Raw genomic sequence first — 57671 nt, 5'->3', positions numbered from 1 at the left:
TTATGTAATGAGAAAAATTTTAAAAATATTCTACAGAAAGCTTTAAGGGAAATTAAAATATCAGATAAGTTAAATGTTGACAAATGGAATGAAAGTAGATATAAACCAACACCAACTATTATAGAAGCTGCCCAAGCTTTATATAAAGGGCATAATGTTAAAGATATTTCTCGAAGTGATGCAGGAGCAATTAATTTATATCAAACTAGCTTGGTTATAAATAAAATTATAGATGATGCCAAGATTAAAAAACAAAAGTCTATATGTTTTTTAACTGGTGTGCCTGGCGCAGGTAAAACATTGGCTGGATTAAATATAGCAAATGAGAGATTAAAATCTGATGAGTCAGAACATGCGGTGTTTTTATCAGGTAATGGTCCTTTGGTTGACGTATTAAGGGAAGCATTAATAAGAGATTCGATTAAAGTAGCAAAATTCAGTAGTAAAAAATTGACACGCACAGATGCTACTAGAGAAGCAAAAGCATTTATTCAAAATATACATCATTTTAGAGATGATAATTTAGAAACATATAAAGCACCTATTGAAAAAGTTGTCATTTTCGACGAAGCTCAAAGAGCTTGGAAGAAAGAACAAGTTTCAAAATTTATGAAAACAAAAAAAGGTATAGACAATTTTGAAATGTCAGAACCAGAGTATTTAATTAGTGTAATGAATAGACACGAGGATTGGTGTACAATAATCTGTTTAATAGGAGGAGGACAGGAGATTAATACTGGAGAAGCTGGAATATCAGAATGGTTATACTCTTTGAAAAATAACTTTAATGATTGGAATATCTATTATTCTAATAAGATTTTAAGTGACAGTAGTACTTATTTAGATAATATAGAATTAATAGATTGGTTAAAAGGAAAAGGAAAAATGGAAGTAGGTCTTCATTTAGAAGTATCACTCCGATCATTTAGAAGTGAACAGGTTTCTTTATTTGTACAATATGTTTTGGCTAATCAAAGTAAAAAAGCAATAGAGGTTTATACTCTATTAAAAGACAATTATCCTATTGTTCTTACTCGTAATTTGTCATTAGCAAAAGACTGGTTAAAAAAGAAGTCAAAGGGATCAGAGAGAATAGGTTTAATAGCTAGTTCAGGAGCAAGGAGATTAAAAAACGAAGGCATAAATGTCAAAAATGAGATAAAACCTGCAGATTGGTTTCTAAATGATATGAATGATGTACGTTCATCTTATTATTTAGAAGATATTGCGACAGAGTTTGATATTCAAGGTTTAGAAATAGATTATACTTGTGTGGCATGGGATATTAATCTGTATTATACTGGCAATAACTGGAATTATCAAAGTTTTAAGGGGGCGAAATGGCAGAAGATAATAAAGATTATTTATTAAATTCTTATCGAGTACTTTTAACCAGAGCAAGACAAGGAATGGTGATATTTGTCCCAAATGTTGATGATACTGACCATACACGACCTAAAGTGTATTATGATCAGACTTTTGAATATTTAAAGGAGTGTGGAATAAAAATTCTTTAAAAGTAAGTGAAGGAGTAAGTGTACTGGTTTAGCGTTAAGAATTTAAAGCTTATTTTTCTCAGAATATTATCTAAATAGTATACTACATGATTTTTTAGGATGAGGGATAATTCTTACCTTCGCCTGCCGAAAAGGAGCAGTTTATAAGAAGGTTGTTTTTGTAGTAAACAATAGGACTTAGAGGGCTGTTTAGCTATTTGTATTTTGTGCTAAATAACGAGTGTGAGATTAGAAATAGCGAGGTTATATACATTGTTTTTATAAGGATAATAGAATCAGGTATATAGATTTAAATTAATCAGTGAAGATGACTTATACAGAAGTAAAAATAAAGATAGATAACTTACAGCAGGAGGTAGAAGCTCAAGGTGGATTAAATAGTGAACAGTTCTCGGTATTGTCTAAAAAGTATCGTTTGGAGTGTAATTATTATTCTACAAGTGCTGAGGGAAATACATTGACAAAGGAAGAGATACGCAGCATGCTAGATGGGATAGTTAAGGTAGATAATAAACCTTTAAGTGATTTGATGGAAGTCAAGAAGCACGATGAGGTTTTAAAAGATATCTTAGGAGGTAGTGTAGTAGAGGTACATCTGTCAGAAAAGTATATTAAAGAGCTTCATTCAAAATTGATGTATGAAGAGAATAGTGAGAAGAGAGTAGCATTAGGGCAGTGGAAACAAGAGCCAAATGAAATGGTGACTTATAAGGGGGATAGGTATGCGTATGTAGGTGTAGCTGATGTTAAATCAGAAATGAAAGAACTAATCAATCGTACAAATGAAGCTATTGATTATATACTGAAAGGAAAGAAATATGCGCCTCACCCTATTGATGTAGCATTGAATTTTCACGTAGATTTCTTGAAGATTAGTCCTTTTGAGAAAGGAAATGGGCTTATTGCTCGTATGCTGAGTAATCAGATTTTGATTGCGTTTGTCTATATGCCATTTTGGATTACCGATAAAGAACTTGATGCTTATCATCAGTATATCGCTGATGTACTGCGTTATGAAGGAGCAAAAGACGATTTGTTTGGATTGATAGGTCAGCAAATTCTTCGATCACAACAGATGGTTGTAGATATACAAGAGGGTAAATCTATTGAAGAGTCTGAAAAGTTCTACAATCAAATAGAAATGCTTAAGCGCCAACTAAAAGCAAAAGAGGAGGAGCAGAGTAAAGTAAGATCAGTGGCATGGCTAGATTCTATATTTACTCATTCGATACGCCCTTTATTTACAGAAGTCGAGAATAAGGTAACAGAGAGTTTTGGAGACCTATTTGAAGAGATTATAGGACAGTATACTTTAGATGTTTCAGAACAGGAGATAGAAGAGTTAACTGAAGAAGAACTACTTTCTGAAACAATAGAGCACCAAGAAGAGGAGTCTATTGCTGGTGAAGAGGAAGTAGTAGTAGAAGAGCCTATGACTATTGAGGAGGAAGAGGCAGTAGAGGAAGAAAGTGTTGTAGCTGAAGATGAGAGTGGTGAGGACGAGATAGTTATAGAAGAGGATGTGGTATTAGAAGAGATTTCTAATGAAATAGATTTAAGTAATCCAATTATTGTATGGGATAGAGCAGAAGGTATACAATCTGTTATCCGTTTAGCTGGATTCAAACTAATAGAAGGAGCAGAAGCTATAGAAGTAGGTTTAACTTGTGTGTTTACTGAAGTGACTTATGTGATAGACTTAGGCAATGGTACTGTATTCGAGAAAGAATATGATCAGCAATTAGAAGCGCAGGATATAAAAGCTATTAGTGATTATACTTGCGAATTGATTGTCAAAAAGATTAATGAGATATAAGTATATTTAGAAGATATACCCATAAAAAAAGCACTGTCATAAACAGTGCTTTTTTTATGGGTATATGATGATAATTCTTCTATTACTCATTAATTTGGAATGTTATTTGATGTTGATTAAGTGTTTAATTATAAAATACTTAGTTATGGATATAGAAGCTTATTTACATCCTAATTATAGGATTTGTGGTATGTCTCCAGTAGAGATTAATGAGGAGTTATCTACTTGGACACGAGATGAAATGATAGCATGGCTGTGTTGGAGCAATCCTACAGGGATTTTTATAGATAGTGAGGCTATTGTAGAGTATGGGGATATTATTTGGAGAAATGAAGCAATAGATTTAATTATGTATAAGATAGAACTAATGCAGAAAAATGAATAAGTAGTTTAACGTAAAATACGTATTAGTCCAATGTTACAAAGCAACTTTATTTCATAGCTCTTTTATTAGTTGTACTACAATATGCTTTTGTTACTAATTCAGGCTTGTTTTGTATAGTTGCTTTTGATTATATGTTTATTATTTTAAAAATGAGTATTTTTAAATAACTAAATTAGATGTAGATAGTTATGAAATATCTTTTTATCGTCTTTGGATTATTTGTATTAGTAGGATGTCAACCATCTGTAGAGAAGCAGAAGTATATTGAAGAACGCCAACTTAGTGAGGCGCAAGCAGTGAAGCAAGATAGTATTATTGCTAAATATGCTACTAATGGTGCTCATCAGTATAACTACTATTTAGATATGAATAAGTGGCAAACCAATTTAGATGAGGGGCTTAAGAAGGATAGTACTATAGCTTATCTATGGCAACAAAAAGCAATGCCTTATTTTAAAAATAGGAAGTATGAGGTAGGTATGGAATATTTAGATAAAGCTGTACGCTATGATGTGAAGCGTTATTTGCCTTATCGAGCTTTTATTAAATGTGTGTTCCTTAAAACGTATAAAGATGCAATTGCAGATTTTGAGGAATGTTTATCCCGCTGGGGAGATAGGTATGAAATGGATCACACATATACTTTTTATATAGGGCTGTCTTATTTGCAATTGAATGAATTTGTTACAGCAGAACAATATTTTTTAAGAGCAGTAGAGAAGCAGAAAGAGGTATTTCAGGATATACACCATGTTGATCTGTTTTATCTAGGGATTGTCAAGTATGAACAGGAATTATATCAAGAAGCAATTGACTATTTTGATATGGCGATTAAGGAGTATAAAGAGTTTTCGGATGCCTATTATTATAAAGCTCTTTGTCAAGATAAGCAAAAAGATAATGTAGCAAATGATACATTTAAGTTATTCGTGGAATATAATAAGAAGGGATACTCTATCAATGAAGCGAATGCTATGTATGAATTATATCCTTATCAGATAAAGCCCAAGAGCCAACGTTAATTAAATACTACTTAATAGTTCTAGTATTACAATATATTTTTGTTACTAATTCAGGCTTGTTTTTGTATAGTTGCTGTCTAATGTTGATTTTGGATTAAGAAAAGTATTCAAATTAGTTGTTTTTAGGGGTACTGTTTAGTTGTAATAATATCTACATTTGCTGAAAATATAGAAGGTATGAAAAGAGCATTAATGCTGATATGTATAGTAGCTATAACGATGAGCTGCAAGGAGAATAATACAACTGAGAAGAAAGCTGTAGAACAGACTGGTATGGAGACGACAGTGTCTGCTACTGAAAGTGAGAAAATAAAGCAGTTACAAAGTGAGTTATTAGTTCCGATGGAGATTAGTGATAAGGAGGCTAAAGAAGTGACTAAGAAGTATGGATTAGAGTTTGGAGGAACTTGCTACGCCTGTGATGTTGCTAATATTATTATAGATGGAGAGATGATAAACTTAATGAATGCATGTGATATTCAAACGCAGATCTCTTATAAGATTACTAAAATAGAGGAGAAGGATAAAATGATAACCATACATACTCCATTAAATGAGTTCGTTTTTGAAAGAGTAGATGATTATCCTGTGTATCAATTAACTGTAAAAGGACAGGTAATTGATCAAGAGTTGTATAGACCTGCAGGCTTTTATACTTTAAAGAGTTTATTAGAGTCTTTTGATGTTCACGATTGTGGCGATTTTGAGGGATAGGAGTTGGTTTACAGTGCACTGTTAACAGTACACAGTAACTAATAAAAAGATATAAAAAAAGTCGAAGTTTGTGCTTCGACTTTTTTTGTTTTTGTATGTAACGAATAGAACGTTTATAATACTTATATTGTGGTATAAACTAAATAGAAGATATGCTAACTCTCTTGAAGTATTTACTAGAAATACGATTTAGAAAATATGTGTCTAAAGGAGACTATATAGCGATGATGTTGATCTGTGGGCTTTATATAGGTACTGCGGTATTAGCCTATTTTAATTACGCCATAGTAAAAGGTATATTTTATTTTGTATTTATAGATGCTATTCTATATCACTTGGGTAGATTAGATATAGAGTTATTAAAAGTATATAAACATTATCGTGTAGTGTTATGGCTAGAGTATTTGGTTTATAGTTTACCTTTTCTACTCGTGTTGGTAGTAAAACAAGAGTATGTAGGATTGGGGAGTGTAGTTGTGTTATACTACCTCTTGTCTTTTATCCCAAAGAAACAATCAGCAGTGGTTAAGTATCCTTTTTCTTTAGTAGATCCCTTTTGGAGGATTAGTTTTAGGAAGTTTAAATTGTTGTGGATATTGCCTATAGTGATTTTGTTTAGTGTAATGGGAGTGAAACACAGTAATGAAAACTTGGTTATAGGGAGTTTTATCTTAGCAGGAATCTTAACAATGGTGCCAACTTTTAAAAGAGAAAGGGAAATAGAGATTATGACAAGTGTACTAAGTGGGGGAGAGTATTTAGAGCAACAGGTAAAAGTTCAGATGTTTAATTCTTTACTAGTTATAATGCCCATTTTACTATTGGTTTTAGTATTGTCATTTGATTGGAATTATGTGTTTTGGGGAGTACTAGTTCTAGTTTTACCAATGTGTAACACGGTATTAAAGTATTATTTTTATACAAGTGAATTAAAACATCAATTGTTTATAGCAAGTTGCTTTATAGGAATAGGTTTACCGCTATTAGCAATGCCTTTTTTATATAAACGAGCAATTCGTCAATTAAATCAGATAAAGAATGTTGAAAGTAAATATTAAAGAAAAGAGCTATGGTAATCATCTTGTTCTAAAAGACATTCAATTTACTATAGATAAACCTGGCATTTATGGGGTAATGGGGAAAAATGGAGAGGGAAAGACTACGCTGTTTAAATGTATGCTTGGTTTAGAAAAATATAAAGGAACTGTTGAATTAAATGACAAGATTCTTTCTCTGCAAGAAGTAGGGTGGTGTGGTGCCGAACCTGCTGTATATGATGAGTTAACAGCAGAGGAGTTTTATACTTTTTACCAACATTTAATACAACAAAAAAGACAGGGTAATCAATTGTTATTTGAGTTGCCTACAGATAAGCTAATAAAGGAATTCTCTACAGGGATGAAGAAAAAGGTCTATCTCAATGCTGTACTTCAGAAAGAGTATAAGATGTATGTACTAGATGAACCTTTTAATGGGCTAGATATAGAGGCTAATTATTATTTGATGAAGTATCTAGATCATCTGTCTCAAGAGAGTATTGTATTTATTTCTTCTCATATAGCAGATGTGTTATATAAACATTGTCAAGCTATTTTTATGATAAAGAATAGAGGCGTCAAATGCTATGAGCAAGAGGGTTTTAAAGAAATAGAAGAAGAATTTTTTAAATAGAAAGAAATGATAAAATATAGTTATACCATCATGTATGTGGTAGATGTGGAGACTACTGTAAGGTTTTATGAAGAGGCATTTGGATTTGTACGTAAGTTCGTTACTCCGGAGGCTGATTATGGAGAGTTGGTATCAGGAGATACTACGATTGCTTTTGCACAAGTAGAGTTGGCAAGTAGTAATTTGAGTAAAGGATATCAACAGGTGAATAAAGAGAAACCTTTTGGGATCGAGTTAGGATTTGTAGTGGATGATGTAGCATTAGCAATACAGAAGGTAGAAAAGGCAGGAGGTACAGTATATGAGCCTATGACAATAAAACCTTGGGGACAAACGGTAGGGTATGTATTGGATAATAATGGCTTCTTAATAGAATTGTGTACTGCTATGTAAAGTATCCAAAAGAGATAAACCTAATTTAAGAAATTGATTTAATTTTGTTTTAATTAGTTGGTATTTTAAGTAATACGTATTATAGATGTTAGTATGGTCAGGTAGAGGGATAGTTGGAGTAGTTATTTTTGGTATTTCTATAGTGATAGGGGAAAGTGTTTTTCCTAGAGATATGGGGAATGAATATCGGTTTGTACTTGCTTTAAGTATTGCTGGTATAGTAAACTGGCTTCTTGGTTCTATCTGGAATAAAGAGAAGTTCATTTTTAATGAAGAGGAACAACAGTACTATATTCAAAAGAATAACCATACTCTTTTTTGGATACCTATGCAGTATATGGGAATGATTATGTTAGGTGGTTCCGTATATGTTATGGGAAAAAGCTCTATCCTGTGGGCTATAGTTCTAGCAATAGGTTTTTTACTGTTATTTTTTCTTAGATTTTGTTGGAATGAAGGTGTTTTTGTGAGAGAAAAACAATATGAGGAAGAACCGCAAAGAAAGCCTTTAGATCATATCAAGCCTAAAACTAAAAAATCTGGTGGTTGGGAAAGCCGTCATAGTAAATAGTAGGATTAGACTGTTACAAGTATTGGTTTGCCTTTTTAGTTTTTTTTTATTGTTCGAATTTTAAATTGCTATGATTTATAAGGGTATTTATACACATAAGAATAAGAGTATTCCTATAGAAATACATAATGATGGAGAATATCTCTCTGTAGAAATAGATGGATTACTTTTTAAAGGAAGAGAGTTTACTGATTTGGGTTATCAAGGGGATTTAGGAGAGGAAACTATTGATAGTACATGGATAACTATCGCCTCAGATTTAGATAATTGTTTGACAGATTGTCAATTTGAATTTACGGTATCTCAATACTTATTGTCAGCAAATGGGCTTACAGAACCTGTAGAGTTAATGATGTGCTTTAGTCATGGTAGCAATATAGAATCCAATACTACAAGTTTTCATGAAGAAGTTAGGATTGAATTGACGTGGAAGGAAAAGGTTTTGGTAGGGAAGAGCGGATTTGTTGAGATTGCGTTTGATCAATTGAAGGATCAATTGCCTCAGGGATATTCATTAATGAATTGTTATGGTTGCTTATATGGAGATTATAGTATTTATGGAAATAGTTCTTTTGGTACAATGATGTGTTTTAAGCATATGAAGCAAAAGTATATTGAAGTAGGTAATAAGGAAGATTATGGTGATTTATGTGTAGATGAAAGCGATCTTATTGAATGGGTACAAGAGATAAATTGTTGTGAAGAGTTTGAGGTAAGAGGAAATGGTGGAGCTTATAGATAGATGAGGTGATTTGAATAGAAATGATTATTACAATAGATACTACAGAATGAAAAAAAAGTAGGAGTAAATAGGTGATAGTTTTTTATTGTTATATGTTAAGTTAGAGGAACAAGTTTAAGTTTTGGGTAATGATGTATCTGTTGTTGATTATTTTAATTATAGGAGGTGTAGTTTTTTATAAGAAAAACGCAGATAAGAAGCGTAGACCTATCAATGAGTATACTTTAGTTGCGGAAGAATTAATTACTGCTTCTTTAAATGATGCAGAAGTAAGACAACATCGTTATCATTATGACTCTGCTAAAGATAAAATTGCTTTTTTAAATAAAGACTTTAGATATAGTCTTGATGAACAACGTGCTGGAATCGATAATTTTTGGTTTCAAAAGAAACATACTACGAAGTATGACTTGAGTCAAAATAGAATAAACTATATTGAAAGTTTAGAATTAAATGAAGTACGTATACCGCTGTTGTTTGATGGTAAAGAGATGCAAGCTGTTGCTGCAATGGATATAGATCGATCTACTCTAGAGATACATTTATTTAATGAGAAAGAGGTAACAGTTTTGGCTCAGAAATATGAAGCAAAATCAGGAGAAGTTAAGTATGATTGTATTTTTGGTTTTGATTTTTTGCTAAGTGATAGTAAGTACGGAGAGATGTACTATAATACATATATGCTTTATAGTAATATAAGGTAAGTAAGAGATTAATAATCTTTATCTATTTAGAAATAAATAAATGTTGAGGAATTAATATGTAAGTATGAGTCTATTTAAGGATATTTGTTTTATAAAAAAAGAATAGAAGATGTATATAGTAAATTTAGATATAGAAACAAATCAATTAAAAGAAACAAAAGCGTTTTATACAGAAGTATTAGGCTTTGATATTATTGAAGAGGTGAAAGGGAGCTTCGCTGTACAAGCAGGAGAAACTATTCTTACGTTTAAAGAGGTGGATACTCCTGTCAATGTATATCACTTTGCTTTTAATATTCCTTCTAATCAGATAGAAGAAGCATTGATCTGGTCAAGAGAGCATGTTGATTTAATAGAGAACATAGAAGGGAATTTGGTTACTAATTTTGAAACATGGAAGGCGAAGTCTATTTATTTTACTGATAATAACGGGAATATCTTAGAGTTTATAGCGAGAGAGGATATTTTGCTTTCATTGAATGGGCCTTTTGATCCTGTACAGATTACGTGTATTAGCGAGATAGGTGTAGTGGTAGAGAAGCCAATGGAGTCGGCAGAGAAGTTAATTCAAGAATACAATTTAAGTTATTTCAAAAAAGCAGAACCTACAGAACAGTTCTTGGCACTGGGAGATGATCAAGGTTTGATTATTATGGTGACACCTGATCGCAACTGGTATCCTACGAACATCCCTGCTAAGTTTACTAACACTGAGATGATCGTAGAGGATAATGAAATGATGATTGCTTTAAAGAGTAAAGAGCTATATTAATAAAAAATATAAAAGAGACTATTCAGTAGTCTCTTTTTCTTTTAATAAGGTCTCTCCCCAGGCATTTAATTTCCATAATACTTCTACTAATTGTTCTCCTAGTGGAGTAAGGAGGTACTCTACTCTTGGAGGAAGTTCATTATAGCTTATTTTATACAGAACTCCATCTTGTTCTAATTCTTTTAGTTGTTGATTAAGCACGCGGCGGTCTACTTTCATAATTCCTTTAAGCATTTCGCTTGGGCGTTTATGCCCTTGGTTAATCTGCCAAACGATGGGGATTTTCCACTTCCCACTGATGGCATTCACTGCAAATTCAAGTGGACAAATTTTTTCTTCTATTGTTCGTGCCTTTGTATTCATAAAAGTGACTTTTTTATCCCTATGGGGTGAATATATGCGGTATTGTATGATAATAAAGTGATTATCATCTTTGCAAAAATAAGACTTTAATATGAAAGAAATAAAACAAGCTTTAGATACAATAACTCAAGGTATGCAGTCTCAAGTGCCTGTAGAAACTATGAATGCTTTTGGTAATTCTATTATGGATTTACAAACAAAAAGTTTTGGAACAACATCAGAAGTAGGAATGATGTTTCCTTCAGTAGAGGTAGTGACAGAAAGTAATCAGCAGACTCCTATTGTTGATTTGTTTAAAGGTAAGAAGACCTTAGTTAGTTTTGTAAGAGGAAATTGGTGTCCTTTTTGTAATATAGAGATAGCTCATTTAATGAGTTATTATCCAACGTTACAAGATAAAGGCGTTGAGGTGATCGTAGTGTCTCCAATGAGTATAGAGCTACTTAAAGATTGGAAGAGCGAGGTTAAGATGTCTTTTCCAATTGTTCAAGATAAAAACTTAGTATTAGGTAATGCCTTAGATATCAAATTTGAACTACAAGATTTTGTACAGCCTCATTATGAGATGCTTGGAATAGATCTAAAACATTTGAATCAAACAGAAAAGACAGAATTAAATATACCAGCTGTTTATTTAATAGATGATGAAGGAAGAATTAGCTTTAGATATATGGATGTAAATTATGGTAATCGTTTAGATTTGAGTGAAATAGTGAATAGTTTATAATACTTAGTTAGTATATTTATCTTAGGATAGTTTATTAGTAAATTTAAAAAGTACATTATATAAAGAATAAAGCTCTTCTGAGCTTTATTTTGTTTTAAGAATCATTCATTATGGAAAATAGAAAAGGAGCAAGATCAATCAAAGACATTCCTGAAGATGTCTTAGTATTGTTAAATAAAGGAGAGTTATCAAGTGTGAATTTGACAGAGTGGTTAGCAATTGATCAAAGGCAACTCGTCCAATATGTATTGTTAGATTTAAAAAAAGATGTGTACATAAGCATCGTATTAGATGCAATAGAAAGCATAAAAAAGCCAACAGTAAATTCTATTAATCAGTGTATAGGTTACACTTTGTACTGTTTAGCAAAGGAAAATGATGATAGAGAATTGTTTGAATTATTAAAAAAGCATAAAAGTGATTTAGTACGATGTTGGGCGACTTATTTTATAGGTTATAATGATACATTAAATATAAATGAGAAACTAGAAGAAATTAAATACTTTGCTGCGGATGGACATTTTGGGGTTAGAGAGATCTGTTGGATGGCTGTGCGTGCTGATATTATAGATAAGTTAGAAGAGAGTATAACAATATTACTTACCTGGACTAAGGATGAGAATGAATATATAAGAAGATTTGTAACTGAGTCTACACGTCCTAGAGGAGTATGGTGTAAGCATATTGATAAATTAAAAGAAAATCCAGAAATAGGCCTTCCTTTATTAGAAGCCTTAAAAGAGGATTCGTCTAAGTATGTGATGGATAGTGTAGGTAATTGGCTAAATGATGCTGCTAAAACGCAACCTGTTTTTGTGTTAGAAGTCTGTGATAAATGGGAAACTCACTATAATTCTAAGAGTATTCAATACATAATAAAGAAGGCTAAGCGAAGTCTGTAGATTACAAATAAATATATTTTTTAAATAAAAATTCATGGTCTTGCTCTTTTATGAGATTTCTTTAATGTCAATAATTGACGTTATGTGAATTGTTAATGTTGTTTTTTACTTTTTTGTTATCGTATTTTAATACTTTTTATTCAGATATAAATTTAAAAATGAAATTATACTGACTTATTAATTTTGTTATTGTTTGAAAATAAATTATTGTTTACGATTTATGTTTAATTTTTGTGTTTTTGATAAAAATAAGGGTTTGACTTTTTTAAACGATGTTGTTGAGTATTAATAAAATGGATATAATTACGTGTATTTAAGATATAATTGATTTTAATGTTATTATTTATCTAAATAAATAACTTATAAAGTCTCAAACTTTCTTAAAAGTAAAAAGTAATTTAAAAATAATATATAATGTTGTGATAACTAATGTTTTACTATCTTTATCAGTGAAAAGAAAATTAAATTTTGTTGTTTTATGAAAGCAGAAGTACAATTCAATGACTTCACAGGAAGTATCGCGGCTGATATATCAGATATCATCGCAGCAAAAAAAGGGAATTACATCAGTAGTATTGGGGAGTACTTTGATGTAGATCAAGAGAGATTTAAAGTTGTAGGATTATCTTTAACAGGAATCAGTGACTTTAAAGTAACTCTAATCTGTGTAGATAAAGAAAAAAGCACAGAGAGTAAAGAGCATATTGTAAAATTGACCTTAGAGTTGGACGAAGAAGGACAAAAAGAAATGTTGCATTTATTGTTTAAACGTTTAAATCTAGTTTTGTTTGATGCTGGTGAAAAGCATTATTCAACTTTAGAATGTGATGAAGAAGTTGCATTCAATGAATATCATGTATATGACTATTATGATGTAAACTAACTCTTTTAGTCTATTAAAAACTTAATGAACCTCTAGTTTATACTAGAGGTTTTTTTATTAATATTGTTTCGTGGTAATTAATTGTTTAGCTATAGTGAGATATTTAAAAGCGCTAGTATTCTTTCTTTTTTCAATCTCTGTGTTTGCACAGGTTGATTCTACTTATGTGAAAGATCATATAAAGCCTTATGGTGTTAAGTTTGCAATTGGTAAAGATGTATTGGCACTAGATTATACTCTAGAAGATAAAAAGAGTACACAGACATTTGAGTCTAATAAACCGGTGAGCATAGGTGTAGGCTTTTTATGGGGAAGTTCTTCTTTTAGTTTTAGTCATGGTTTTTCTTTTATGAGAGAGAAGGAAAAGGGTAAGACAAAAGCAACAGATTTTCAATACCATCATTATGGAGATAAATTTCTGATAGACTTATATTATAAACGAAATAAGGGATTTTATAGATATAAAGAAAATAATAAGGATGATACTCCTACAGCAGAAGATATTTTTCCGGATTTTAAGATTCATATGTATGGGGCTTTATTTCAATATGTATGGAATAATGAGAAGTACTCATTAGGTGCAGCCTACGATTTAAGCAAAGTACAAATGAAGTCGGCTGGTTCTCTATTATTAGGGGGTGGAATGTTTTATTCATCGCTTCGAAATATTCCGGTTCTTTCAGAAAAGTTAAATGATTATGACAAGCGTACTTATCATTTTGGTCCTAATATAGGGTATGGGTATAACTGGGGGCCTTATAAAAAAGTATTGGTAGCAGGCGCATTTACATTTGGTGTGAATGGAGCCATAGAAGAGAATTTATTAACGAACGAGACTATTTTTACAGTTAACCCTTCTGTGGTAGGCCGATTCTCTCTTGGTTATATAGGGGAAGAGTGGATTGTTAGTGCATCTGCAGTAGCCAATGGATTGTTCTTAAACATGAAGAAGGATTATCAAACAGGGTTGTTAACAAGTACATTTAACTTTACTGTTATCAAGAGATTTAATTTAAAAAGAGAAATTAAATTTCTTCAGAAAGATTACAGTTGGAAAGAAGCAATATTTGGAAATAAAATAAAAGATGTGAACAATACTTTAAATGAAGAATAACATCAATACACTTCTGAAAAAAAACTTTCTGGGAGAAGTTTAGATATTCTGAAGAAAGTAGACTATGGTTTAAGATGTTTTTTATATCTTGAATATCTAACTTTAGATGAGTAAATATGGATTTTAATAGTAATGATTTTAGGTTTTTTCATCCTTTAGAGATTAGATGGAGTGATATGGATGCATTAGGACATGTTAATAATGTGATGTATATCGACTATTTTCAGATCGGTAGAGGGTATTATATGAATGCAGCCAGTAAGACATGGGATTGGTTTAAACATATGTTTGTGATAGCTAATATCTCTTGTAACTATATTAAGGAGATTAAGCTAAATGTAAAACATCCTAGAGTAGGCGTGAGAATATCAAAAATGGGAGGAAAGAGTTTTGAGATTGAGTATGCTATTGTGAGTGAAGGAGAGAATAGAAATTTAATCTTACATGCTATAGGTAGAAGCACGCAGGTGATGATAGATATCAAAGAGAAAAAAACAATAGAGATTCCGACTTGGTTAAGAGAAGAGATAGAAAATTATGAACCAGGACTATAAGAAAAAAGCAACTATATATGGAACTATAGTTGCTTTTTTATAAATGAATATCATTAGTATCTGTCATTTCTCCATAAAGCGATATCCGCTAGTATTCGTTGCGTATCAGCATTAACTTCTTTTAGATGCTCTGATGTATAGAGTGTGTATCTGGCTTTGTCTAGTTGTAGCCTCACTTCATAATCGCTAATTATTTTAACTGTGATTTGTTTAGTCTTATCTGTGAACTCTTGAAACCTCGTATTTTCTTTATTTTCTCTTAGGGTCAAGTATACAGGCTCTGTTTTTTCATTTAGTTTAGCATCTTGTTGATATACTAAAGTAGCTTCACCGTTCTCATAGGTGAAAAAGTAATTTTTAAACATAAAGGTTTTAGCGGAATAGACTACTGTTTTTTCATTTTTTAGTTTGTAAGGTGTAGATACTATTGTTTCTGTGGTGTGACAACTCGTGCAAATTATCGCTAAAGAGAAAGGGATAAGAAGAGAATAAATTGTTTTCATAGTATTTTATCGTTGTTGGTTATAGCCAAAATAAAGTAAATATTTAATAAAACAAAATGTTAATTGGCTAATATTTGTTTTTTGAAGCTGTTTTATAGGTTTATGATTGTTATTAAAGAGGAAAGTTGATAAAATGCTAAAACGGGAAGTGGTGATGTAAGGTGATATATGTCATTCTTCTTGCTCTTTATACTAAGTAACTTGATATCATAAATCAAAGAAGTGTAAAATATGAAAAAACATCTAGTTTTATTGACTGTTTTGTTGGCATTGGTAAGTTGTAAAAAAGACCAAACAAGTAGTTCTGAAGATAAAGGAGAAGTAAAATCAGAACTGTTGACAAAAGCCTCAGCTTACTTTCAACCAATCTCTTCTGTAGAGAATGCAAATTTGGATCCAGAGAAAGTAGAGTTAGGAAAATATTTATATTTTGATACGAATTTATCTAAAGATGGAAATATCAGTTGTAACTCATGTCATAATCTAAATACGTATGGGGTAGATAATTTAGCATTTTCACCAGGAGATGACGGATCTTTAGGAGGGCGTAATTCACCTACAGTATTTCACGCAGCTTTACACAGTATGCAATTTTGGGATGGTAGAGCAAAAGATGTAGAGGAACAAGCTGGCGGGCCAATTCTAAATCCTGTAGAACACAATATTAAAGATGAAAAGGAATTAGAAGACAGGTTACGCAAAATCGATATGTATAAGGAGAAATTTGCTATAGTATATAAATCGGATAAAGAACCTATTACATTTAAGAATATTACGAATGCGATTGGTGCATTTGAGCGTACATTAATGCCTGAAAGTAGGTTTGACAAATTCTTAGATGGGGATGTAACGGCTTTAACAGCACAAGAGCAAAAGGGATTAGAGACTTTTATTTCTGTAGGATGTATTACTTGTCATAATGGAGTAGCATTAGGAGGGCAAATGTTTCAGAAATTTGGAGTGTATGATGATTATTGGCAAGAAACTAAATCAGATAAGATAGATAATGGATTAGCTGATTTAAGTAAAAAAGATACAGAGAAGTATTTGTTTAAAGTACCTGGATTAAGAAATATAGAGCATACATGGCCATACTTTCACGATGGCTCTGTCAGAGATTTAAAAGAAGCTGTTCGCATTATGGCTAGTTTGCAGACTAATGTAAAGTTGAGTCAAGAACAAATAGATGATATTACAATTTTCTTAGGAAGCTTGTCTAGTGATATAAAAGATGAGGTAAAAAAATCACCTTTCGAATCATAGGTTTGGTTAGATAAGTTATTTTTAATGTTTGGATAAAGGCTATTCTATTTAGGAATAGCCTTTATTATTTGTGATAAGTATTGTAAAATTATAATTATACTAAAAAGTAAATATATCAATAGTAGTTATTAATGTTAAAAAAGTTAGCATTGGTTTTTAATTTGCTAAAGTTTACATTTATTATATTTGTAATTAAATAAAAATAGAATAATGGAGTTGAAATTACATAGACCAATTTGTTTCTTTGATTTAGAAACAACTGGTATAGACGTAGCGAGAGACAGAGTTGTAGAGATATCGATATTAAAAGTGTTTCCTAACGGAAATAAAGAGAGTAAAACATGGTTAGTTAATCCAGAGAGAGCTATACCTGCACAATCTACAGCTATACATGGTATTACAGATGAGAAGGTAGCAAACGAGCCAACGTTCAAAGAATTAGCTCCGCTAGTATATAATATGATTAAAGACTCTGATTTGGCTGGGTTTAATTCAGATCGTTTTGATATTCCGTTATTAGCAGAAGAATTGTTGAGAGCAGGAGTAGATTTTGAAATGGGAAATAGAGTATCTGTAGATATCCAAACAATTTTCCACAAAAAAGAAGAGCGTACTTTAAGTGCTGCTTATCGTTTCTATTGTAATAAGAGTTTAGATAACGCTCACTCTGCAGCTGCTGATACGAATGCTACTTATGAAATATTAAAAGCACAATTAGATAGATATGAAGATTTAGAGAACGATATGAAGTCATTATCTGAGTTTACTACTCGTAAGAAAAGTGTTGATTTCGCTGGATTCATAGCATTAAATGAAGAAGGTAAAGAAATTTTCACTTTTGGAAAGCACAAAGGGGCTTTAGTAGAGGATGTTTTAGAAAATGAACCAGGGTATTATGGTTGGATTCAGAATGCTGATTTTCCATTGTATACTAAGAAAGTATTGACTGGTCTAAAATTGCGAAAATTAAATAATAAGTTGTAATAACATCTTTATGAAGATAGTTTGTATAGGAAGAAATTATGTAGAGCATATTGAGGAGCTTAATAATGAAAGACCTTCAGAGCCTGTATTATTTATTAAACCTGATTCTGCATTGTTGGGTAGAGAGTGTCCATTTTCTATTCCTGAGTTTTCAGATGACATTCATTATGAAATAGAAGTAGTTGTTAAGATTACTAAAGTAGGTAAATATATAGAGCCCAAATTTGCTCATAAGTATTATGACGAGGTGACTGTAGGAATTGATTTTACCGCTAGAGATATGCAGAGTAAATTAAAAGAAAAAGGGTTGCCTTGGGAGAAGGCAAAAGCTTTTGATGGATCTGCAATGTTAGGCGAGTTTATTGACAAGCGAGAATTAGAAAATCTTTATGACACTACATTCTCATTAATACAAAACGGTAATACAGTTCAGGAAGCTAGTACTGCACAGATGATCTGGAATATAGATGAAACTATAGCAGAAGTATCTAAATATTTTACTTTGAAGAAAGGAGACTTAATCTTCACAGGTACTCCAAAAGGAGTGGGTAAAGTAAATGAGGGGGATGTGTTAGAAGGAACTCTAGCAGGTAAAAAGTTATTTCGTCTAAATGTAAAATAAGCGTATGGCACTTCATTATGATTTAGGACCTATATTACAGACTTATAATGATGATCAAGAGCTAGTGAAGGCTGGCTTAATCGTTTTTGTTGAAGAGTCTAAAGAATTGGTCAAAAAAATAAAGACAGGAATCAATGAAAAGAACTATGGTGATGTAGCAGAAAGTATGAATATACTAATGCCTTCATTAGAGTTTTTAGGAATGGAACAGGCTATTGAAGAAGCTTCTTTAATAGAAGAATGGACCCAGGAAAAAGGTAAGACTAAGGCTGTGAAGGAGACTTTTAAAATATTTAAAGAAAGAGTAAAGAAAGCTCGCAAAGAAATACAGAAAGACTTTAGTTTGTAAAAAAAGAGTATGAAAGCAAGTATAATCACTATAGGAGATGAGATTCTCATCGGCCAGATTGTAGATACTAATTCTACGTATTTAGCTAAAGAACTTGATTTATTAGGGTTTGAAGTGACAGAAATTATAACTATTTCTGATAAAAGAGAATCAATAGAGCAAGCTATGTCTTCTCAAATGGGACAGGTAGACTTAGTTTTAATGACAGGAGGATTAGGACCAACTAAGGACGATGTGACTAAAAAAGTGTTTTGTGACTTTTTTGAGGATCATTTAATTGTGGATGAGAAAGTTTTAGCTCATGTTACGATACTTATAGAAGATTATTATAAAAGGCCTATTTCAGAGGTTAATAAGCAACAAGCTTTAGTACCTTCTACTTCTACTGTTTTATTTAATGCAGTAGGTACGGCTCCAGGTATGTTAATGCAAAAAGATAATACGGCTTTTGTTTCTTTTCCAGGAGTTCCTTTTGAGATGAAAACAATATTTAGTGAGCAACTAGTTCCCTATATTAAGGATCACTTTAAAGAGATATTTAATATCCATAAAACGATAATTACATATGGTATTGGAGAAAGTTTGTTAGCAGAATATCTTGAAGATTGGGAGAATAACTTACCGTCAGATATAAAGTTAGCTTATTTGCCGAGCCCTGGAAAAGTTAGATTACGTCTGTCGAGTAGAGGTGCTAATCAAGATTTTTTGTTTCAAAGTATTGAAATGCAGATTGATAGGATGCCTGAGTCTGTGAAGGCGTATATTAGAGCTTATGAGGATATTGACTTTCCTGAAATTATCACAAAAGAGTTGCAAATTAGAAATAAAACTATTTCTTTTGCAGAAAGTTGTACAGGTGGGCAGTTAGCTGTTATGTTTAATGCTAAACCTGGCTCTTCTGCTTACTTTAAAGGAGGAATAGTATGTTATGCGACCGAGAGTAAAGTGAATATACTAGGAGTTAATCAAGATACAATAAATAAATATACGGTAGTAAGTGAAGAAGTGGCTATGGAAATGGCTGAGCAAGCACGATTAAAATTTAATAGTGACTATGCAATCGCTACTACTGGAAATGCTGGACCATCTAAGGGAGATTCTGATGTTGAGGTAGGAACTGTATGTGTGGGAATCGCGACGCCGACAAGAGTGTTTGCAAAAAAATACGAATTAGGCCAACCGAGAGAAAAGGTTATAAATAGCACTATAGCAAAGGGTTTAGAATTGATATATAATGAAATATTAAAAAAATAACCTAAAAGAATTTGTAAGATAATTTTCTTTTTCGTTACTTTGCACCCTGATTTTGAATATTGAAATAAAAGATAAGAAATAATGTCAAGAGTTTGTGAAATTACTGGTAAAAGAGCAATGGTTGGAAACAACGTTTCTCACGCGATGAATAAAACTAAGAGAAAGTTTTCTGTGAACTTAGTTAAAAAACGTTTCTACATTGCTGAAGAAGACAGATGGGTAACATTGAAATTATCAACGTCTGCATTAAAAACAATTAACAAAAAAGGTATTACTGCTGTATTGAAAGATGCAAAAGCAAAAGGATTAGTAAAATAATTCATACCATTAAAAAATAGAATACGATGGCAAAGAAAGGGAACAGAATTCAAGTAATCTTAGAATGTACTGAACACAAAGCATCTGGTTTACCAGGAACTTCAAGATACATCACGACTAAGAATAAGAAAAACACACCTGATAGATTAGAGATTAAAAAATTTAATCCTATCATGAAGAAAGTAACAGTTCACAAAGAAATTAAATAATTATTAGTCATGGCAAAGAAAACCGTAGCGACTTTAAGAACATCTTCTAAAAAGTTGACGAAAGCAATTAAAATGGTTAAATCTCCTAAAACTGGAGCTTACACATTCGTTGAAGCTGTTATGGCTCCTGACTTTGTGGATGATTTCTTAAACAAGAAGTAATTTTACCATTATAAAGATCTTGAAAAGCTGTCTATTATAGACAGCTTTTTTTGTATATATTTACAATACCGAAGTTTTATTAAAAGCACCTTTTATGGATGCTTTTTTTATTTATAATAAAAAGAGTAAAAGTTGTTTATTTATTTATCCTGTAATTTGGGTAAATTGATTCACTTTTTATTCTTTATATTTGCAGTAGTTAATAAAAGTAATATGAGTTTTTTTAAGAAGTTATTTTCTTCAGAAAAGAAGGAAACTTTAGATAAAGGTTTAGAAAAGTCTAAATCTTCTTTTTTCTCCAAACTGACTAAAGCAGTTGCTGGTAAGTCAAAAGTAGATGATGATGTACTTGATAATCTAGAAGAAATACTTGTGTCATCTGATGTAGGTGTTAATACTACATTGAAAATTATTGAGCGTATAGAGGAACGTGTTTCAAGAGATAAATATGTAGGAACAGATGAGTTAAATCAGATTCTAAGAGATGAGATAGCAGGGTTGTTATCAGAGACTCAATCTGGTGAAGCTACTGAGTTTGAAATTCCGAAAGATAAAAAACCTTATGTGTTGATGGTGGTAGGTGTAAATGGTGCTGGAAAAACAACAACGATAGGTAAATTAGCTTATCAATTTAAAAAAGCAGGATTAAATGTTGTGTTAGGAGCAGCTGATACATTTAGAGCAGCAGCTATTGACCAGTTACAAGTTTGGGCAGATAGAGTAGGAGTGCCTATTGTAAGACAACAAATGGGAAGTGATCCAGCTTCTGTTGCTTTTGATACTTTGCAATCAGCAGTAACTCAGAATGCAGATGTTGTGATTATTGATACAGCAGGTCGTTTGCATAATAAAGTGAATTTGATGAATGAGCTTACTAAAGTTAAACGTGTTATGCAGAAAGTTATCCCAGATGCTCCTCATGATGTAATGTTGGTGTTAGATGGTTCTACAGGACAAAATGCCTTTGAACAAGCTAAGCAATTCACAGCTGCAACAGAAGTAAACTGTTTGGCTGTAACTAAATTAGACGGAACTGCTAAAGGTGGGGTTATTATAGGTATATCTGATCAATTCCAAATACCAGTTAAATATATTGGTGTAGGAGAGGGTATAGAAGATCTACAGGTATTTAATAAATATGAGTTCGTTGATTCTTTTTTTAAATAGAAGTAATAGTTATGTATAGATTATATAAAGTGCTTTTCATTAGTGTACTCTTTTTAATGGCAAGTTGTGGAAAAGAATTTACATCTGAAGATTTAAAAGAAATTAATGGTTATTGGGAAATAGAGAAAGCAAAATTGCCAGATGGCGAAGAGAAAGATTACACCATTAACTCTTCTATTGATTTCTTCGAAATCAATGATAAAGGAGTAGGTTTTCGCCAGAAAGTAATGCCACAGGTAAATGGTGAATATTTAACTAATGAGGTGCAAGAAAATCTTACTATAGTTAAGGAGTCTGGAAAAACTTGGTTAATGTATAAGACTGAGTTCTCTGAGTGGAAGGAAGAATTGATAAAATTAGATGAAGATGAATTCGTTGTAAAAAATGAAAATGATATCATCTATTATTATAAAAAGGCAGTACCTTTTACCTTAAAATAGTATAAGCATTGAAAAAGTATGATGTAAATAAACGATTAAGAGAAGAGAGCAGTATTCAGGATCTTTTAAAGATTTTTATAAAGGAGAATAACTTAGATAAAGGAATTGATAATCTTGATGTTCGCGCCGCTTGGAAGAATCTGTTAGGACCAGGAATAGCTAATTATACATTAGATATACTCTTAAAACGTGATGTACTTTATGTAGCTTTGTCTTCTCCTATTGTACGCGAGGAATTAACTTATGGAAAGAGTAAGATAATTAGAATGATAAATGAAGAGTTAGGAAGAGAGGTAATAAAAGAAATAATTTTTAGATAAGTAATAACGTATAGTTATCTATATAAGAAGCAATATTAGTCTATTGGATTAATATTGCTTTTTTTATTTCATATATAAAGGACTTTATTGTCTTTTATATGTAGAATTGTTTTATATTTGTATTATTAAAATAAATGATATGTTTTCTAAAGCTTGTGAATACGCTATTCGTTCAGTTGTTTTTATCTCAGTATCTTCACTGAAAGGGGAGCGTGTAGGCTTTAAAGAAATAGCAAAAGAAATAGATGCTCCAGAAGCTTTTACAGCTAAGATACTTCAAAAGCTTTCTAAAAGCGGAGTGATTGAATCGGTTAAGGGAGTAGGAGGAGGATTTGAAATTCCGATAGCAAGCTTAGATAATATTAAGTTATGTGAGGTAGTGAATGTGATCGATGGTGATTCTATCTACAAGGGATGTGGATTAGGGTTGGCTCAGTGTTCTGAAACACACCCTTGTCCTGTTCACTTTAAATTTAAAGCAATCCGAGAAGGATTGAGAAATATGTTAGAAACTACTACTTTGCGAGAGTTAGCCAATGGTACCAAGTCTGGTGATACTTTTTTGAAGTTGTAATTATACGCGGGGAGTAACTTCCCTTTTTTTACAAAGCAATAAAGGATAAAAAAGTCTTCTATTTAAAAGGTATGAAAAATAAACAAAGAAAGTTATGGATAGCATTTGCGATAGTGATGTTATTCTCGTTTGGGGTACTGGGGTATTATGGTATAGAAATTTACCAAGAAGCTCCTCCTGTACCAACAGAAGTCAAGACGACTACTGGTGAAGTAATCTTATCTGATAAAGATATCAAAGACGGTCAAAATGTTTGGCAGAGTATCGGTGGTCAGGAAGTTGGATCTGTATGGGGACATGGTGCTTACGTAGCCCCTGATTGGACTGCAGACTATTTACATCGCGAAGCTTTGTATTTATTAGATTATTACGCAAAGGAAAAGTATGATAAAACTTATGCTGAAAGTTCTTTAGAAGAACAAGCTTATTTAAAAGCACACTTACAAGCTAATATCAGACCTAATACGTATGATAAAGCAACAGGGATATTAACGATAACACCTGAACGCAATATGGCAAGGCTGTATTTACAGGAGTATTATAGCAAGTTATTCACTGATGACCCTGAATTTGCACAATTGCGCAAAGACTATGCTATTCCCAATAATTCAATTACTGACCCAGTGAGATTACAGCAAATGAATGCTTTCTTCTTTTGGGCAACATGGGCTACGGTAACGAATAGACCTGATAGCGATATCAGTTACACGCACAACTGGCCTGCAGAGGACTTGGTTGGAAATGTTGCTACTACACCTCTGTTAGCCTGGTCAGGTGTGAGTATTATCTTATTGATTTTTGCTGTTGGGGTATTGGTGTATTATCACGTAGCCTCTAAACAGGAAGAAGAAGAAATGGTACCAGTCAAAGACCCAGTATCAAATGGAACAGTGACTAAAAGTATGACAATTCTGAAGAAGTATTTCTGGGTTGTTTGCTTATTGATGTTGTTACAGGTGGGATTAGGTATTATTACGGCTCACTATGGTGTAGAAGGGCAAGGGTTATACGGTATTCCATTAGATAAGATTTTACCTTATTCTGTTACTCGTACATGGCATACTCAATTAGCTATTTTTTGGATTGCAACTGCTTGGTTAGGAACAGGACTTTATATTTCTCCGGCTGTCGGTGGAAAAGATCCAAAGTTTCAGGTATTCGGAGTAAACTTCCTATTTGTTGCTTTGCTAATTATTGTATTGGGATCTATGATAGGACAGTGGTTTGGGATTATGCAAAAGCTCGACTTGGTACAAAACTTCTGGTTTGGACATCAAGGATATGAGTACGTAGACTTAGGTCGCTTTTGGCAAATATTCTTATTCGTGGGATTATTTGTTTGGTTAGCTTTAATGATAAGACCTCTTATCCCCGTATTGAAAGAAAAGGGCAGTCAACACCGCAATTTGATAATCTTATTCTTAATTTCTTGTGGAGCCATTGCCTTATTTTATGGTGCTGGATTAATGTGGGGAAGACAAACAAACTTAGCCATTGCAGAATATTGGAGATGGTGGGTAGTGCATTTATGGGTTGAAGGTTTCTTTGAAGTATTTGCAACTGTAGTATTGGCGTTTTTATTTGTTCGAATGGGATTGATTAAAACGAAAACAGCGACTAATGGAGCCTTATTCTCAACCATTGTATTTATGTCAGGTGGTATTATCGGTACTTTCCATCACTTGTATTTTTCTGGTACGCCTACGGCAGTAATGGCTTTAGGAGCAACATTTAGTGCATTAGAAGTTGTGCCATTAACTTTAATAGGGTACGAGGCTTATGAGAACTATAAAATATCTACACATAAAGGTTGGTTACAAGACTACAAATGGCCAATATACTTTATGGTTGCTGTCGCTTTTTGGAACTTCTTAGGAGCTGGTGTATTTGGTTTTATTATTAATCCACCCATAGCACTGTATTATGTACAAGGGTTAAATACAACCCCTCTTCACGGTCATACTGCTTTGTTTGGTGTGTACGGAATGTTGGGGATTGGACTAATGCTTTTCGTATTAAGAAGTATCTACAGGAATGTACAATGGAATGAGAAGTTATTAAAAATAGGCTTTTGGGGATTGAACTTAGGTTTGCTACTAATGGCACTATTAAGTTTGTTGCCAATCGGTATATGGCAAGCTATTGAAAGTATTCAACATGGTATGTGGTACGCTCGCTCAAGTGAGTTAATGCAATTACCGGCAATGAATACGCTGAAATGGCTACGTACAATAGGGGATGTAATCTTTACAGTCGGAATATTTGCAATCGTATTATTTGTATTCAAATTAACATTAAAAAAAGACAATCATGAAAAATAGAACAGTGGGCTCATTTGTAGCAGAAGATTTTAGAACAGCAGCAGTATTTAATAAATATGGAATTGATTTCTGCTGTAAAGGAGGACGTACTATTGATGAAGTATGTGAGAGAAAATCAGTAGATCAAGAGGAACTTATTAACGAGTTAGAAAAGTTGTTAACGCATCAAGCTGAAAACAATATTGACTTTAGACACTGGCCTTTGGATTTGTTAGCTGATTATATTGAGAAGACTCACCATCGCTATGTGGAGGAGAAGATACCAGTATTGTTACAGTTCTTGAATAAGCTTAGTCGCGTACATGGAGATAGACATCCTGAATTAATAGAAATTAATGAACTGTTTATCGGATGTGCTGGTGAATTAAGTCAACACTTGAAGAAAGAAGAATTAGTACTTTTCCCATTTATTCGCAAAATGGTATCTGCTACTATCTCTGGACAACCATTAGATACTCCTCACTTTGGGAGTGTTCAAAATCCAGTTGCCATGATGATGCATGAGCACGATGGTGAAGGAGATCGCTTCCGCAAAATAGCAGCACTGTCTAATAATTATACTCCTCCAGCTGATGGATGTAATACTTATAAGGTAACTTATGCTATGTTGAAGGAGTTTGAAGAGGATTTACACAAACACATTCACTTAGAAAACAACATATTATTTCCAAGTGCAGTTGCATTAGAACAAAAGTTTAGTTAAGATTTTCAATTTAGATAGAAGTGCCTTACCTTTAGTATAAGGCACTTCTTGTATTATAACATATGAAACCAATCTATTATATCATTCCTCTATTCAACTTTTTAATAGCTGCTTTGTTGGGGCTTTTGTTGAGAAGTATTTTCGTTTATCCGATAGAAGGAGTGACGTTTTTATATGTTTTACATACGCACTCTCATATTGCTTTATTAGGTTGGTTGTATTTACTGGTTTACGTATTGTTTGTGCAACAGTTTGGATTAAAAAACGATAAGGAAAATACATTTTACACGCGACTATTTTGGGTAACCCAATTGGCTGTGCTTGGAATGGGGGTGACTTTTCCCTTTATGGGATATGCCACTGCTTCTATTAGCTTTTCTACATTGCACATTATCTGTTCTTATGTATTTGTCGTGCATCTGTGGAAGAACAACACTGTCTCAAGAACGCAGCAAGGTGTTTTATTAAAAACGTCCTTGTTCTTTATGGCATTTTCTACTTTAGGTGTTTGGTGTTTGGGACCAGCAGTTGGCATGATGGGTAAAGCAAGTGCCTTTTATCAAATTTGCATACAGTTCTTTTTGCACTTCCAGTTTGACGGTTGGTTCTTAACTGCCTTTTTGACGTTGTTGTTTGCTATTGTATTTAAGGGATACTCTTTATCTAAGTTTAAACCTTTTTATTACACTTGGATAGTATCTGTAATACTCACTTATGCTCTACCCGTGAGTTGGTATGTAGAATTACCTATACTTCATTACTTAAATGCAGTAGGCGTTTTATTGCAATTTTATTCTGTGGGGTATTTATTAAATCCCGTTTATAAGATGTTTAAGCAACGAGATAATAACGAAGCTAACTTTGTGTGGCTTTTATTAATATTAGCAGGAATATGCTTTACAATGCGTATAGGAACACAGTTGTTAGTAATATCAGAATCTATAGCCAACGAATTGCAAGCATTGCGCAGTTGGATTGTGGGGTTTATCCATTTGAATATGTTAGGAGTCTTGAGTGGGTTTGGCTTATGGTTGATGATACAACAGAAAAAAATGTATGTTAATATTTTTACTAAAATAGGGATACTCAGCTTACTATTTGGGTTTGTCCTTACTGAATTTCTATTGTTTGTTCAGGGCTTACAAGGTTTTATGCATATTGTTTGGATAGAGAATACTCCTTTATCCTTGTTTTGGGCTTCAGTACTTTTGCCTATTAGTGTCTTGAGCTTTCTTATATCATATTTAAAAAAATAGCATGTTATGAATGAATTACACCTTTTATTAATACTTCACTTATTAGGCGCGACTATTTGGGTAGGAGGGCATATTTTATTAAGTGTTGTGATACTACCTCAAGTTTGGAAAGAGAAGTCAGTTGCGAAGTTGTTTAACTTTGAGAGTAGATATGAGTGGTTTGGTATGCCTGCGTTATTTGTAATGTTGTTGACAGGTGTACGCATGGCCTATATCTACAATGTAAAGTTGGCAAACTGGTTTACTTTTGAAACACCCATAGAACGTGTAGTATCACTAAAATTAGCTTGCCTGATCACGATTGCTTTATTTGCATTAAGTGCTCAGTTTTATGTATTACCACGCCTAAAGACTGATATTCAAAAGTTGCCTTTAATGACTTTTCACATCTTGTCTGTGACGATCATTAGCATTGTGATGTTGATACTTGGTAGTTTTGTCAGATATGGCGGTATATAACGTTATATTTCCCTCAAGGCTATTTTGAATCTTCTTGTTTTACAGCACTTAAAGCACGGTGTTTTGCTCCCCAATCTTCTAATGCTGGCCAAATAGGCAAAAGGTCTTTAGCTATATTCGTTAAGGAGTACTCTACTCGTGGAGGGACTTCCGCATATACTTGTCTTGTAACTAAGTTGTCAGCTTCTAACTCCTTTAATTGTAGAGAAAGCATGCGGTCAGTAATCCCAACAGTTTTCTCTTTTAGTTCGTTAAAGCGCAGTGTGCCATATTCCTCAAGGTAAAATAAGATCATCATCTTCCATCTTCCACCTATTTTGCAGATTGTATAGATTGCATCACAATTAGTTGTGATGTACTCCCTATTGATATTATTGGTTGAATTTTCTTTTCTTTTTGCCATTACTTACAAAATTGTTAGTTACTCACAAAAATCGCTTGTATAGTTTACTCTAAACTCGCTCTTTACTTTTGCCTTAGTATTTACAGAATACAATGAGATGTATAACTGCTTTTGATTAAGCAAAAGTATGGATTAAATTTTTATGAAGAAATATGCCTACGTAGGAGCCTTAGGACTGCTGAGTATTATTACAACAGAGTTTGGTGTTATTGGAGTACTGCCACAGATAGCTTCACATTATAGAATTTCAATAGATCAAGCAAGTTGGCTTTTAAGTGGATTTGCTTTAGTGATTGCCTTCTTAGGTCCTTTGATGACTGTTTTAACGGTTCGAATGGACAAAAAGAAAGTAATGCTATTAGCCTTAGCTTTATTTGTAATCTCAAGTTTTATCTCAGTGAGTTTACCTCCTTTTTGGTTGTTGTTTACTCTGAGGCTTATCTCTGCTTTACTACAGCCAGTCTATATTGCCAATGCGCTTTCTATAGCGGTTCGCTTTTCACCAAAAGATAAGCACAGTCAGATGATGAGTATTGTATTTAGCGGTATTACTATTGCGTCTTTTACTACTATTCCCTTGGCTACATACTTGACAAATGGCTATGGGTTAGAAGCCATTTTTTTAATTCAGGGAATTGTGAGTAGTATTGCCTTTATGGCTATTTATATCTTTTTACCTTGTGTTCCAGGTGACACAAAAGTGTTTAACACTAAAGAACTAGTAGTTTTTAGAGATCTCTCTTTTATAAGAAGTGCATTAGTTAATTTATTTATTTTAGCGATGTGGTTTAGCGTTTACAGCTATTTTGCAGACTATTTGAGTAAAGAGAAGAATATGTCTGGTCTGATGGTTGGGAATATGGTGCTTTTATTTGGATTGATAGGTGTTGTAGCCATGTACATAGGAGGGAAGGTATTGTCTAAAGGTGCGGTTTACAGCAATGTGTTTTACATTATGGGAGCAGCTCTAATAGCTTTACTTCTTTATATTTCGGGAAGTGAATCTATCTTGACGGTTTTAATTGTATCCATGTGGAGCCTATTTTATACACCTGTATACTTGAATGCAACTGCATTCTTACAGAAGACAACCAAGCTGCCTTTTGAATTAGGCAGTAGTCTTTCTACTTCTTTTGGCAACTTGGGAATTGCTGTTGGAACTTTTGTTGGAGGAAAGGTAATAGCTTATTATGGCTTACAATTTTTGCCCTTAGCGATGTTGATTTTTGCCTTGCTAAGCTTGGTGTTGATTTATTTTGTTGTCAAGTTTAACAAGGTGAATTAAAACAAAAATACTGCTCAACTTCAGTACAGAAGCAGAGCAGTATATTATCAAACTAATAACTAACTTTCTTATTTAATTAAAGCGAGTTGTCGCTCTATTTCTTTTACAGTAGGGGCGTAGTCTATACCAAGTCCCTCTTGTTGATAATCTAATTCTCCTTTGGTATTAAATACACTAATGATATTAGAGTGAGAGAAGTCTATTGGAGAGATCTTTTTATAATTCACAGCTAGAGTAGCAGCAAACTCTCTTGTGTCTTCTTCAGTAGAGTGCAAGAATACCCATTGAGGACCATCCATTTGATTCTCTTTAGCAAATGCTTTTAGACGTTCAGGGGTATCTACTTGTGGATCAATGCTGACTAACACATATTTTACCTTATCTGCGTTTTTACCTTTTACTCTTTCCTCGATATTACGCATATCAGCTACTAATCGAGGACATGCAGCTTTACAAGAGGTATAAATCATCACCATGACTAGTACATTACCCTGTAAGTCTTTTAGCTCAATGTCTTTGCCGTCTTGTGTAGTCCAGGTAGAAGGTAGATTGTAAATAGACAAATCAGAAATCTCTTGTGACTCTGTAGTTTGTTCTGTAGCTTGAGATTGCTCTTCTGTAGCTTTAGTCTCTTTACAACTAGTTAGTAGTAAAGTAGAGCAGCTTAGTAATGCTATCAATGTCTTTTTCATAATGATGTTCTTTTTTAAGGGTTTTGTGCACATCTAAAACCTAAGTTTTTTGTTGTAAAGTTAGCTCTAAGACTACCTTTAAAACCGTATCTCATAAAGGCAGCATAGTCCATCAGGTCAGAAGCATTAATAGAAGCACTTCCACAGAATAAGTTCTCATCGTTGCCCTTGTCTTTGCGACTTTCTCCAGACAAGAAGATTGAATTATAGTCTGCTACCCACTCCCATATTAAGCCATGCATATCGTAAACACCCCAGTAATTTTTAAAGGTGCTCCCTACAGGATTGACATAAGTCTTAGGAGTCTCGTACCAAGCGAGGATATACTTATTGTATTCTTCTTTTTGGCGAGCATCCATATTCTTTGCGTCTGCCATAGCTACATACTCCCATTCATCCATAGTAGGCAATCTTTTGCCTTGTAACTCACAGTATTTTTTAGCTGTAAACCAAGATACATTGGTCACAGGAGCATTAGGTTTTAAATCGCCATAGTCTAAATCGCTTTTCCAATGAGATAAGTAACTTTTATTAGCGAATAACGCTTTGATTTGTGAGCGTTGGTAATTTGGGTTTTTCTTTAAGAACTCTACATACTGTTCATTGGTCACAGCGTATTGATCCATTTTGAAAGAAGCTACTTTTACATAGCCTTCTTCTGTACTACCATAAAGTGGAACAAAAGTTCCACTTTTGATAGTGACCATCGGTGTCGCTTTCTGAGCATATATTCCTGTTAAGGATACTATGCTCAGAAGACACACAATGAAGTTTGATTTATCAAGAAAAAACATTTTATCTATTTTTTTGAACCATTTGAGGGCTCACTACAGTTTTATTATTTCCCCAACTATTGTACACATAAGTCAATACGTCGGCAATCTCTTGGTCACTTAAGTTCTGACTCGTCATGATAGAGTTATATTTTACTTTATTAACTGTAATCTCTCCTTGTAGTCCGTTTATAACTGTTTTTATCGCTCTATTCACATCTGCATTTAAGTAATCAGATTTTGCTAGAGGAGGGAATATCTTCTCTATACCTTGCCCTTCAGATTGGTGACAAGCAAAACATGTTCTAGTAAATACGCTCTTACCATCTGCTATTTGTTGCGCTAGAGTTTTGTTTTCTATTACTTCTTTTTTAGCAGGTTCTTTAGGCATATTTTGTATAGTACCTCCTTCAGGTAGGTATATTCCTTCTTTTATCTTACCTGCAAATACTTTCTGGTTTTCGTCTCCTTCTACTTTTAGCATTCCTAGTGCTCCTTTATTAAAGGCTCTGAAGATAGAGTGGTCTACTAATACAAATGTACCAGGTGTATTTACTTTAAATTCTACTATTGCAGCACCTCCTGCTGGTATAAGTGTAGTCTGTACGTTTTCGTTGATTAGATCAGCACCTTCTACATGTACTCTATCGAAAATCTCTCCGATTACGTGGAAAGAACTCACTAAGTTTGGTCCACCATTACCTACGTATAACCTTACTGTTTCTCCTACTTTAGCAGTGATTGCATTTTCATTGACTAATCCGTTTACATGCCCATTGAATACTACATAATCAGGTTGTTCTTTTAATGCTTTATTCATGTCGAATGGTTGTAATCCTTTCTCTCCATAGTTTCCTTTCGTATAGAAGTCCCCTTGCATCACATAGTATTCTTTGTCTACAGGAGGTAGTCCACCTTCAGGCTCTACTAAGATCAGACCATACATTCCATTAGCGATATGCATCCCTACAGGAGCAGTAGCACAGTGGTATACATATAGACCTGGGTGTAGTGTTTTAAAAGAGAACGTTACCTCATGTCCAGGCGCTACTAGTGATGATGCAGCTCCACCTCCAGGACCTGTCACAGCGTGAAGGTCAATATTGTGAGGAAGTTTATTGTCAGGGTGATTTTTAAGTGTGAACTCTACTTCATCACCTACACGGGTACGGATAAAGCTACCTGGTACAGTACCACCGAAGGTCCAATACATATATTTTACCCCATCTACCATTTCGCCTTCTTGTTCTAAGATCTCTAGATTCACAATTAGTTTCGTTGCATCCCTTTTGCCTACAGGTTTAGGTACTAGGGGAGGTGCAGTTAGTTCAGCTTCAGCTTCTCCTTTGACTACTATTTGTTCAGCCATCTCTGGAGTCATCTTTGTAGGAGTTTTGTCTTTCTGTTGACAGCCTCCGATTGTTAGTAAACCTAGAGATAATAGCAGTACTCCAAGTTTGCTTTTTAGTGTTTGTACCTTTGTATTCATAACTGTGTTCTTTTGTTCATTTTTGTATACCAAAGATAAAAGACCTTATTGTCTTTTATTGTGATAAATATCAGTTTTTAAAAATTGAATGAACTTTTTTTACTCGTTATGAAATAATTATAGGATTCTAATTATTTTAGCTAAATAACTGGTTGTTATATGGGTGTGTTGCTAATCTTGTGTGTAAAACAAAGGGAGATAAATAAAAATAATATGAATTCTTTTGAGGCGACATCACAATATGTGAATATAAGAAGTCATATTTAATACCAAATTATAGGGTTTTATAGTTTGTGAAGACTAGATAGAGAAGTTTTGATCTATTTGTTTCAGAATGATTTCTGCTAATAGTTTTTTAGCACGCATGATCTTGACCTTTACATTGTTTAAAGGCTCATTTAAGGCTTCGGCAATTTCGTTATAAGACATTTCTTGGAAGAAACGCATATCTATTACCTCTTGGTAGTGCGGTTTAAGTAAGTTGATATAACTTTTAAAGATCACTAGATTTTGTTCTTGTATCAGTTCATCCTCTTTGTTCATCGTATCATCTATGATATCGTGATACTGTTGATTCTCCTCGTCATTGATATCTAAGAAAGACATATTTTTGCGCTTTCTGATCATATCGATATGCACATTCTTAGCAATGCTAATCAGCCAAGTATTAAAGGCGTAAGTAGGGTCATACTTACTAATATTGGTAAACGCCTTCGAAAAAGTTTCAATAGTAATATCTTCAGCATCCACTTCATTAGCTGTTCTTTTTAGCATAAAGTTATATACTTCAGACCAATAATGGTTTAGCAAGAAGGTAAATGCTATCTGATCTCCCTTTTGAGCTGCTAGGATATTTTCTTGAACTAAGTTTTTCAAATTTTTTTACGTGTAATAAAATGTAGTATTGAGTAATACGTAGTGATAAAAATATGAATAATTTCTAAGAATGGCAGTGTCCACAACAAATCTTTATCATCAAATACTTTAAATAACTTGTAGTTATAAATGTATATAATCAAATAACGGAATACAAATAGACCTAGTACAATCTCCCAGTTAAATAGAAAGCTGATCAGTGTAGTAAATAATCCGAAGAACAGAAGGTGACATAGACTAAAGAATCTAAGCTTAAACTGATTGAAGATAGATGAAGTCCTAAGGAGTAAGTCATACTTCTTTATATTATCTGTCCATGTAGCTGTCTTGCTCTCCACTTGTAAGCATACGAAGCTGTCGCGGTCATGTGCAGTCGTTGTATTACTGCTTGTCCCTATTTGATTGATGAAGGCATATTCATCACCATAAGGAGTCTTCATATGATCGATAAAGCCGTTTACCTTAAAGAACAACTCTTTATTATATCCTTGGTTATAAGCATTTCCATGGATAGGTCTACCATAAGATACCCATGAGAATAGGTTTATCGTCTTATACGTATTTTGGAAACGGATCAATTGATTGATAAAAGACCTTTTCTTTTTTTCGATTTTAGTATGTCCCAGTATCACTTTCTTAGTAGAAGAGAATCCTTTGCTTATGGCTAGTAACCATTTATCAGATATAGGAGTAACTGCAGGTTCTGTAAAGATGAAGCGCTCATACTTAGCTACCTTCATACCTAGAGTCAAGGCATACTTCTTATTGCCCCAGAAAGCCTCTATATTTTCTACATTAACTAATCTAGTATTAGGATAAGTCAAACAGAATTTCTCTAATATTTCTAAGCTTTCGTCATCAGATGCACTATAGACTAGTATGACTTCATATTCGGGATAATCTTGTTGTATAAGAACAGAAAGGAAGTTCTCTAACTTCTCTTGTTGATCTTTTACATAAGCAATGACAGAAATAGGTTCTAGATCAGCGTATCGTTTAGTCGGTAGACTACTAGACATAGCTAGTGGTCCATAGATGATAATATACTGTAATATTTCTATAACTATAACAGCAATGAAAATGTAAAATAAAAGTGTTAGCATAGTGAATATCTATTCCCGTAAGGTCTGCAAATGTACGATTAATCTGTTAAAAGAATATAGATGCCTGTTTAAAAATAGTTTATATATTTTGAATATACTACTTTTTAGGTTATCATTATATTGTGTTTTTTTAGATAGATATATTTATCCAAAAGAAATTCTACATCAATTCACTTAAAAGTAGTATATATCTTTAAACATACAGGTATTTTAAACAAGCTAAATATATTTTTTAAAAGATATTGACTTCTGCATGAATAGAAATACCAAATAGATTAAAAACTTCTCGTTGAACAGTTTCTGCTAATTTCTTGATTTGCTCACCTTCTGCTTTTCCATAATTGACTAGCACTAGAGCTTGTTTCTCATGTACACCAGCATCACCTAGTCTGTATCCCTTAAAGCCACTAGTCTCTATCAGCCACCCTGCAGGTATTTTTACCTCTTGTTCATTGATGATATAGTGAGGCATGCTAGGATATACTCTATATAGTCTCTCAAAGGTGTCTCTGTCTACGATAGGATTTTTAAAGAAGCTACCACTATTACCGATTTCTTTAGGATCAGGCAACTTACTCTGTCTGATAGAGATCACAGCATTACTAATATTTCTGATAGTAGGAGAGGTAATATTATCAGCTTCTAATTGACTTTTTATAGCGCCGTATTCCACCTTTAGATTGTGATTTTGTTTAGTTAATTTATATGTTGCAGATAGAATGATGTATTGATTCTTTAGTGCATTTTTAAACACACTTTCTCTATAGTCAAACTCACATTCAGCATTCTTGAAATCTCTTATTTCTAATGTCTCCATGTTAAGAGCCTTGCAGCTGTATAGCACATCTTTAATCTCTACTCCATAAGCGCCAATGTTCTGGATAGGTGTAGTGCCTACATTACCTGGTATAAGAGATAAGTTCTCTATGCCTCCATAGTTGTGCTCGATACACCATAAGACGAACTCATGCCAATTCTCTCCAGCTTCAGCCTCTACATATACATGGTCGTCATCTTCATTGATGATATTGATTCCTTTTAGATCTAGCTTGATGACGATCTTATTGATGTCTTGTGTTAGTAGCATATTACTACCTCCTCCTAAGATGAACAGTTTGTCACTTTTATTAGCTTTGACTATTTCTTTTAGATCATTTATCTGTTTTATTTCAATAAAATATTTAGCCTTTACATCTAATCCAAACGTATTATATGGTTTTAGCGATACATTCTCGTGAATATTCATTGTCTTAGGGGTATTATTAGTTTATTCTTCGTTTTGTTGAATTTTAAAAATCTCGTAACCTTGGTTTACGCTATTTAGTAAGCTTTCTGTACGATCAGCGTGTGTGTCCGAAATAAAGAGCTGACCAAAGGTATCTAAATTAACTAACTCTAAAATCTTGCGGACTCTATTCTCGTCTAATTTGTCAAATATATCGTCAAATAAGAGGATAGGAGCCACGCCTCGTTGTGTTTTTAAAAACTCAAATTGAGCCAATTTTAGTGCGATTAAGAATGACTTTTGCTGTCCTTGTGAACCAAATTTTTTAATAGGGTGTCCTGTCAGTTCGAACGCCAAGTCATCTTTATGTATCCCGACAGAAGTGTACTGTAGCATACGATCTTTGGCTAGATTCTCTGCGAATAGATCTAACATAGATTTCTCATCTAGCTGCGTCTCATATTTTAGAGATACATCATCTTTATTCTCCGTGATCAAGCTGTGATAGTGAGAGAATATAGGAGTGAATTCTTTGATGAAATCTCTTCTTTTTTCGTGAATAGGGTGTGCCAATTCTGCGATCTGCTCGTTATAGACTGCCAACGTCTCTCCGTCGAAATAGTGATTTTGAGCGAAGCTCTTAAGAAGGGCATTACGCTGGCTGATTAGCTTCTGGTATTGTATAAGTAGCTGTAGATAGTTGCTGTCCATCTGAGAGATCACACTATCGATAAACTTACGTCTAGTCTCACTTCCTTCTGTAATTAAGTCGCTGTCAGAAGGGGAGATAATCACTAGGGGAATAAAACCAAAGTGATCAGAGAATCGTTCGTAATTTTTATTGTTTCTCTTCAGGATTTTTTTCTGTCCTTTTTTTAGGCTACATACGATGTGTTCTTCTTTTTCGTCTCTAATGAATGTACCATCGATTACAAAAAAATCTTCGTTGTGTTTGATATTTTGCACAGCTATAGGGTTGAAGTAACTCTTCCCATAAGCCATATAATATATAGCGTCTAAGATATTAGTTTTACCAACTCCATTTAACCCAATAAAACAGTTTATTTTCTGGTCAAAAGAGAAAGTATTATCGCTAATATTCTTGAAATTTAATATGTTTAATTTTTTTAAATACACGTGGTTACTAGTTATTTTAACGTTTTAGAGAGTGCTTTATCAAATTTTGGTGCAAATTATCAAAAATATAGATAGAAAGCACTTTTATATTACAATAAAAATCCTATTTTTGCGACTCATTAAACTTTGTATAAATGGCAACTTATAATAAAAGAGGTTATAAAGCCCCTAAACCTGAACAAGAAAAAGAAGATAATGAGTTTGAACAATATAACAATATTGATTCATCTAACAGTAAGACAGCTGAGGTATTTAACTCTTTAGATCAAGGAGCAAATAGAATGGAAAGCTGGGTAGTGCGCAACCAAAAAGTAATCTTTGGTATCGTAGGTGCTGTTGCTTTGGCTACTTTGGGGTATGTTGGTTATGACAAATTTGTTGTTGAGCCAAAAAATGATGACGCTGCGAACGAAATGTTTCAGGCACAGAGTTATTATAACGATGCTTTAATGAATGGTACTGCTAAAGACTCTTTATTTAACTTAGCACTTAATGGTGGAGAAGGTAAACTAGGATTCTTAGGAATTATAGAAAATTACGGTGGTACACAGTCTGCAGATTTAGCAAACTACTACGCAGGTACAGCATATTTACATAAAGGTGATTTCCCTAAAGCAATCGAGCATTTAGAGAAATTCAAAGGAAATGATGCAGTATTAGCACCATTAGCTTTAGGAGCTATTGGAGATGCTTTCTCTGAATTAGGGCAACCAGAACAAGCTTTAGAATATTATCAAAAAGCGGCTGCTAAACAGAAGAACGATTTTACTACACCGAGATATTTAAATAAAGCAGGTTTAGTTGCTTTAGAATTAGGTAAAAAAGATGAAGCGCTTAAGAACTTCAACGAGATTAAAAATAACTACCAAGGGTCTGTAGAATACAGAGGAGTAGATGCCTTGATAGGTTTAGCACAATAAGTATGGCAACAGCAAATAAAAACTTATCTGAGTACGATAAAACTACACTTCCTGACGGGAAGGATTTTAGAGTAGGTATCGTAGTATCAGAGTGGAATGACCAAATCACTAATGGACTGTATTCTGGTGCAGAAGCAGCCTTATTAGACTGTGGTCTATTAGCTGAAAACATAGTTCGCTGGAATGTACCAGGTAGCTTTGAATTAATTTTCGGAGCAAAAAAAATGATAGAAGTAGATGAGACCTTAGATGCAGTTATTGTAGTAGGGTGTGTGATTAAGGGAGAGACGATGCATTTTGACTTCGTATGCGAAGGAGTGACACATGGTATTAAAGACCTTAACTTAATCTCTGATATCCCTGTGATCTTCTGTCTACTGACAGATAACCATATCGAACAATCTATTGCTCGTAGTGGTGGAGAACACGGAAACAAAGGTACAGAAGCAGCTATTGCAGCTTTAAAAATGATAGATTTAAATAGAAAAGCGTAAGCACAATCTATTTATAGTATATAAGAAAGAGGATTTCTAAAAATAGAAATCCTCTTTTTTTGTTTTATGTTTTTCAAGAAGAGGGAATGTCATGTTTTCAATACTGTTTAGCGAGTACTGCTTTCCTCTATATTTTTTCTTTTCTAAAATAATCCTTCTTGTTTTTTTAATAAGTAGCTGTATTTTGATTCTATTTTTAGGGATTTAAGGAGAACTTCTTCCTCTTTTTTACTCAATATCCTCTGTTTTCCTTGTTTTTGGACTTTAAATTAAAGAAAGTATACACTTTTTTTTAGTCTTGATTTTTAATTAAATGACTGATTTTTAGTTGGTTATTTAGTTTTTGGTCAGAATTGTATTTTACTTATATGGGCTTTAAACCCTTGTAAATAGGGGATTCAATTAAAGCCCTTCGACAATAGATGGACAATACTCCGTATTTAGTCAAGCAGAGAGCGTGTTAGTCCAAGAATGCTCCTTTTATTCATACAGTATTCTCCTCTAAGGATAAGGTAGGAATGTTATAACTATGAATTTAAAATGAATAATAAAGAATGAGTACCTAAGGTATAGTAGAGTTGGGGTAATTACATCAGTTTAAGGTTAGATTCTTAGCATGTGTAGAATGATAAAGATAGTGAATGTGTTATCATTGTAATCGTTTTTAGAACTTATCTTCTGATGTTATTTATTAGGTGATTTTTTTTAAAAGGGTATTAGAGGGTGAGATGTGTAGTGTTTAATTCTATGATTCAGAAAGTGTCTTCTATATTTTAGAAATAAATTACAATACAGAAATAGTAAAGGAATTTTTAATTCTTTAAATTTGTCCTTTAAGTGGAATTTATCTAAACAATTAGATTAATAATAGAGGAGCAAATAGATGTCAGATATTATTCGTTTACTACCAGATCACGTAGCGAATCAGATAGCAGCAGGGGAAGTAGTACAACGCCCTTCGTCTGTGGTTAAGGAATTGATAGAGAACTCTGTCGATGCTGGAGCTACAGAGATTAAGTTGATTCTAAAAGAAGCTGGTAAAACTTTAATACAGGTTATTGATAATGGTAAGGGTATGACTGATGTCGATGCACGTATGTCATTCGAGCGTCATGCTACTTCTAAGATTTCCAAAGCAGAAGATTTATTTGCGCTAAGTACTAAAGGATTTAGAGGAGAGGCTTTGGCTTCTATCGCGGCTATTGCCCATGTGGAGTTAAAGACTCGTACACATGAGGCAGAGCTAGGTACCCATATCATCATAGAAGGGACTAAACTAGTGAGTCAGGAAGTAGCTGTTACTCCTGCGGGGACTTCATTTTCAGTGAAGAATTTGTTTTTTAATATACCTGCACGACGCAATTTTTTAAAGTCAGATAATGTAGAGTTTAGAAATATTATTGACGAATTTGAGAGAATCGTGTTAGTGCATCACAATATACACTTTTCTTTAATTCACAATGGGAGTGAAGTGTTTAACCTATTGCCTACTAATGCTCGTCAGCGTATAGTCAATGTATTCGGTACAAGAACAAACGAAAAGTTAGTACCTATTAAAGAGAATACAGAGATCGTAGAGGTGACAGGATTTGTAGGGAAACCTGAGTTTGCTAAAAAGAGTAGAGGAGAACAATTCTTCTTTGTGAATGATCGCTTTGTTAAAAGTGGTTATTTACACCATGCTATTATGGCGGCCTATGAAGGACTTTTAAAAGAGGGAACACATCCTAGTTATTTCATTTACTTTAATGTACCACCGGATAGTATAGATATAAATATACATCCGACAAAAACAGAGGTAAAGTTTGACGATGAACAAGCTTTATACAGTATTCTTCGTTCTATCATTAAGCATAGTCTTGGACAGTTTAATGTAGCGCCAGTATTAGATTTTCAGAGAGATGCTAGTCTAGATACTCCGTATGATTTTGAGGGAAAAGAAGCATCGACTCCTACTATAGAAGTGGATAGAAACTTTAATCCTTTTCACAGAGAGTTACTTACAGAGTCTGATAAGTTTGAATATAATCCATTTGATAATAATGCGGCTATGTTTATCGGAGCTACGGATAGTAGTATAGAGAATAACCGCTTTATAGATGATCTGGAGAATAACGAGACGTACGTATCCATGAATCCCTTTGGAGATAAGGTGACGAATAAGGGTAATGATATAGAGAATAACCGCTTTATAGATGTACTAGAAAGTAAAAGTAATACAGAAGAAAATATTTCTTTAGGTGAGACGTTAGAGAGTAAAAGTAATCATAGCTTTTTAGATGATAGTGATGCTCTAGGTGAAGTGCTAGAGAGCAAAGGCAATAGCTCAATAGAGAATGAATATAAAGAAGAAATCACATTAGGGTCTAAAGTAAATAGAGAGTCTGATGTTATAGAATCTAAGTTTAATAAGCCTTCTGTGAAGAAGAGTTCATCATCTTCATTTGCTAAAGGAGCGTTGTCTTCTAAGAGTAATATAGAAGGGTGGGAGAATCTCTATGAAGGACTTCGTTCGTCAGGAGAAGATTTAGATGTTTCTGGCATAAAATTAGAGAGTGATTTTGTGACAGGTAATCTGTTTGAAAATAAACAGGAGGAAATCACAGGAGTGAAACGCTTCCAGATTAATAGAAAGTACATTGTAAGCCCGATAAAATCAGGAATGGTAATCATCGATCAAGGAAGAGCACATCAGCGTATACTGTACGAGAAGTTTATGGAAAGTATACAGAACCATACCGCTTCTTCTCAGCAATTATTGTTTCCATTGACATTGTATTACTCTCCTTATGAGGTAGAAATATTGAGGGAGTTATATCCGATGTTACAACAGACTGGTTTTGGATTTGAACACATGACACAAGATTATGTGGTTATCTCCGGACTACCTGTAAATATATCAGAGAGTGAGGCTTCTATCGTATTAGAAGATTTGATTAGTGATTTCCAAGATGGAGTACCTAAGACGGCAATGGGACAAAGTGACCGCATTGCCAAATCATTAGCACATAGCTTATCTGTGAAGACAGGAACTGTGCTAAATGATGAAGAACAAGAGAATATTGTGAACTCATTATTCGCTTGTCAAGAACCAAGTGTATCACCTTTTATGAAACCTACTTTTGTGACTATGAAAGTAGAAGATATAGAAAAAAAATTCGCATTATAATGAGAATATCAGAGACCGTAAAGCATTTAATTATAGTGAATATAATCTTTTTTGGGGCTAGTATGTTTATACCAGCTATCAAAGAATTATTTGCTATGTATTATTTTGAAAGCCCATCATTCTATGTATGGCAACCTTTAACTCATATGTTTATGCATGGGAGTTTAATGCATATTCTGTTTAATATGTTTGCTCTGTTCTCTTTTGGTAGTACGTTAGAGATGATGTGGGGAGGTAAGAAGTTTCTTACTTTTTACTTGCTATGTGGATTTGGAGCAGCGCTATTACATACAGGAGTGAATTACTTTAGCGTTCACTCTGCTGTGTCTACACTTACAGATAATGGGTATAATGCTAGCGATGTAATGGCGTTATTAAAAGAAGGAAAATACGATCTAAGATGGGGAGGTATATTAGGTGATGGTCAGTTACATAATTTTCTCTCTGCATATAATACGCCTGTAGTAGGAGCTTCAGGAGCTGTGTATGGGTTGTTAGTAGCCTTTGCATTTATGTTCCCTAATGCAGAATTAATGATGATGTTTATTCCCGTGCCTATTAAAGCTAAATATTTTGTACCTGGTATTTTATTGATAGATTTATACGGAGGTGTAGCAGGTAGCTTCAGTCTATTCGGTGGCGGTGGCGGTATTGCTCACTTCGCTCATATAGGGGGAGCATTGATGGGGTATTTATTAATGATGTATTATAAGAAGACACAGTTTAACAATAACCGTTGGGATAGATAATGAGTAAGCTATTAGATGATTTGAAGTACCAGTATAGAGCTGGTGGTATTGTGCAAAAGTTGATTTACTGGAATGTAGGTATTTCAGTAATCATTATGTTGTTGCAAGTATTCTTTTCTTCCTTTAGCGCTAGTTTATTATCATGGTTAGCTCTTGGGAGCAATCCTATGTCACTATTGTATAAACCATGGACGTTGTTGACGTACTCATTCGTACATGCAGGGGTGATTCACCTTCTTTTTAATATGATTGTCTTGTTTTTTGTAGGAAAGTTATTTTCAACTTTTTTTACAGACAAGCAGTTCTTAACCTTATATCTATTAGGGGCTTTATTAGGAGGTGTGCTCTTCTTGCTAGGAGGGACGTTTATATCGACAGGATCTATACTAGTAGGCGCTTCGGCAGCTACTATAGCACCATTAGTAGGGGTGGCAGTACATGCCCCTATGATGCAGGTGCGATTAGCTTTAATCGGAAATGTGAAGATGTGGCATATTGCTACTTTTATTATCGTTTTAGATATTATCCAGTTGAACACAAGTAATGTAGGAGGGCATTTGGCTCATTTAGGAGGTGCTCTAATGGGATTGATCTATATTAAAATGTTAGAAGCAGGAACCGATTTAAGCATTATCTTTGATAAAATAAGTAATCTATTTAAACGAAATCAAGGAACTCGTTTTAAGAAGGTCTATGTAAACAATAAGAAGAATCGCCAAGAAAAAACAGTAAGTGATAATAAGGATGATAGACAACATAAAATAGATAGAATATTAGATAAAATCAGTAAATCTGGATATGAAAGCCTTACCAAAGAGGAGAAAGACTTTCTGTTTAGAGCTGGAAAAGAGTAAAATATGAAGAACCTATCTTGGTTTAACAAGTTTGTATTTGGTATCAATATACTAATGGCGATTATGTCATTAGTAGGGTATTTCTTGCCTTTTTTAGCACCTAAGTTATTTCCGTTATTATCTGTGTTTACGTTAGTATTACCTTTCTTTTTGATTATTAATCTAGCTTTCTTTATCTATTGGTTAATTCAATTAAAAAGGCAAATATGGCTGTCTTCTTTAATTCTAGTCCTTGGAATTACTTTTGCTAATAAGTTCTATAAGTTCTCAGGTAGAAATGAAGAGGTAGGAGGAAAAGAGTTCACTCTAATGAGCTATAATGTTCGTCTTTTTAACTTGTTTAATTGGATACCAGATGAGCATGTCCCTGATAAGATAAAAGAGTTCGTAGAACTACATGATCCTGATGTATTGTGCTTTCAAGAATACTCTAAGAATACAAATATAAAGTTCAGTCAATATCCTTATAAGTTCATTACTTCACATGGTAATAAGATAAAAACAGGACAGGCTATCTATTCTAAGTTTAGAATTATTGACAAAGGGGAGATTAACTTACCTAGCTCTAACAATAATGTGATTTTTGCGGATATTCTAAAAGATCAAGATACGATAAGAGTGTATAGTATTCACTTGCAGTCTATCAGTATTAGTCCTGATATCCATGAGAGTATAGATGAGGCTAAGTCTAAGCTAATCGTTAATCGTATAGCCAAGGCGTTTAAAGAACAACAAATGCAGTCTGAGCTAGTACAGTCTCATATGAATGACGTGTCTATTCCTAAGATTATCTGTGGAGATATGAATAATAGTGCGTTCTCATATGTGTATAGAAATATTAAAGGGAATCTAAATGATGCATTTGTAGAAGGAGGAACAGGATTTGGGAAGACGTATGACTTCGCTTATCCAATGCGTATCGACTATGTGTTCGTCGATCCTCGTATTCATGTAAAGTCATTTAAGACTTATCCAGAGTTTAAAAATTCGGATCACTTCCCGTTAATTACTAGGTTGGAAGTCGATAGCCAAGAAGATAAATAAAAAGAGCTTAAATCATGATTTAAGCTCTTTTTCGTTATATTAAGTCTAAGGTTCTCTCTAGCGCTATTCCTCTTGATCCTTTAATCAAGATTAGTTTATTCTTAAACACTTCGTTAGAATGGTCAAGAATATGTTGTTTAAACAAGTCAAACGTTTCGAAGAAGTGTATGTCTTCTTGTGTGACATTAATAGAGGCTTTAAAGAATTCTCTTCCTATAAAGTAGGCTGTTTTGTTTTTGACCTCACTTAATCTAGTCACGATATCTTTGTGCTCTTTATAGCCTTCTTTACCTAACTCTAACATATCTCCTAAGACGAACACTTTATCACGTTGATCATTTAGTTGATCAAAGTTAGTTAATACAGCGTCCATACTGCTAGGGTTAGCATTATAAGCATCTAATAGAATCATAGAATCTTCTTTAGTAATCCATTGCGATCTATTATTAGTAGGAACATAGTGTTCTATAGCTTCTTTAATCTCACTTAAATCTACATTGAAGAATTGACCTATAGTCAGTGCTGCAGCTATATTAGTCGCATTATAAATTCCTGTAAGGTTAGAGTTAATTACTTCTCCTTTATAATATACTGTAGCGTTAGGCTGAGCTTCTAATTGTTCAATAACAATATCAGCAGAAGAATCTGTACCAAAAGTATAACGGCTAAAGGTCATTGTTTTAGCATCTTGTCTAGGATCATCTAAATTGACAAAAGCTGTTTTATAGTTGTCTTCTAAATAGTCGTATAATTCGCTTTTAGCCTTAATAACTCCTTCAAAACCGCCAAAGCCATCTAAGTGTGCTTTTCCAAAGTTAGTAATATACCCAAAGTCAGGATCAGCTAATTCACATAAGAAAGCTATTTCTTGTTTGTGGTTAGCCCCCATTTCTATAATACCTAAGTCTGTCTCTTCTGTAAGTGAAAGTAATGTAAGCGGTACACCGATATGGTTATTTAGGTTTCCTTTAGTAGCCGTTACTTTATATTTTTTGCTTAGTACTGTAGCGATAAGTTCTTTAGAAGTAGTCTTTCCATTACTTCCTGTTAGCGCTATAATAGGCAAGCCTAGTTGTTGTCTATGGTGTTTAGCTAACTGTTGTAAAGCACCTAAGGCATCTGGTACATAAAGCATTTTAGCTGGATCAGTTATCAGCTTTTTATTGTCCATAATCACAAAGGCAGCACCTTTATTAAGTGCGTCTTGAGCAAACTCGTTAGCGTCAAAGTTATCTCCTTTTAATGCGAAAAAAAGGGAGTTAGGATGTATGTTTCTAGTATCAGTAGATACACCATCACACTGTAAAAAACATTGGTAAATTTCAGTAATATCCATGAATCAAAAGTATAAAAAAAAGCCCTAATACAATTAGGGCTTTTGAAAAAAGAATATTTTAAAATATGTTAATTCTTCGTTTTGCGTTTATCAGATTTAGGACCTACTTTAGTCATTACTAATCTAAATCCGATATAATCTGTAGCTTGATCTTCTGGGAAGAATCTTCTAGTAGCAGGGTCTAACCAATATGCTCTATCTTTCCATGAACCTCCTTTAATAACACGAGATTTCTCATCATAAAGAGTAACCTTTTTAAGTGGCTTAGGTCCTTCACCTTTTATTTTACCACCTAAACCTGTCTGGATATTGTCATCAAATATAGAAGGATCTAATTCTTCTTGAGCAATTTGTCCAGGTAGATTGCGAACTCTTAATTTACCAGTGCTTAATGTGTCGAACTTCACAGTTTCATTTGTTGTAATTTCAATCTTACCATCAGCACCTATTTTGTTTTTATAATATACATTTCCTTTATAGAAGTTGAAGTCGGTGTCATTCAGATCAATATTTGGATCATAAACATCAGCTACCCATTCAGCAACGTTACCAGACATATCATATAAACCGAAATCATTAGGAGGGTATGATTTAACTGCATTAGTGATATCACCATTGTCAGTAGCCCAACCTGCTATACCACCATAGTCACCACGACCTTGTTTATAGTTAGCATACTTAGTGTTCTGAACGATTGGTCTTCCTTTTTTGCGTTTGCTACTTTTATCCCAAGGGTATTTTTTACGTCCTTTATAGTTGTTGTACTCTCTGTTACCTACTAATCCTATAGCAGCATATTCCCATTCAGCTTCTGTAGGAAGTCTAAATTGCGAGGTAAATAAACCAGAGTTTTGTGTAGCATATAAGTTGCGATCACCTTCTTGTGCTTTGTTTCCTTTTCCTCTATAAGCGATATCGCTATTCCCTCCATAAACAGACTCTGGAGAGATAAGGTACGTATCTGTGCTAAAGTGAGCATCAGATCCTGCTTCAAGAATTTTAGCATCTTTCTTTAAATAACCTGCTTTTTCTAGAGCTAATTCGTTAACACGGTCAGTTCTCCATTTAGCATAGTCATTTGCTTGCACCCAAGTAACACCTACTACAGGATAGTTAGCATAAGCAGGGTGTCTTAAGTAGCTAGTGATAAGTGATTCGTTGAAACCAGAAGGTCCTCTCCATACTGTAGTATCAGGAATAGCACTTTTATAAATCTCTTGATATAATTCATTGTTTTGAGGATATACAGTACGCAACCAGTATAAGTATTCGTTATACATGATATTGGTAGTTTCTGTTTCATCCATATAAAACGATTGTACGTACATTTCTTTAGGATTGTTATTCCAATCAGCAAGGATATCCTCTTGTATACGTCCCATTGTAAATGTACCTCCTTCTACAGCAACCATTCCTTTAGGAGTGCGTTGTTCGTATTTGGTGTTGTATTGAAAACCACCTTTACTATCATTGATTTTCCAACCAGTAGCCGTTGATACGTTGCTGTTTGAATTTCCACAACTCGTAATACTAGCAGCAACTAATATACCTGCCAGTAATCGAAAGTTTAAAAGTTCTTTAATCTTCATCTCGTTATAAATGGATATAAAATTGTACGCAATTTAATAATTAACGTTTAATTAGCAATGTGAATACTTTCATTTAATCGAAAAAGTATCAATAATTTTTATTTTTTAATAAGCAATTACACTTATAACGTCTAAAAGTATTTTGTATTGCTTAATGAAAAAATAATTGTTTTGTATAATGTACGAATTTATGCGCTATGCAAATGTAGTTCGAATTACTTAAATGCCATACAAAATAATTGACAATATAGGGAGGAGGGAGGCTGTTTCTCTCTTAGTGAACTTGACTTTCTTTGCGTTTTATTAAATAAGTATAATATGAATAAGCTATGTTGTAGTAAGCTTATTAATTAGGAATTAGAGATAGAATCTTTTAATAGTATAAAAATGAGGTAAATATCTTTGAATTATAAAGTAAATAGACTCATGAATAATTTTAAATAGTATTAAGTTTACTCTATACAAGAGAATAAAAATAGGATTAAATGTACATAGTATAAGTTTCTTATCAAGTAAGATGTTATATTTCTTTTTATAAAGAAGCATAAAATAATAATTGTTGTTTTTGTAAGTTATAATAATAGTTGGAGTGAGATTTTAGTAATGTTAAAAAGATTATATTTGTGAATCTTAAAAAAATAAAGATGAAAAAAGTTACAGCCTTATTTCTTACTGTTTTAGCGGGGCAGTTTATATACGCTCAGAAAGTAGTAAGACCTATAACTACTGGAGTACCTTTCTTATTAATATCTGGCGATGCAAGATCATCAGGAATGGGAGACATTGGGGTTGCAACTTCTAGTGACGTGTTTTCTCAACAACATAATGCTGCGAAGTACGCATTTGCTACACAAGCTCAAGGTTTTTCTGTAAACTATAGCCCTTATATGTCTAAAGTGAGTAGCGATATGGCTTTAGGTCAATTAACCTATTTTAATAAGTTCAATGAGCGTAGTGCAATCGGTGCAAGTTTGCGTTATTTTGGAATGGGAGAAATGGAGTTTAGAGATAGTTATCAATCAAGTTCAATTATAAAAAAACCAAATGAATTTGCTGTTGATATCTCTTATTCGTTGAAATTAAGTGATCGTTTTGGTATGGCTGTTGTAGGGCGTTTTATCAATTCTAACCTTAGAATGCCAGAGCTAGATGGTTCTAACTCTATGGCTAGTCAAGTAGCTGTAGATATTGCAGGTTTCTATGAATCAGATATAGTTCGTTTTAGTACTTTCGATGGTAGATGGCGAGCAGGATTTAATATTCAAAACCTGGGGCCTAAGATAAAGTATGAAGATGAACAATTTGGTTCTTTTCTTCCTGCAAATTTAAAGTTGGGAGGTAGTTTTGATTTTATTATTGATCAGCAGAATACCTTGACTATTTCAGGAGAGCTTAATAAGCTATTAGTTCCAACACCACCAGAGCATAGAAATGATGCAGAAGCACTTATAGAATATAATGATACGGGATGGCTTAAAGGAGTGATAAAATCATTTGGGGATGCGCCTAATGGATTTAGCGAAGAGTTGAAAGAGGTAGCATGGTCTTTAGGAGCAGAATACTGGTATGATAATAAGTTTGCTTTTAGGACTGGGTACTTTCACGAGAGTCCAGAAAAAGGAGCGAGACAATATGCAACTTTAGGGGCAGGTTTTAAATATAATATGATGGCTATAGACCTATCGTATTTATTTTCAACATCAAAAATAAATAACCCAATGGAGAATACATTGAGATTCTCACTAACATTCGATTTAGGTAGAAAAACTTATCGAAGAGGTTAAAAAAAATAGTATATTTGTATTGAATCCAAACCATCCCCAACAAGATGAGTTTGGATTTTTTATCTCTAATAGTCAAGGATTATGAAAAAAATTGAAATCGTAACAACGTTCTTAGAATATGATTCAATAGCAGAATTAGAACAAAAAGATCAAGAGTTAATGAATAGGGCTGTAGAAGTGAGAAAGAAGGCTTATGCTCCTTATTCTAAGTTTAGAGTAGGTGCAGCTATCTTATTAGAAGACGGAACTATTGTAGTGGGGTCTAATCAAGAGAATGCCGCATTTCCATCAGGACTATGTGCAGAACGTACAGCTATATTCTATGTAGGGGCTAATTATCCTGATAAAAGAATTTTGAAGATAGCTATTTCAGCATCATCAGATTTAAAAGTTACGAATACTCCTATTCCTCCATGTGGAGCATGTAGACAGAGTATATTAGAATACGAAACAAAACAAGACTCTGCTATAGAGATGTTTTTTATGGGAGCAGAAGGTAAAGTATGTTATTCTCCTTCGTTAGTAAATATATTACCTTTTCATTTTGATAAAGACTCTATGTAAAGGATATAAAAAGAGCTAATCGTATTTATTTTGTTAAGCGAGTTCCGATTTGTACTATAATAATAGTACAAAGTTGACTATATTTATAAGCATTGTGATATTTTTTAAAAATTAGTAAATATTGATGGATATTGTGTCAATTAAATTATTAATTTTGATACGAGATTTATATCACAATGGTATAAACCTTAAGCCATTAAAAAATATTTAACCTTTGGCTTTTTTTAATTCTTAAAATGGATACATACGCCCAGATCATTACAATGTTGGCTGGTTCTAACATTGTACACGAAGAGATTTCAGTAGGTAAATTATTACTTACTTTATTTTTAGTTTTCTTAAACGGTTTTTTCGTTGCAGCAGAGTTTGCAATTGTTAAAGTTCGTACTTCTCAAATTGAAGTTCATCAAGAACTAAATTCTAAAGTAGCAGGTATTGCTAAGAATATTGTTTCTAATCTTGATGCATATTTAGCAGCTACACAATTAGGTATTACCCTTGCTTCACTAGGGTTAGGATGGGTAGGAGAAAGCTCATTGACACCTGTAATTATGTATTTGTTTGAAGCTTTTGGATTCACTGGACCTGAGTGGTACGGTATAGCTAAAAGTGTTTCTTTTCCAGTAGCCTTTGCTATAATTACCATTTTACATATCGTTTTTGGTGAATTAGCACCAAAATCTTTAGCTATTCACTTCCCGACCAAAACTACATTTACAGTAGCTTTGCCCTTACGTATCTTCTATTTCGTTTTTAGACCGATTATTTGGTTGATGAATGGTTTAGCTAATGGGATATTACGTATCGTTGGTATTAGCCCAATTCACGGAGCTGATATTCATACTGAAGAGGAGCTAAAGATGATTATTACAGAGAGTCAAGAAGGAGGAGCTATTGAAGAAACAGAACGTGTTTTGATTCAGAATGTATTCGACTTTGATGACAGACGTGTAAATAATATTCAAAGCTTGCGCAAGAATGTGTCTGCTATTGAAATTAATACAAGTGTAATGGAGGCTATTGATTATGCTATTAATGAGGGATATTCTCGTTTTCCAGTATATGAAGATAATTTAGATAATATTAAAGGTGTTATTTATACAAAAGACTTGATGAAAGCAATGATTCAAGACAAGAGTAATACCGACTTAGCTTCATTGCTTCGTGAGCCTATCTATATCTCGGAGAACGCACTTATTAAAAATGTATTAAAACAATTCCAAGCGAAGCACTTACAGATGGCTATTGCTACGAATGAAGTAGGAGAGTTTACTGGTATTGTGACTATGGAAGATATTTTAGAGGAATTGGTAGGAGAGATTCAAGATGAATATGACAATGAAGAGCCTGTAGTACAGAGTATGGGAGAAGGTAGATACGTAGTTAGTGCACACTATAACCTATCAGATATTAATAGACTAGTACCTGTTAAGTTTGAAGAAAGTGAACACTATGATACACTAGCAGGATTAATCAGCGAAGAGTGTCCTGATGACGAGTTTAAAGTAGGAGATATTATAAGACTTGATGACTACGAAGGAAAGATACTTAAGATGTATCGTAACTCAGTAGAACAAGTTGAGTTAAGTCTTTTAACTAAAGAACAGAAAGAAGAACAATCAGAAGATAAATAATTATAAAGGACAGTATTCGTACTGTCCTTTTTTGTTGGTTATCTTTTGAGTAATTCATTTAGTCATCGTATTGCTACAATTTATCACATTCTAATCAAATGATTAGGAAGAGAATAACAGCAATTATATATTTGTTTATCTAAAAGATTAAAGAAGATATGAGATATAAGATTTGTTATGATATAATAGAACCAGAGGACTATATAAATATGCGTGTAACCTGTGGTTTGTCTGAAAAGAGAATTATGGCAGCAGTTATTGGTCTTGCCAACTCTCTATGCTGTGTGTCGATACTAGATACAGAGAATAATGATAAGTTCGTAGGGATGGGAAGATTAGTAGGTGATGGTGGATGTCATTGTCAGATTGTTGATATTTGTGTATTACCAGAGTACCAAGGACAAGGATTAGGTAAGTTAGTAATGACTACATTGACAGAATTTATTAATGATAATTTGCCAGAATCATGTTATGTGAACCTAATAGCAGATGGAGAAGCTTATAAGCTATACGAGCATTATGGTTTTAAAGAAGTATGGCCTGTCTCTAGAGGAATGGGATATGTCAAGAAGAACTAAGAAAGAGAAAGACGACTTTACAGCAAGGCTATAAAGTCGTCTTTTTGTTTTTAATTAGTAGTGAAACTAAAGTCGCTATAGTTGCGAAAGTAATCATTACGACTGCGATATTAGGCATAGTACTGCTAATGTATAAGCCTGTCCCAATCAAGATATAATATAATAATCCGAATAATGCACTAGCTGTACCTATTGACGATTTGTACTCTAGTAGGGCTTGACTAAGGATATTTGGAATCGCTATCCCGAATGCAGTTACAATAAATACCATTGGGATTAGAAAGTAAAGCGTATTTCCTATTAGAATTAACACTAAAGCATTTACAATAGCTATAGTTGAAGCAATTTTCATTAATGTAATTGGTAAATATCCTCTCTCTAGTAATTTCTTGTTTAGAGAGCTTCCTATAAAAGAACCTGTGGCTAGTACAATACCACTATATCCATATACTGTTGGGCTTAAACCTTCTTGTTCAAATATAAATGGAGCAAATGAGTAATAACTAAATAGAAGCACATTGTACGCCATGACTAATAAAGCATATTTCCACAATAGAGAGTCAGTGTACATCGTCTTAGCTAAGGTTATTATTTTATCTAATGTGATTTTGTCACTATGTTGTTTAGTTTCTTGTAAGGAGAAAAAGGATGTGCTGAATAATAGTATTGATAATGTTGCTAATACAGTGAATATTCCCCAATATCCAAATTGATTAGATAGAATTCCGCCCATTAGCAATCCTATAACAGGACTTACTGATAAGGCGATCCCCATTATTGAAAATACTTTAGCTAGTTCTACTCCGGTATAACTATCTCTCATCATTGTTTGTGTAATTACAGATCCTACAGCTATACCAAATGCAGCAATAAATCTAGCGATAAGTATTGTTTCAAAATTAGTAGCCAATAAGGCTAGTACTGAAGCGAGTGTATAGGTTACCAATCCGCTTAACATCGCCTTTCTTCTACCAATGTAGTCACTTAGTATTCCCCAAAAGATAACCCCAAGTGCAAAGGCTATAAAGTATATACTTATCGTTAGTAATGTAGTCTCTTTTGTTACATCAAATGCTTTAGCTAAATGCGTTAAGGCAGGACTATAGATGGTCTCAACGAATTGTGGGAACATCATCAGTACAACCATTAGAGCTAAACTGTTTTTTGTTTTCATTGTTTTTAATTTTGGACAAAGGTCTCTAGAATTTGTTGTATCTTTATAATACTATAAACTCATTAAGTAACAGTTTACGGACAAATGGCATATCTGCATTCAGAACAAGAATTTCATCCAGAACTAATAGATTTACCTGTTATAGGTCTAGCTTCTGATTTAGTTCAGCATGATTCTGGTTTTCATCAGCATGATGAACACCAGCAACTTCTCTATGCTCCTAGTGGATGTATGACACTATTGACTAATGATATGCAAGTGATTTTACCACCTACACGTATGCTGATTATACCTGCAGGGCTATCGCATCGTGTATTCTTTAGAAATGTAGTTGCTTATCGCTCTATTTACTTTACGGCAAAAGAGAAATTGTGGATAGCAGATACAATTAAGGTATTAGAAGTCAATCCTCTATTAGAACAGTTAATAGAGAGAATATGTTTTTGGGAATGGAAGGCTTATACTGATGAGCAGCTCGCTATAGCAAAAGTGTTTAGCAATGAATTAAACGCAGCACATATAGAAGATTATCATCTGAAGATACCTAAAGATGGCAGATTAAAAGATATTATCCGACAGTTTATCATAGATAAAAGAGTCCCTCCATTTCTCAAGGAGCTAACCCAAGAGGTAGGGGCAAGCGAGAAGACAATCTCTCGTATCTTTAAGAAAGAAACAGGGATGGTCTATCAGGATTGGCGATTGCAATGGAAGTATTATCGCTCTTTAGAGTTATTGGCTGAGGATATGTCTATCTCAGTAGTAGCTGATGTATTGGAGTTTTCGTCTGATAGTGCGTTTATAGAATTCTTTAAAAAACACGCTGGTATTACCCCACATCGCTATTTAATAAAACAATAAATAGAATGAGATATGGATCGTTTTGATGAATTATTAAGTGATATTAGGGCTTGTAAGATATGTGAAGAAGAGCTACCTCTAGGAGCGAATCCTGTGGTATTATCTAGCGTGCAGTCTAAAATCATTATTATAGGTCAAGCACCTGGACTAAAAGTACATTTATCAGGTATTCCCTTTAAAGATAAAAGTGGAGAGCAACTGCGCCAATGGCTAGGAGTGACAGAAGAGGAGTTCTATGATACGGCTAACTTCTCTATTATCCCTATGGGGTTTTGTTATCCAGGTAAAGGGAAGAGTGGAGACTTACCTCCTAAGAAAATATGTGCACCTACATGGCATGCTCAGTTGTTAGAACAATTAACTGCTGCCAAACTTATCTTACTAATAGGGAAATATGCACAAGATTATTATTTAAAGACTAATGATTCACTGACAGAGAATGTAAATAACTTCCATGAGTATTTACCTACTTATTTTCCATTACCTCATCCTTCTCCGAGAAATAATATCTGGAAAGCGAAGAACAAATGGTTTGAACAAGAGGTTGTACCAGTACTACAACACCAAGTGAAATCAATCCTGAGAAAATAATACTACCCTATGCTTTTCTTGTAAAGGAAAGTTGTTTTCTAAACATCATATAGACTAAACTCAAGATAATAACTACTGCACTAGCATACATAATGGTAGGGATATTAGTGATATTGTCTTTATAATACCACCCTGCTAAGAAAGCACCTCCACCCACACCTGCTTCTAGAGCGATATACATAGTAGATACAGCACGCCCTCGCTGATCTGGTTGGCTGAAGTCTATCGTCCAGGCATTTAATGCAGGAGATAAGATACCTAAGGAAATACCATATATAAATGCCCCTAGATATAACCCATTAGTAGATTCGTAGAATGCTATAATAGCTAGTGAGATAATCAGAAGTACTAATCCTATATTGATGATTAAAACACGTCCATATTTGTCAGATACTTTACCTGCGACAAATCTTACTAGTAAGGAAGAAATAGTAAATATCATAAAGAAGATCCCTTTATTTTCTAAGCCTAAGTGTCCTGTCCAGTCAGGGATTAGCGTAAGAATAACTCCATAAGCGATATAAGACATAAAAGTCACGAAGGCTGCAGGGAATACCCCTAAGTCAAAGATATCTTTGCCTGATATTTTTAGTAATTTAAAAGAGAACTTTTCTTTTACTTGTAAGGTCTCTTTCATATTCATTAAGATAACAATAGAAAGTAGAGCAAAAGCAGATGAAGTATAAAATAGAAAGTCTATAGAGGTGTACATCTTTATAGTACTACCGATGGCTGGACCTATGGCCATACCTGTACTAAAGCTTATCCCATGAAGGCCTAATGCTTCACCCCATCGCTCTCTAGGTACGATATCAGCTACATAAGCTGCTGTAGCTGTTGGCTTGAACCCTGTAGAGAATCCGTGTAATAATCGCAAGAATAGAAAGCCTGATACTGTGGTAAGTATAGGGTATAATAAACTACACACAAAACATACTATCGACCCAATAGCCATAATAGGCACACGTCCTATCTTATCTGTTAGCTTACCACTAAAGGGTCTAGAGATACCAGCAGTGATTGTAAATAATCCAATAATGAGTCCTTTGTATTCAGCACCTCCTAGTCCTGATAGATAATCAGGTAGCTCAGGTATAAGCATATTAAAACTAGCTGAGAATAGTAAAGAGCTTAAGCATACTAGTATAAACTGAGTATTGTATATAGGATGTGAATTAAATCTAGACACGTATATCGTTTTTATGAGGTGCAAAGTTATTGGTTTACATTTTCTTGTACAATGTTAATCTTATGTTGTTCATATAAACCCAGAATCAACATTAGCCAAATACTACAAAGCAATTCTACTTCATAGCTCTTTCATTAGCTCTATAACCATACTATAGTATGCTGAAATCGCTAATTCAGACCTATCTTGTATAATTACTTTTCGTTTATCTACTTATTGCTGATTCTGGGATAAACAAAAAACTCTAGGTATATAACACTTTTATCATTGTTATATACCTAGAGTTTAGGCTATAATAAATAGACTTTATCTAATTATTTCTCTTTGTGATATAAAGCATCAGCAGTGTCAAATTTCTCTATCATCTCTGTAGACGCTTGTTTTCCATAGTTAGATACTAAGTAGATCGCAATCGAACTAAATAAGAATCCTGGAATGATTTCGTATACCGTATCTCCGAATAGAATAGGCCATACGATTACAGTTACCGCTCCTACTAATACTCCTGCGAAAGCTCCCATACCTGTAGTTTTTCTCCAGAATAGAGTGAATAAAATAGCAGGACCAAAGGCAGCTCCAAAACCAGCCCAAGCATGTGCTACTAAAGCAAGAATTTTACTATCTGGATCGTACGCGATTATGATTGCGATTAAAGCGATTAGTAGTACAGCAAATCTTCCTGTCCATACTAGCTCTTTTTGGCTAGCACTTCTTCTGAAGTAAGCTTTGTAGAAGTCTTGGGTAAGGGTACTAGACGACATTAATAGCTGTGCACTTAATGTACTCATCACAGCAGCTAGAATAGCAGAAAGTAAGATACCTACTACCCAAGGGTTAAATAGTTGTTTGATTAGCTCGATGAAGATCATCTCATTGTCTTTGTTTACTACACCAGCTATTTCTGGATGTTTATAGTAGTAGCTGATTCCTAAATAACCGATTGTTACAGCTCCTCCTAGACATAGTGTCATCCATGACATTCCTATACGTCTAGCGTTCTTCATTGTCTTTACACTATCAGCAGCCATAAAGCGTGCTAAGATATGTGGTTGTCCGAAGTATCCAAGTCCCCATGCAGCAGCACTAATAATGGCGATAAAGCTTACATTATGTGTCAGACTTGAATACGAAATATTAGTAGCAATAGCTGCTTCATTTGTATAAGTAGTGATAGCATCCCATCCTCCCATATATAGGATAATCATCACAGGAGTCAAGATTAACGCGAATAACATTAAAGTAGCCTGAATCGTATCACTCCAACTTACTGCTAAGAATCCGCCGATGAACGTATACGCTATCGTAGCTAAAGCCCCTAGATATAACGCATTGATATACTCCATGTGGAATAGTGTTTCGAATAATCTAGCTCCAGCTACCATACCAGACGCACAGTATATCGTGAAGAAGATTAGGATAGTTACAGCAGATACTGTTTTTACTAACTGACCATCTTTTCCAAATCTGTTGTGGAAGAAGTCTGGTAATGTCAATGCATTATTATTAATTTCTGTGTGTACACGCAGACGACCTGCTACTAACTTCCAGTTATAGTATGCTCCGATAATTAAACCGATCGCAATCCAGCTCTGAGATAAACCTTTGCCAAAAATAGCACCTGGCAATCCCATTAGTAGCCATCCAGACATATCTGAGGCTCCTGCTGATAAAGCGGTTACTACTGGACCAAAACTACGTCCTCCTAAGATGTAGTCAGAAAAATCTTTTGTGCGCAAATACGCAATTACACCTATTCCTAACACAACCACTAAATAAATGGAAAATGTTATAATAGTTGGATCTATATTTTCAAACATATTGTTGTTATTTTTTTGCTAAATTTATTTAATTATTTTAAATAATACAATGAACGACCAGATTATTTAGTTTAATTACGAATAGTGTATTTTAATATTCCTCTTTTTTGAATGAATTTTATAAATATAAGTAAACTGAAAATGAAACTATTATACTTTTTAGATACTTATATATATTGTAGTATTCTTTTTTTAAAGAATAAAAGTTACAAGAAGTCATTATGGCTTGTCCATTAATAGTAATAATGTAAGTCGTTATATCTTTTTGTTGATGTATTCTGAGAGAATAAGCTTCTATATGAGTAGTGTTATCTAAAAGTTAGTTATAGGACAGCCTGTCATATTCAGTAGTTGTCCCTCTACACATAGTGTATCTATAGAGGTATTATTTGATAACAATTGTTATCGTCTCCTTATTCGTAGAGTTCTACTTTCGTATTTCTAATTTAAAATATGAAATATGACAAATAAAGAGTTAATCAAGAACTGCTTTGTAAATTTATTAGAGAGCCCTCAGTATCGTCCTGAGGTGATAGCGACATATTTTTCTACTAATTACATCCAATGTGTTGATGGAAAGAGATTAG

The 57671-nt window shown here is 33.5% G+C and carries 61 protein-coding genes and 1 pseudogene (2 of these 62 cut by a window edge); 47 read left to right on the top strand and 15 right to left on the bottom strand.

Going from position 1 to position 57671, the window contains the following annotated elements; genetic code table 11:
- From AABL85_RS09565 to AABL85_RS09510, 12 genes and pseudogenes are all read left to right on the top strand, one after another.
- A pseudogene (locus tag AABL85_RS09565) lies at window positions 1-1517 on the top strand (DUF2075 domain-containing protein) (it extends 441 nt beyond the left edge of the window).
- Between the two features lie 307 nt (window positions 1518-1824).
- The gene (locus AABL85_RS09560) at window positions 1825-3333 is read left to right on the top strand and encodes a Fic family protein (RefSeq protein WP_341309922.1); all 1509 of its coding nucleotides are present in this window, start codon (window positions 1825-1827) and stop codon (window positions 3331-3333) included.
- A 145-nt stretch (window positions 3334-3478) separates the two neighbouring features.
- Window positions 3479-3718 (top strand): hypothetical protein, encoded by a 240-nt coding sequence (locus AABL85_RS09555; RefSeq protein ID WP_286415696.1) that lies wholly within the window; start codon window positions 3479-3481, stop codon window positions 3716-3718.
- A 188-nt stretch (window positions 3719-3906) separates the two neighbouring features.
- A complete protein-coding gene (locus AABL85_RS09550) occupies window positions 3907-4740 on the top strand; it encodes a tetratricopeptide repeat protein (RefSeq protein WP_341309921.1) in 834 nt (277 codons plus the stop codon).
- Window positions 4741-4917: 177 nt separating this feature from the next.
- Window positions 4918-5454 (top strand): hypothetical protein, encoded by a 537-nt coding sequence (locus AABL85_RS09545; protein ID WP_341309920.1) that lies wholly within the window; start codon window positions 4918-4920, stop codon window positions 5452-5454.
- Between the two features lie 152 nt (window positions 5455-5606).
- The gene (locus AABL85_RS09540) at window positions 5607-6512 is read left to right on the top strand and encodes a hypothetical protein (RefSeq protein WP_341309919.1); all 906 of its coding nucleotides are present in this window, start codon (window positions 5607-5609) and stop codon (window positions 6510-6512) included.
- Window positions 6493-7125: an ATP-binding cassette domain-containing protein gene (locus tag AABL85_RS09535; RefSeq protein ID WP_341309918.1), complete on the top strand. Its 633-nt coding sequence runs from the start codon at window positions 6493-6495 to the stop codon at window positions 7123-7125. Before AABL85_RS09540 ends, AABL85_RS09535 begins: the two co-directional genes overlap by 20 nt.
- Window positions 7126-7155: 30 nt before the next feature.
- Window positions 7156-7518: a VOC family protein gene (locus AABL85_RS09530; protein WP_341309932.1), complete on the top strand. Its 363-nt coding sequence runs from the start codon at window positions 7156-7158 to the stop codon at window positions 7516-7518.
- 85 nt (window positions 7519-7603) lie between these two features.
- Window positions 7604-8089, top strand: coding sequence for a hypothetical protein (locus AABL85_RS09525; RefSeq protein WP_341309917.1), 486 nt, complete (start codon window positions 7604-7606; stop codon window positions 8087-8089).
- A 70-nt stretch (window positions 8090-8159) separates the two neighbouring features.
- Window positions 8160-8831 carry a DUF6304 family protein gene (locus tag AABL85_RS09520; protein WP_341309916.1) on the top strand — a complete coding sequence of 224 codons (672 nt, stop codon included), beginning with the start codon at window positions 8160-8162 and terminating at the stop codon, window positions 8829-8831.
- 128 nt (window positions 8832-8959) lie between these two features.
- The gene (locus AABL85_RS09515; protein ID WP_286415689.1) at window positions 8960-9535 is read left to right on the top strand and encodes a hypothetical protein; all 576 of its coding nucleotides are present in this window, start codon (window positions 8960-8962) and stop codon (window positions 9533-9535) included.
- Window positions 9536-9644: 109 nt separating this feature from the next.
- Window positions 9645-10307: a VOC family protein gene (locus AABL85_RS09510; protein ID WP_341309915.1), complete on the top strand. Its 663-nt coding sequence runs from the start codon at window positions 9645-9647 to the stop codon at window positions 10305-10307.
- 18 nt (window positions 10308-10325) lie between these two features.
- Here AABL85_RS09510 and AABL85_RS09505 read toward each other — a convergent pair whose 3' ends face one another.
- Window positions 10326-10670 carry a helix-turn-helix domain-containing protein gene (locus tag AABL85_RS09505; RefSeq protein ID WP_341309914.1) on the bottom strand — a complete coding sequence of 115 codons (345 nt, stop codon included), beginning with the start codon at window positions 10668-10670 and terminating at the stop codon, window positions 10326-10328.
- Between the two features lie 91 nt (window positions 10671-10761).
- Between AABL85_RS09505 and AABL85_RS09500 the strand changes: the two genes are divergently transcribed.
- The 5 genes from AABL85_RS09500 to AABL85_RS09480 all read left to right on the top strand — a co-directional run bounded on the left by AABL85_RS09500 (window position 10762) and on the right by AABL85_RS09480 (window position 14850).
- The gene (locus AABL85_RS09500) at window positions 10762-11397 is read left to right on the top strand and encodes a peroxiredoxin-like family protein (protein ID WP_341309913.1); all 636 of its coding nucleotides are present in this window, start codon (window positions 10762-10764) and stop codon (window positions 11395-11397) included.
- Window positions 11398-11507: 110 nt separating this feature from the next.
- Entirely contained in the window at window positions 11508-12299 is a 792-nt protein-coding gene (locus AABL85_RS09495; RefSeq protein ID WP_341309912.1) for a DNA alkylation repair protein, read from the top strand.
- A 478-nt stretch (window positions 12300-12777) separates the two neighbouring features.
- A complete protein-coding gene (locus tag AABL85_RS09490) occupies window positions 12778-13182 on the top strand; it encodes a hypothetical protein (RefSeq protein ID WP_041893892.1) in 405 nt (134 codons plus the stop codon).
- A gap of 94 nt (window positions 13183-13276) precedes the next feature.
- The gene (locus tag AABL85_RS09485) at window positions 13277-14296 is read left to right on the top strand and encodes a DUF4421 family protein (RefSeq protein ID WP_341309911.1); all 1020 of its coding nucleotides are present in this window, start codon (window positions 13277-13279) and stop codon (window positions 14294-14296) included.
- Window positions 14297-14412: 116 nt separating this feature from the next.
- Window positions 14413-14850: a thioesterase family protein gene (locus AABL85_RS09480; protein WP_341309910.1), complete on the top strand. Its 438-nt coding sequence runs from the start codon at window positions 14413-14415 to the stop codon at window positions 14848-14850.
- A 53-nt stretch (window positions 14851-14903) separates the two neighbouring features.
- On the opposite strand, the gene AABL85_RS09475 is transcribed toward AABL85_RS09480, so the two are convergent.
- The gene (locus AABL85_RS09475) at window positions 14904-15353 is read right to left on the bottom strand and encodes a hypothetical protein (RefSeq protein ID WP_286415683.1); all 450 of its coding nucleotides are present in this window, start codon (window positions 15351-15353) and stop codon (window positions 14904-14906) included.
- A 231-nt stretch (window positions 15354-15584) separates the two neighbouring features.
- Here AABL85_RS09475 and AABL85_RS09470 point away from each other — a divergent pair, with 231 nt between their 5' ends.
- From AABL85_RS09470 to AABL85_RS09395, 16 genes are all read left to right on the top strand, one after another.
- Window positions 15585-16616: a cytochrome-c peroxidase gene (locus tag AABL85_RS09470; protein WP_341309909.1), complete on the top strand. Its 1032-nt coding sequence runs from the start codon at window positions 15585-15587 to the stop codon at window positions 16614-16616.
- Window positions 16617-16826: 210 nt separating this feature from the next.
- Window positions 16827-17600: a 3'-5' exonuclease gene (locus tag AABL85_RS09465; protein ID WP_341309908.1), complete on the top strand. Its 774-nt coding sequence runs from the start codon at window positions 16827-16829 to the stop codon at window positions 17598-17600.
- A gap of 10 nt (window positions 17601-17610) precedes the next feature.
- Window positions 17611-18222: a fumarylacetoacetate hydrolase family protein gene (locus AABL85_RS09460; protein ID WP_341309907.1), complete on the top strand. Its 612-nt coding sequence runs from the start codon at window positions 17611-17613 to the stop codon at window positions 18220-18222.
- Window positions 18223-18226: 4 nt separating this feature from the next.
- Complete coding sequence (locus AABL85_RS09455) at window positions 18227-18571, top strand: histidine kinase (protein WP_286415678.1); 345 nt, start codon at window positions 18227-18229, stop codon at window positions 18569-18571.
- Between the two features lie 9 nt (window positions 18572-18580).
- Window positions 18581-19825, top strand: a complete 1245-nt coding sequence (locus AABL85_RS09450; RefSeq protein ID WP_341309906.1) for a CinA family nicotinamide mononucleotide deamidase-related protein — start codon at window positions 18581-18583, stop codon at window positions 19823-19825.
- Window positions 19826-19906: 81 nt separating this feature from the next.
- Entirely contained in the window at window positions 19907-20143 is a 237-nt protein-coding gene (gene rpmB, locus AABL85_RS09445; protein ID WP_006260304.1) for a 50S ribosomal protein L28, read from the top strand.
- Between the two features lie 26 nt (window positions 20144-20169).
- Entirely contained in the window at window positions 20170-20352 is a 183-nt protein-coding gene (gene rpmG / locus AABL85_RS09440) for a 50S ribosomal protein L33 (protein WP_006260303.1), read from the top strand.
- Window positions 20353-20361: 9 nt separating this feature from the next.
- The gene (locus tag AABL85_RS09435; RefSeq protein WP_006260302.1) at window positions 20362-20514 is read left to right on the top strand and encodes a DUF4295 domain-containing protein; all 153 of its coding nucleotides are present in this window, start codon (window positions 20362-20364) and stop codon (window positions 20512-20514) included.
- Window positions 20515-20727: 213 nt separating this feature from the next.
- Window positions 20728-21681 (top strand): signal recognition particle-docking protein FtsY, encoded by a 954-nt coding sequence (ftsY, locus tag AABL85_RS09430; protein WP_341309905.1) that lies wholly within the window; start codon window positions 20728-20730, stop codon window positions 21679-21681.
- An 11-nt stretch (window positions 21682-21692) separates the two neighbouring features.
- Window positions 21693-22121 carry a hypothetical protein gene (locus AABL85_RS09425; protein ID WP_286415675.1) on the top strand — a complete coding sequence of 143 codons (429 nt, stop codon included), beginning with the start codon at window positions 21693-21695 and terminating at the stop codon, window positions 22119-22121.
- An 8-nt stretch (window positions 22122-22129) separates the two neighbouring features.
- Window positions 22130-22441, top strand: coding sequence for a DUF721 domain-containing protein (locus tag AABL85_RS09420; RefSeq protein ID WP_006260299.1), 312 nt, complete (start codon window positions 22130-22132; stop codon window positions 22439-22441).
- A 139-nt stretch (window positions 22442-22580) separates the two neighbouring features.
- Window positions 22581-23015 (top strand): RrF2 family transcriptional regulator, encoded by a 435-nt coding sequence (locus AABL85_RS09415; protein ID WP_006262011.1) that lies wholly within the window; start codon window positions 22581-22583, stop codon window positions 23013-23015.
- A gap of 71 nt (window positions 23016-23086) precedes the next feature.
- On the top strand, window positions 23087-25336 hold the full coding sequence (locus AABL85_RS09410; protein ID WP_341309904.1) for a nitric-oxide reductase large subunit: 2250 nt from the start codon (window positions 23087-23089) through the stop codon (window positions 25334-25336).
- Window positions 25326-26039 (top strand): iron-sulfur cluster repair di-iron protein, encoded by a 714-nt coding sequence (gene ric, locus AABL85_RS09405; RefSeq protein ID WP_155092863.1) that lies wholly within the window; start codon window positions 25326-25328, stop codon window positions 26037-26039. Before AABL85_RS09410 ends, ric begins: the two co-directional genes overlap by 11 nt.
- Window positions 26040-26101: 62 nt before the next feature.
- Window positions 26102-27295, top strand: a complete 1194-nt coding sequence (locus AABL85_RS09400; protein ID WP_341309903.1) for a hypothetical protein — start codon at window positions 26102-26104, stop codon at window positions 27293-27295.
- 6 nt (window positions 27296-27301) lie between these two features.
- Window positions 27302-27754: a CopD family protein gene (locus AABL85_RS09395; protein WP_341309902.1), complete on the top strand. Its 453-nt coding sequence runs from the start codon at window positions 27302-27304 to the stop codon at window positions 27752-27754.
- Window positions 27755-27773: 19 nt separating this feature from the next.
- Here AABL85_RS09395 and AABL85_RS09390 read toward each other — a convergent pair whose 3' ends face one another.
- Window positions 27774-28157, bottom strand: a complete 384-nt coding sequence (locus tag AABL85_RS09390) for a helix-turn-helix domain-containing protein (protein ID WP_341309901.1) — start codon at window positions 28155-28157, stop codon at window positions 27774-27776.
- A gap of 142 nt (window positions 28158-28299) precedes the next feature.
- Between AABL85_RS09390 and AABL85_RS09385 the strand changes: the two genes are divergently transcribed.
- Window positions 28300-29442 (top strand): MFS transporter, encoded by a 1143-nt coding sequence (locus tag AABL85_RS09385; RefSeq protein WP_341309900.1) that lies wholly within the window; start codon window positions 28300-28302, stop codon window positions 29440-29442.
- A 68-nt stretch (window positions 29443-29510) separates the two neighbouring features.
- Here AABL85_RS09385 and AABL85_RS09380 read toward each other — a convergent pair whose 3' ends face one another.
- The 7 genes from AABL85_RS09380 to recF form a co-directional block, all read right to left on the bottom strand.
- Window positions 29511-30134 (bottom strand): SCO family protein, encoded by a 624-nt coding sequence (locus tag AABL85_RS09380; protein ID WP_341309899.1) that lies wholly within the window; start codon window positions 30132-30134, stop codon window positions 29511-29513.
- 14 nt (window positions 30135-30148) lie between these two features.
- Window positions 30149-30928, bottom strand: a complete 780-nt coding sequence (locus AABL85_RS09375; RefSeq protein ID WP_341309898.1) for a formylglycine-generating enzyme family protein — start codon at window positions 30926-30928, stop codon at window positions 30149-30151.
- 1 nt (window position 30929) lies between these two features.
- Window positions 30930-32429, bottom strand: coding sequence for a copper-containing nitrite reductase (gene nirK / locus AABL85_RS09370; RefSeq protein WP_341309897.1), 1500 nt, complete (start codon window positions 32427-32429; stop codon window positions 30930-30932).
- A gap of 267 nt (window positions 32430-32696) precedes the next feature.
- On the bottom strand, window positions 32697-33272 hold the full coding sequence (locus AABL85_RS09365) for an RNA polymerase sigma factor (RefSeq protein WP_006262003.1): 576 nt from the start codon (window positions 33270-33272) through the stop codon (window positions 32697-32699).
- Window positions 33269-34375, bottom strand: a complete 1107-nt coding sequence (locus tag AABL85_RS09360; RefSeq protein WP_341309896.1) for a glycosyltransferase — start codon at window positions 34373-34375, stop codon at window positions 33269-33271. The genes AABL85_RS09365 and AABL85_RS09360 overlap by 4 nt, the downstream gene beginning before the upstream one ends.
- A 232-nt stretch (window positions 34376-34607) precedes the next feature.
- Window positions 34608-35621 carry a UDP-N-acetylmuramate dehydrogenase gene (gene murB / locus AABL85_RS09355; protein ID WP_341309895.1) on the bottom strand — a complete coding sequence of 338 codons (1014 nt, stop codon included), beginning with the start codon at window positions 35619-35621 and terminating at the stop codon, window positions 34608-34610.
- A gap of 21 nt (window positions 35622-35642) precedes the next feature.
- Window positions 35643-36737, bottom strand: a complete 1095-nt coding sequence (gene recF, locus AABL85_RS09350; RefSeq protein WP_286415663.1) for a DNA replication/repair protein RecF — start codon at window positions 36735-36737, stop codon at window positions 35643-35645.
- Window positions 36738-36871: 134 nt separating this feature from the next.
- Here recF and AABL85_RS09345 point away from each other — a divergent pair, with 134 nt between their 5' ends.
- The 6 genes from AABL85_RS09345 to AABL85_RS09320 all read left to right on the top strand — a co-directional run bounded on the left by AABL85_RS09345 (window position 36872) and on the right by AABL85_RS09320 (window position 43967).
- Window positions 36872-37657: a YfgM family protein gene (locus AABL85_RS09345; protein ID WP_286415662.1), complete on the top strand. Its 786-nt coding sequence runs from the start codon at window positions 36872-36874 to the stop codon at window positions 37655-37657.
- Window positions 37658-37659: 2 nt separating this feature from the next.
- On the top strand, window positions 37660-38151 hold the full coding sequence (gene ribH / locus AABL85_RS09340) for a 6,7-dimethyl-8-ribityllumazine synthase (RefSeq protein ID WP_006260284.1): 492 nt from the start codon (window positions 37660-37662) through the stop codon (window positions 38149-38151).
- Window positions 38152-39034: 883 nt separating this feature from the next.
- Window positions 39035-41320, top strand: a complete 2286-nt coding sequence (gene mutL / locus AABL85_RS09335; protein ID WP_341309894.1) for a DNA mismatch repair endonuclease MutL — start codon at window positions 39035-39037, stop codon at window positions 41318-41320.
- Window positions 41320-42069: a rhomboid family intramembrane serine protease gene (locus AABL85_RS09330; protein ID WP_286415657.1), complete on the top strand. Its 750-nt coding sequence runs from the start codon at window positions 41320-41322 to the stop codon at window positions 42067-42069. The genes mutL and AABL85_RS09330 overlap by 1 nt, the downstream gene beginning before the upstream one ends.
- Window positions 42069-42923: a rhomboid family intramembrane serine protease gene (locus tag AABL85_RS09325; protein ID WP_341309893.1), complete on the top strand. Its 855-nt coding sequence runs from the start codon at window positions 42069-42071 to the stop codon at window positions 42921-42923. Before AABL85_RS09330 ends, AABL85_RS09325 begins: the two co-directional genes overlap by 1 nt.
- 3 nt (window positions 42924-42926) lie before the next feature.
- Window positions 42927-43967: an endonuclease/exonuclease/phosphatase family protein gene (locus AABL85_RS09320; RefSeq protein ID WP_341309892.1), complete on the top strand. Its 1041-nt coding sequence runs from the start codon at window positions 42927-42929 to the stop codon at window positions 43965-43967.
- A 34-nt stretch (window positions 43968-44001) separates the two neighbouring features.
- Here the strand turns inward: AABL85_RS09320 and AABL85_RS09315 are convergent, their stop codons facing one another.
- Both AABL85_RS09315 and gldJ read right to left on the bottom strand, forming a co-directional pair.
- Complete coding sequence (locus AABL85_RS09315; RefSeq protein WP_341309891.1) at window positions 44002-45303, bottom strand: UDP-N-acetylmuramoyl-tripeptide--D-alanyl-D-alanine ligase; 1302 nt, start codon at window positions 45301-45303, stop codon at window positions 44002-44004.
- Window positions 45304-45371: 68 nt separating this feature from the next.
- Complete coding sequence (gene gldJ / locus AABL85_RS09310) at window positions 45372-46892, bottom strand: gliding motility lipoprotein GldJ (protein WP_341309890.1); 1521 nt, start codon at window positions 46890-46892, stop codon at window positions 45372-45374.
- A 644-nt stretch (window positions 46893-47536) separates the two neighbouring features.
- On the opposite strand from gldJ, the gene porV reads away from it, so the two are divergent.
- The 4 genes from porV (at window position 47537) to AABL85_RS09290 (ending at window position 51452) form a co-directional block, all read left to right on the top strand.
- On the top strand, window positions 47537-48676 hold the full coding sequence (gene porV / locus AABL85_RS09305) for a type IX secretion system outer membrane channel protein PorV (RefSeq protein WP_286415650.1): 1140 nt from the start codon (window positions 47537-47539) through the stop codon (window positions 48674-48676).
- Between the two features lie 81 nt (window positions 48677-48757).
- Window positions 48758-49240, top strand: a complete 483-nt coding sequence (locus AABL85_RS09300; RefSeq protein ID WP_286415649.1) for a cytidine deaminase — start codon at window positions 48758-48760, stop codon at window positions 49238-49240.
- A 236-nt stretch (window positions 49241-49476) separates the two neighbouring features.
- Entirely contained in the window at window positions 49477-50874 is a 1398-nt protein-coding gene (locus AABL85_RS09295) for a hemolysin family protein (protein ID WP_286415648.1), read from the top strand.
- 158 nt (window positions 50875-51032) lie between these two features.
- Window positions 51033-51452: a GNAT family N-acetyltransferase gene (locus AABL85_RS09290; protein ID WP_286415647.1), complete on the top strand. Its 420-nt coding sequence runs from the start codon at window positions 51033-51035 to the stop codon at window positions 51450-51452.
- 28 nt (window positions 51453-51480) lie between these two features.
- Here the strand turns inward: AABL85_RS09290 and AABL85_RS09285 are convergent, their stop codons facing one another.
- On the bottom strand, window positions 51481-52626 hold the full coding sequence (locus AABL85_RS09285) for a multidrug effflux MFS transporter (RefSeq protein ID WP_341309889.1): 1146 nt from the start codon (window positions 52624-52626) through the stop codon (window positions 51481-51483).
- An 84-nt stretch (window positions 52627-52710) separates the two neighbouring features.
- Between AABL85_RS09285 and AABL85_RS09280 the strand changes: the two genes are divergently transcribed.
- On the top strand, window positions 52711-53487 hold the full coding sequence (locus AABL85_RS09280; protein ID WP_286437142.1) for an AraC family transcriptional regulator: 777 nt from the start codon (window positions 52711-52713) through the stop codon (window positions 53485-53487).
- A 12-nt stretch (window positions 53488-53499) separates the two neighbouring features.
- A complete protein-coding gene (locus AABL85_RS09275; RefSeq protein WP_286415644.1) occupies window positions 53500-54078 on the top strand; it encodes a uracil-DNA glycosylase family protein in 579 nt (192 codons plus the stop codon).
- A 7-nt stretch (window positions 54079-54085) separates the two neighbouring features.
- On the opposite strand, the gene AABL85_RS09270 is transcribed toward AABL85_RS09275, so the two are convergent.
- The gene (locus AABL85_RS09270) at window positions 54086-55267 is read right to left on the bottom strand and encodes an MFS transporter (RefSeq protein WP_286415643.1); all 1182 of its coding nucleotides are present in this window, start codon (window positions 55265-55267) and stop codon (window positions 54086-54088) included.
- 314 nt (window positions 55268-55581) lie between these two features.
- On the bottom strand, window positions 55582-57084 hold the full coding sequence (gene putP / locus AABL85_RS09265) for a sodium/proline symporter PutP (RefSeq protein WP_341309888.1): 1503 nt from the start codon (window positions 57082-57084) through the stop codon (window positions 55582-55584).
- A gap of 460 nt (window positions 57085-57544) precedes the next feature.
- On the opposite strand from putP, the gene AABL85_RS09260 reads away from it, so the two are divergent.
- A protein-coding gene (locus AABL85_RS09260; RefSeq protein WP_341309887.1) for a hypothetical protein crosses the window boundary here: on the top strand, window positions 57545-57671 show its 5' portion. The gene runs 263 nt beyond the window's last position; the window shows 127 of its 390 coding nt (coding positions 1-127); the start codon lies at window positions 57545-57547; its stop codon lies off the right edge, out of view.

Source organism: Myroides odoratimimus (assembly GCF_038039805.1).
GTDB lineage: Bacteria > Bacteroidota > Bacteroidia > Flavobacteriales > Flavobacteriaceae > Flavobacterium > Flavobacterium odoratimimum_B.
The sequence above is the reverse complement of the archived record's forward strand: the minus strand, read 5'-3'. Positions and strand labels throughout refer to the sequence as shown.

Bases quoted from the DNA above. Each gene is read 5' to 3' on its own strand.
- AABL85_RS09330 (WP_286415657.1), top strand. From the start codon at position 41,320: ATGAGAATATCAGAGACCGTAAAGCATTTAATTATAGTGAATATAATC.
- AABL85_RS09470 (WP_341309909.1), top strand. From the start codon at position 15,585: ATGAAAAAACATCTAGTTTTATTGACTGTTTTGTTGGCATTGGTAAGT.
- putP (WP_341309888.1), bottom strand. From the start codon at position 57,084: ATGTTTGAAAATATAGATCCAACTATTATAACATTTTCCATTTATTTA.
- mutL (WP_341309894.1), top strand. From the start codon at position 39,035: ATGTCAGATATTATTCGTTTACTACCAGATCACGTAGCGAATCAGATA.
- AABL85_RS09425 (WP_286415675.1), top strand. From the start codon at position 21,693: ATGTATAGATTATATAAAGTGCTTTTCATTAGTGTACTCTTTTTAATG.
- AABL85_RS09480 (WP_341309910.1), top strand. From the start codon at position 14,413: ATGGATTTTAATAGTAATGATTTTAGGTTTTTTCATCCTTTAGAGATT.
- AABL85_RS09530 (WP_341309932.1), top strand. From the start codon at position 7,156: ATGTATGTGGTAGATGTGGAGACTACTGTAAGGTTTTATGAAGAGGCA.
- AABL85_RS09410 (WP_341309904.1), top strand. From the start codon at position 23,087: ATGAAAAATAAACAAAGAAAGTTATGGATAGCATTTGCGATAGTGATG.
- murB (WP_341309895.1), bottom strand. From the start codon at position 35,621: ATGAATATTCACGAGAATGTATCGCTAAAACCATATAATACGTTTGGA.
- ric (WP_155092863.1), top strand. From the start codon at position 25,326: ATGAAAAATAGAACAGTGGGCTCATTTGTAGCAGAAGATTTTAGAACA.
- AABL85_RS09500 (WP_341309913.1), top strand. From the start codon at position 10,762: ATGAAAGAAATAAAACAAGCTTTAGATACAATAACTCAAGGTATGCAG.
- AABL85_RS09285 (WP_341309889.1), bottom strand. From the start codon at position 52,626: ATGAAAACAAAAAACAGTTTAGCTCTAATGGTTGTACTGATGATGTTC.
- AABL85_RS09555 (WP_286415696.1), top strand. From the start codon at position 3,479: ATGGATATAGAAGCTTATTTACATCCTAATTATAGGATTTGTGGTATG.
- AABL85_RS09535 (WP_341309918.1), top strand. From the start codon at position 6,493: ATGTTGAAAGTAAATATTAAAGAAAAGAGCTATGGTAATCATCTTGTT.
- AABL85_RS09460 (WP_341309907.1), top strand. From the start codon at position 17,611: ATGAAGATAGTTTGTATAGGAAGAAATTATGTAGAGCATATTGAGGAG.
- AABL85_RS09360 (WP_341309896.1), bottom strand. From the start codon at position 34,375: ATGCTAACACTTTTATTTTACATTTTCATTGCTGTTATAGTTATAGAA.
- porV (WP_286415650.1), top strand. From the start codon at position 47,537: ATGAAAAAAGTTACAGCCTTATTTCTTACTGTTTTAGCGGGGCAGTTT.
- AABL85_RS09275 (WP_286415644.1), top strand. From the start codon at position 53,500: ATGGATCGTTTTGATGAATTATTAAGTGATATTAGGGCTTGTAAGATA.
- AABL85_RS09560 (WP_341309922.1), top strand. From the start codon at position 1,825: ATGACTTATACAGAAGTAAAAATAAAGATAGATAACTTACAGCAGGAG.
- AABL85_RS09325 (WP_341309893.1), top strand. From the start codon at position 42,069: ATGAGTAAGCTATTAGATGATTTGAAGTACCAGTATAGAGCTGGTGGT.
- AABL85_RS09465 (WP_341309908.1), top strand. From the start codon at position 16,827: ATGGAGTTGAAATTACATAGACCAATTTGTTTCTTTGATTTAGAAACA.
- AABL85_RS09400 (WP_341309903.1), top strand. From the start codon at position 26,102: ATGAAACCAATCTATTATATCATTCCTCTATTCAACTTTTTAATAGCT.
- AABL85_RS09315 (WP_341309891.1), bottom strand. From the start codon at position 45,303: ATGGATATTACTGAAATTTACCAATGTTTTTTACAGTGTGATGGTGTA.
- AABL85_RS09290 (WP_286415647.1), top strand. From the start codon at position 51,033: ATGAGATATAAGATTTGTTATGATATAATAGAACCAGAGGACTATATA.
- AABL85_RS09540 (WP_341309919.1), top strand. From the start codon at position 5,607: ATGCTAACTCTCTTGAAGTATTTACTAGAAATACGATTTAGAAAATAT.
- AABL85_RS09475 (WP_286415683.1), bottom strand. From the start codon at position 15,353: ATGAAAACAATTTATTCTCTTCTTATCCCTTTCTCTTTAGCGATAATT.
- rpmB (WP_006260304.1), top strand. From the start codon at position 19,907: ATGTCAAGAGTTTGTGAAATTACTGGTAAAAGAGCAATGGTTGGAAAC.
- AABL85_RS09525 (WP_341309917.1), top strand. From the start codon at position 7,604: ATGTTAGTATGGTCAGGTAGAGGGATAGTTGGAGTAGTTATTTTTGGT.
- AABL85_RS09295 (WP_286415648.1), top strand. From the start codon at position 49,477: ATGGATACATACGCCCAGATCATTACAATGTTGGCTGGTTCTAACATT.
- AABL85_RS09495 (WP_341309912.1), top strand. From the start codon at position 11,508: ATGGAAAATAGAAAAGGAGCAAGATCAATCAAAGACATTCCTGAAGAT.
- AABL85_RS09435 (WP_006260302.1), top strand. From the start codon at position 20,362: ATGGCAAAGAAAACCGTAGCGACTTTAAGAACATCTTCTAAAAAGTTG.
- AABL85_RS09345 (WP_286415662.1), top strand. From the start codon at position 36,872: ATGGCAACTTATAATAAAAGAGGTTATAAAGCCCCTAAACCTGAACAA.
- ribH (WP_006260284.1), top strand. From the start codon at position 37,660: ATGGCAACAGCAAATAAAAACTTATCTGAGTACGATAAAACTACACTT.
- AABL85_RS09415 (WP_006262011.1), top strand. From the start codon at position 22,581: ATGTTTTCTAAAGCTTGTGAATACGCTATTCGTTCAGTTGTTTTTATC.
- AABL85_RS09300 (WP_286415649.1), top strand. From the start codon at position 48,758: ATGAAAAAAATTGAAATCGTAACAACGTTCTTAGAATATGATTCAATA.
- AABL85_RS09545 (WP_341309920.1), top strand. From the start codon at position 4,918: ATGAAAAGAGCATTAATGCTGATATGTATAGTAGCTATAACGATGAGC.
- AABL85_RS09490 (WP_041893892.1), top strand. From the start codon at position 12,778: ATGAAAGCAGAAGTACAATTCAATGACTTCACAGGAAGTATCGCGGCT.
- AABL85_RS09550 (WP_341309921.1), top strand. From the start codon at position 3,907: ATGAAATATCTTTTTATCGTCTTTGGATTATTTGTATTAGTAGGATGT.
- AABL85_RS09385 (WP_341309900.1), top strand. From the start codon at position 28,300: ATGAAGAAATATGCCTACGTAGGAGCCTTAGGACTGCTGAGTATTATT.
- AABL85_RS09515 (WP_286415689.1), top strand. From the start codon at position 8,960: ATGATGTATCTGTTGTTGATTATTTTAATTATAGGAGGTGTAGTTTTT.
- AABL85_RS09320 (WP_341309892.1), top strand. From the start codon at position 42,927: ATGAAGAACCTATCTTGGTTTAACAAGTTTGTATTTGGTATCAATATA.
- AABL85_RS09395 (WP_341309902.1), top strand. From the start codon at position 27,302: ATGAATGAATTACACCTTTTATTAATACTTCACTTATTAGGCGCGACT.
- AABL85_RS09375 (WP_341309898.1), bottom strand. From the start codon at position 30,928: ATGTTTTTTCTTGATAAATCAAACTTCATTGTGTGTCTTCTGAGCATA.
- AABL85_RS09510 (WP_341309915.1), top strand. From the start codon at position 9,645: ATGTATATAGTAAATTTAGATATAGAAACAAATCAATTAAAAGAAACA.
- AABL85_RS09520 (WP_341309916.1), top strand. From the start codon at position 8,160: ATGATTTATAAGGGTATTTATACACATAAGAATAAGAGTATTCCTATA.
- rpmG (WP_006260303.1), top strand. From the start codon at position 20,170: ATGGCAAAGAAAGGGAACAGAATTCAAGTAATCTTAGAATGTACTGAA.
- AABL85_RS09380 (WP_341309899.1), bottom strand. From the start codon at position 30,134: ATGAAAAAGACATTGATAGCATTACTAAGCTGCTCTACTTTACTACTA.
- ftsY (WP_341309905.1), top strand. From the start codon at position 20,728: ATGAGTTTTTTTAAGAAGTTATTTTCTTCAGAAAAGAAGGAAACTTTA.
- AABL85_RS09505 (WP_341309914.1), bottom strand. From the start codon at position 10,670: ATGAATACAAAGGCACGAACAATAGAAGAAAAAATTTGTCCACTTGAA.
- AABL85_RS09455 (WP_286415678.1), top strand. From the start codon at position 18,227: ATGGCACTTCATTATGATTTAGGACCTATATTACAGACTTATAATGAT.
- AABL85_RS09450 (WP_341309906.1), top strand. From the start codon at position 18,581: ATGAAAGCAAGTATAATCACTATAGGAGATGAGATTCTCATCGGCCAG.
- AABL85_RS09390 (WP_341309901.1), bottom strand. From the start codon at position 28,157: ATGGCAAAAAGAAAAGAAAATTCAACCAATAATATCAATAGGGAGTAC.
- AABL85_RS09280 (WP_286437142.1), top strand. From the start codon at position 52,711: ATGGCATATCTGCATTCAGAACAAGAATTTCATCCAGAACTAATAGAT.
- gldJ (WP_341309890.1), bottom strand. From the start codon at position 46,892: ATGAAGATTAAAGAACTTTTAAACTTTCGATTACTGGCAGGTATATTA.